Genomic DNA, 57,520 nt, shown 5'->3' on the forward strand with positions numbered 1-57,520 from the left:
CGAGCGGCGCGGTCGCGGCCGATCAGGTCGTGACGTTTCACGACGCGAAACCCGGACTCGGTGAGCGCGACGCCACGGTACGCGTGGCGGACATCGGCATCCCGGCGGCTGCCGAGCGGTTCGTCGGCCCTGGGGATCTCCGGACGAAAGCCCGTGATCCCCACGCCGAAAAAGGCGATTCGGGACGAGTGCTCGTGATCGGCGGCGGTCCCTACACTGGCGCACCCGCGCTCGCGGCCGAGGCGTCACTGCGTGCGGGCGCGGACCTCGCGTTCGTCTCGGTCCCACAGCAGGTCTTCGAGCCGATCGCGGGCTACGCCGAGGATCTCATCGTCCAGCCCTACGACGCCGAGCAGCTCTCACCCGACCAGGCCGAGGGCCTCGTCGAGACCGCGACCGACCACGACGACGTGGTGGTGCTCGGCCCGGGGCTCGGCACCGCCGACACGACGCTCGAAGCCGTCGAGCAGTTCCTCCAGAAGTTCGACGGTCGGGCAGTGGTCGACGCCGACGCGCTCTCAGTGGTGCCCGGGATCGACACCGACGCCACGCTGGTCTGCACTCCCAATCGCCACGAACTTGCCGAAATGGGCGGACCGGACGTCGACGACCTCCGGAGCGCGACCGACGAAATCGAGTCGTTCGCCGCGGATCTCGGTCACGTCGTGCTGGCGAAGGCAAAGGACGACGTGATCACCGACGGCGAGACCACCCGGATCTGTCGCGCCGGCACGCCGGGCATGACCGTCGGCGGGACCGGCGACGTGCTCGCGGGGATCACGGCGGCCTTCCTCGCCACCCACGACCCGTTCGATGCGGCCTGCATGGCCCCCTACGCCAACGGCCGGGCGGCCGAACGCCTCGGGCGCGGCGACGGGCTGCTCGCCTCCGAACTGCTCGACGCGGTGCCGAACGCGATCCGGGGCGACGATGACGAGTGACGACGGCGATGCGACCGGCGACGACCTGACCCACACCACCGACGAGGGCGACGTGCAGATGGTCGACGTCGGCGACAAGCCCGACACCGCGCGCCAGGCGAGAGCGTGCGGGACGATCCGGTTGCGCGAGTCGACCGTCGCGGCGGTCCGTGCGGACGAGATCGGGAAGGGCGACGTGCTCGCCACCGCACGGATCGGCGCGATACAGGCGGTGAAACACACGTGGGAGACGATCCCGCTGTGTCACCAGATCCCGATCACGAACGTCGAGACCGACTTCGACCTCGGCGACGAGATCGTGACCCTCGAAGTCGCGGTCGAGACCACGGGGAAGACGGGGTGTGAGATGGAGGCGTTGCAGGGCGTGACCACCGGACTGAACACGATCTGGGACATGACGAAAGCCGCCGAGAAGGACGAGGACGGGCAGTATCCCGAGACCACGATCGAGAACGTGCACGTGGTGACGAAACGGAAGCAGGAACTGTGACCCTCCGAACTCCACTCTGTGACGTTCTCGGGATCGAGTACCCGATCGTCCAGGCCCCGATCGGGAGCGCGACCTGCCCCGCACTCGCCGCCGCGGTCGCGAACGCCGGCGGGCTCGGCACCCTCGCGGTCACGTGGCGCGACGGGGCCGACGCTCGATCCGCGATCCGGGAGACGCGGGAGTTGACCGACGCGCCGATCGGGGTCAACGTCGTCCTCGACGAACGCGCGAAATCGGTCGCCACCGAAACCCACATCGACGCCTGCCTCGCCGAAGACATCGACGTGGTTTCGTTCTCGTTCGGCGAGGCGGCACCGCACGTCGACCGGGTCCACGACGCGGGTGCCGTCGTGATCGAGACCGTCGGCAGCGCAGCCGAGGCTCGGGAAGCCGCCGAGGCGGGCGTCGATGTCGTCGTGGCGCAGGGCTGGGAGGCCGGCGGCCACATCCAGAGCGAGGTGGCCACGATGGCGCTGGTCCCGCGCGTGGCCGACGCAGTATCGGTCCCGGTGATCGCCGCGGGCGGCATCGCCGACGGTCGCGGTATTGCGGCGGCGCTCGCACTCGGTGCCGACGGCGTCTGGCTCGGCACGCGCTTTCTCGCCACTCGGGAGGCGAACGTCCACGACACGTACCGGGAACGGGTCGCCGAAATCGACGAGACCGATACCCAGTACACCGATCTATTCGACAAGGGGTGGCCAGGGATGGCCCACCGCGTCGTGCGGAACGGAACGATCGAGCGCTGGGAGGACGCCGATCGCCCCGCATCCGGGCGGCGGCCCGGCGAGACCGATGTCGTCGCCGAGGGAGAGGGTGGCGAGCAGATCGAGCGTTACGACGAGGCGCTCGCCACGCCCGACGTGACCGGCGATATCGAGGCGATGGCGCTGTTCACCGGGCAGAGTGCCGGCCTGACGGATATGACTCGGCCAGCGGGAGACATCGTCGCAGAGCTCGCTACCGAAGCGTCGACGAGGATTGAAAAACTTGCCGAACGTCTCGATACGTGACGTTACTTGGCTCGACACGATCCCCTACTGAGCGGAACGATATGTTCAGGCCAGTGGCCGGATCTCGCTTTGGCCGTCGAGCACGAGTTGGACGTCGCCGTCGTACTCGTCGGTGAGCGCGCCGACGAGCCGGTAGCTCTCGTTGGCCCGCAGTTGGGGGAGCGCGTTGCCCGTCCAGACGACGAACTTCACGAGCGTAACGTCGTCCTCACGGGTGCTGTCGGCCGGCGCGAGGAGACCGACCTGCTGGATCGATTCCGCGGAGGAATCCCACAGCGTTGCGACCCGCACATCGACGGTAACGCCGCGATCGGCCGGTAGGTCCGGGACGGACTCGACGGCCGTGAGTTCGAGTTCGCGGCCGTGATCGTCGGCGATCGTCCGCGAGTCGCCAGATCTTCCCGAGAGAAGACCGAACAGAACGGGCACCACGAGAACGACTCGCAGGAGCCGAACCGCCAGCGACCGCGTGTTCCGCTGTTCCCATTTCCGGGCTCGGCTCGCGAGGTCGTCGTTGTCGGAGTGTTTCTCGGCGTGACAGGACGGACACAGCGTCTGGAGGTTCGAGAGTTCGTGGCCGCCGCCACCGGACTTCGGAACGACGTGATCGACGTCGAAATAGACGTCGTCGACGCGTGTGTTCGCGACGCCACAGCCCCGGCAGGTGTAGCCATCGCGAGCCAGCACCTCCTTTCGGCGACCGTCCCAGTCCGGCGGATACTCCTCGGACGTGTAATCATCGTATGTGGGATCGTAGCCCGTGTTTCGAGACATGGCGAGTCAAACGTACCCGCCGACAGTGGCGTATTCGGGCATAATAAATCGAACGGGCTGGCGACGGACCAACGTAGCTCGGGTGGGTCAGTTCGCGGCTTGCGAACGCTGGTTGCATATTCATATGCCGAACGCCCGAGCAGCGAATGCAATGGTCGGCACGATCGAACTCGATACGGCGACGGAACTGATCGAAGCAGCCGAAGCGAAAGCCGACGAGATCGGGGTGCCGTCGGTGATCGCCGTCACAAACGCCGAAGGGAATCTCATCGCCCAGCACCGGATGGACGGTGCGTGGCTGCCGAGCGTGAACATCTCCAGAAACAAGGCGTACACCGCTGCCGGACTGGAGATGCCGACGCACGAACTCGCCGAGGCGAGCGAACCCGGCGAATCGCTCTACGGACTTCAGACCACGGACGAGGGGCGGATCGTGATCTTCGGCGGCGGGTTCCCGCTCGAACGCGACGGCGAGATCGTCGGGGCGATCGGCTCCAGCGGCGGGGAAGTCGACGAGGACATGACGGTCGCACGCGCCGGCATCGATCGATTCGAGGAGCTCATCGAGTAGTCCCGTCTTCGAATCCCAGCCGCCCGAATATCAGTCGAGACGACACGACGGCTGCAAGATTATAGTTTCTCCGTGCCATCGGGACACACGATGGTACACGAACCGGACGCCGAAACGCTGCCGGTCACCGTCGTGAGTGGACCCCTCGGTGCGGGCAAAACGACGCTTCTCAACCGCGTGCTCGACGATCCCGGCAGTCGCGACGTCGCCGTGATCGTCAACGACATGGGCGAGATCAACGTCGACGCCGAGCGCCTCGCCCGCTCGGCCAAAGATGTCGACGACCCAGGGATCGTCGACCTCTCGAACGGCTGTATCTGCTGTCGGCTCCAGGATGACCTCGTGACCGAGGCCACCCGCCTCGCCGAAACCCGATCGTTCGACGCCCTCGTGGTCGAATCGTCGGGTATCAGCGAACCGATCCCGGTCGCGCGAACGTTTCTGGAGGGAGCCGACGACGGGGAGATCGACCCGACCGATCACTACCACCTCGATACGATGGTGTCAGTCCTCGATTCCTACGGGTTCTGGAAGGAGTTCGACGCGGGGGCGTCGCTGCCCGACGAGGCCGAACCCGACGCCGATCGCCCGCTCGCGGACGTGCTGATCCAGGCGATCGAGTTCTGTGACGTCCTGCTGTGCAACAAGTCCGATATGGTGCCCGACGAACAGTTACAGGAGATCGAGGCGACAATCCGGACGCTCCAATCTCGCGCCGAGATCGTCCGCACCACGTACGCCGACATCGACCCCTCCAAGGTGCTCGACACCGGACGGTTCGACTTCGCGGCAGCCACGCGCTCGGCCGGCTGGAAGCGCGCACTCGCCGATGAGAACGGTGACGACGACCACGACGGTGATGGCCACAGCGACCATGACCACACCGCCGCCGATGATCGGTCGGCGGCCGCTGAACACGGGGTCACCTCCTTCGTGTACACCCGCGAGCGGCCGTTCCACCCCGAACGACTCGACGCCTGGCTCGACACGTGGACCGGGAACGTGATCCGGGCGAAAGGGGTGTTCCAACTCGCCGGCCGCGAGGCCGTGATGGGGCTCGACCAGGCCGGACCAGCAGTCCAGGCCGGGCCGATCGGCGAGTGGGACGCCGAGGACGACCGACGGACTCGGCTCGTGTTCATCGGCAGCGATCTCGACGAGCAGTCGCTCACCGCTACACTCGACGACTGTCTGGTGAGCGAAAGCGAACTCGACAGTCAGGACGCGTTCGACGATCCGTTTCCGTCGTGAGACGACCGACTACGGCGCGATCTGGTCGCGGAGTTCGTCCCACGACTCGTGGAACCCGTAGTTCGCGTCGCTGGTGGCGTTCCGGCTGGTGGCCTGGTACACGTCGTCGTATTCGAGCAGCGCCGTCCAGCCATCGGCCATGAACGTGCAGTACTGACACATCGTTACTCACCACGGCTACTGCCGGAAGAACAATACGTGTTTTGTCGCTCCGGCCGCGATCGCCCCCAGTCAGTTGTCGCTCTGTACTCTCGACTGCTATCGCGGGTCGTCGCGGACGACACGGAAAATCGTAGCCGTCGCGATGACGATCGCTACGGTTCGAGCAGGACCTTGGTGACGCCCTCCTCACGGTCGTCGAAGCGCTGGTACATCTCGGGAGCCTCATCGAGTCCCACGCGGTGGGAGACGACGAAGCTCGGATCGGCACGCCCCTCGATGATCATATCGCGGAGCTGTCTGTTGTACTCCTTGACGTTGCACTGACCGGTGCCGAGTCGCTGACCCTTCTCGAAGAGCAGTCCGAAGTCGATCCCAAGCCGACCCTCGGCGGCCATCTCGTCGGGCGCGCCGGGGTCGTCGGGCACGTACAGACCGGGAATGCCGAGTTCGCCCGTCGGCTTCACCGTCCGGATGAGGTTGTTGAGAACGATCGCCGGGTTCTCCCGGGCGGGATCGTAGTCGTCGTCGGCCTGCTTGTCCGGATCGATCGCCTGGTAGCCGACGGCGTCGACGCCACGATCGACGCCCCCACCGTGGTCGCTTTTGATCTGTTCGACCGGATCGCTCTCCTCGAAGTTGATCGGCGTCGCGTCACAGTACTCCTCGGCGAGATCGAGCCGGCTCGGCACGCGATCGACAGTGTAGATCTTGGAGGCCCCCTTGAGCTTGGCGCTGTAGGCGGCCATCAGCCCGACGGGACCCGCTCCGTACACGGCGATCGACTCGCCCGGCTGGAGGTTCGCGAGCTCGGTGCCGTGCCAGCCGGTCGGGAAGATGTCCGCGAGCAGCGAGAACGAGTCCTCGTGTTCGTCTCCCTCGGGGAGCTGGAGCGCGTTGAAGTCCGCATACGGGATGCGGAGCTTTTCGGCCTGTCCGCCCTTGTACGGTCCCATCGCGACGTAGCCGTACGCACCGCCGGCGAACCCCGGATTCACGTTCGTACAGAACCCGGTGTAGCCGTTCTCACAGTTCTCACAGAACCCGCAGGCGACGTTGAACGGCGCGACGACGCGGTCGCCCTCTTCGAGATCACTGACTCCCTCGCCGACCTCGGTCACGATTCCCATGTTCTCGTGGCCGAAAACGATTCCCGGTTCCGCGGCGGTCCGGCCCTCGTACATGTGGAGATCCGATCCACAGATACACGTCGTCGTGATGTCGATCAGCACGTCGTTCGGGTGTTCGATCGCCGGTTCGTCGACTTCTTCGATCGCTACGTCGTGCTCGCCCTGAAACACGACGGCTTCCATTGACATCTGGTAGCTCCTCCCACCAGATAGACGGTTAGGTGATCCTTAATTCTTTACCCTGTTTGATAGCGAGTGGCGCAGAGAAAACCGCCTCCGAGGGCCGGAGGTCCGAACGAAACGAGCGGGGACTCAGTCGTCGACCACGAGACACGCCTCGTCACAGAAATGTCTCGTTCGGACTTCGTCGTCCTCGATTCGGGTCACTACGCGGTGGTCGGGCGTGTCGACGATCGAATCGCCGCAGGTCGCACACGTCGGTGCGGTTTCGGCGGTGGTTTCGCCGACGTCTGATGTCGGGTCGATCATGATGTCCTTGGATCGGCCGCCGGGATAAATATCGTCTCTCCGGCGATTACCGATCGCGCGAGACCCACTCGTTCGGCTCGGTGCGCGCGCCGGGCGAGAGCACCACGCCAGGCGAAAGTGTGGTCTCGATCCCGGTCTTCGCGCCGTCGCCGACCACCACGCCATACTTCCGACGGCCCGTCGAGACGCGCTCGCCCTTCACGGTCTGTGTTACCGATTCGTCGTCGTGGCGGAGGTTCGCGACGGTGGTGCCCGCACCGAAGTTGACGTCGCGGCCGAGCAGGCTGTCGCCAACGTAGGACAGGTGGGGAACGTTGGTCTCGCGCATGATCACGCTGTTTTTGATCTCGACGGCGTGGCCGACCTCGCTGTCCTCACAGAGCAGGGTCGCGCCCCGAACGTAGGCGTTCGGGCCGACGTGCGCGCCAGACCGAATCAGAGCCGGACCCTCGATCACGACGCCTGGCTCGATCGCCGCGCCCTCCTCGACCACGACCGGGCCACGGAGGTCGGCATCGTCGCTGACGTCGCCTCGGATCGCCCCATCGAGCTCGGCGAGCTTCCACTCGTTGGCCGCCAAGAGCTCCCACGGCCGGCCGACGCCCATCCAGCGACCGAGTTCGGTGTACGAGACCTCGTACTCGGCGAACACCCGATCGAGGACGTCGGTGAGTTCGTACTCGCCGCGCTCGCTCTGTTCGACGTCGAGCCACTCGCGGGCCTCGCTCGGGAGCACACAGGCTCCGGCGCTCACGAGGTTCGTGTCGGGGTCGTCGGGTTTCTCGGTGACGCCAGTCACCCGGTCGCCGTCGGTGTCGAGCACCCCATAGTTCGAGGGGTTCTCGGCGCGATAGGCGGTGATACCGGGGCCGGCGGCGAACAGCGCCTCGATGCTCGCCTGGTCGTAGAGGTCGTCGCCGTAGAGCACCGCGAATCGTCCGTCGAGATGTTCGCGCGCCGTCCGGACGGCGTGGGCGGTGCCCAACTGTTCGTCCTGAGTGGCGTACTTGACCGGCACGCCGCGGTACTCCTCGCCGAAGTGCTCGCGGACGACGTCGGCCTCGTAGCCGACGACGAGGATCAGTTCGTCGGTGCCGGCTTCGATCGCAGCGTCGGCGGTGTGGGCACACAATGGGCGATCCGCGACGGGAAGCATGGGTTTCGGGAGCCCGGCGGTCAGCGGGCGCATCCGGGTGCCTTCACCGGCGGCGAGAAGGACGGTCTGCATACCAGGGCCGACTCGCCGGCGTGAAATAGGCCTACCGTTCCGGGTCGAGACTGGTATGACGAGTCGACAGCGGTAGTAGTACCGCTGCTGAGTCGTTCTTGCTGAGGCGAATTTGCTGCCCGGCCTTGCCGTTCGTGCCACACCATATCAAACAAACAGACAAAATTTTAATGCAAAGCGGTCTGTGGAGTCATCTCATGTCATCACTCGCAAACTTATCACTCGTTCCGCTCCAGAACGGTGGCGGCGGTTCAGTGCTGGGAATCGTGTTTTCGCTCGTTGCCATAGCGTTCGCAGTCCTCACGATCGCTGGCATGTGGAGGACGTTCCAGAAGGCCAGTCGGCCGGGATGGGCAGCGATCGTTCCGGTATACAACTTCTATGTCATGGTCAAGATCGGTGGGAATGCGTGGTGGTGGCTCATTGTATTTCTCATCCCAGTTGTGAACATAGTTGCAGCAATCAAGATCCCGATCGATGTCGCAAAAGCCTTCGGTCAGGGTATCGGATTCGGCCTCGGGCTGGGGTTCCTCTCGTTCATATTTTTCCCGTTGCTCGGGTTCGGCGACTACGAGTATCAGGGCGTTCCCGAGTGACGGCGTGGAGCACCGCGGTGGGTACGCGTCCGGACCTTGGTGAGAAACCGAAGGCGACGATCGTAGCGTCCCGACTCCAATACTGAATGGATGATCGCGAGGCCCGTGACTTCTGGTCGGTAGATCCGCAGACATCGGCTCGTACCGAGTCCCGTCAGAGAGGTCACCACTGCGTGAGCGCGCCGGAGCCGTGCGAGTACGAGAGCACGCCGAGGAAGGTCGCGACACCGGCGAACGCCACCGTCCCGCCGACGAAGAACACCGACGCCATCCCGACCTGCGCCATCAGCACTCCGCCGAGCAGCGGAGCGAGGATCGAGCCGGGCCGCCAGACGAGTTCGCGGATGCCAAAGCTGCTCGCTACGCCACCGTCGTCGGTCCCCTCGTCGGCGAACAGCGCCATGCTCGCGGGCTCGCGGATGCTGTCCGCGACCCCGAGCAGCCCGTTACAGATCACGAGCGGGATGAATGCTGGCGGGGTCGCCCCGAGCACCGGCAGCGACGCGGGCAGCGAGAGCCAGGCGGCGATCGTCGGCGTGAACGGCACCGCGAGCGCGACCAGGCCGTAGCACCCGCCGCCGACGAAGACGAACAGCGCGCGACCGAACCGATCGGAGAGCCGGCCGGTGAACGGCTGACAGAGCATGTTGGTGAACTTCTCGGCCGCGACCACGGTGCCGACGGCGATCGAGACCATCCCGAGACCGCCGCTCGCGGCCGTGACGCCGGCGTAGATCGGCACCCACGTCCGGACGAGCGTGACCGCGACCGCGTACTGGGCGCGAAANTTGCCAGCCCGCTCAAGATGTGTATAAGAGACAGGGACGAGCGTGACCGCGACCGCGTACTGGGCGCGAAAGCTCGACAGCGTCAACAGTCGACGGTTGAGCGCGAGATCGGTGAACGGGAATCCCTCAATGCGGGTCTCGTCGGGCGAGACGAACGCCACTACCCCCACGCCCGCGACGACGAGCAGCCCGGTGACGACGGCGTACACCGCGCCGAACCCGGCGGCGGAGTAGAGCGCGCCCGCGCCGAGGCTGCCCGCGATCCCGGCGGCGAAGCGCGCGGCGTTCGCCTTCCCGATGTGGTTCGCGCGAGTCTTCTTGGTCGCGAGCTCGCCGACGAGGGCGAGCCCCATCAGGCTCGTCGCGGTGACCGTGATCCCCTGGGCCGCCCGCGCGAGGACGAACCCGGCGCTCGACGCCACGAGCGTGAAGCCGAGATACACCGCGATCCCAATGGCGAGCCCGACGAGGAGCACGTACCGTTTGTCGTACCGATCGCCGGCCCACGCGAGCGGGACGACCGCGAGGGTCTGGGCGAGGGTGAACGCCGTGGTGAAGAGTCCGACGACGAGCCCCGACGGATCGTAGAGGGTGATGTACTCGGGCAACAGCGTGATGAGCGTGACGAACCCGAACCCACCGGCGAAACGGGTGAGATAGAGCGGGTAGAACTGGAGGGCGTGGCGATCCACGCCGAACCGAACCCCGAGCCGGCAAAGCCCGTTTCGGTTCGGCCCCCGTTCACCGACAGCGTTTTTCGCTCGCCACTCCCGTCTCGGGTGTGGCGGAGCTACGCGGGCCGATCGTCGATGTCGGCGAAACACGGAGCGTGAGCACCCAGTACGGCGAGCGCGATCTCGCGGAACTCACGCTCCGACCCGAGCGGGGCCAGGCAGAGCCCGTGACGCTCACCCTCTGGGGGAAGTGGAGCGAGATCGCCGAGTATGCACAGACAGGAATGGAGGTGCTCGCGCTCGGCGTCGAGCACGAGGAGTTCCGGGGCGAGATCCAGTACGCGACCGCGGGCGATTCGCGGGTCGTGATCGAACCCGACTACCTCGTGAACGTTACTGATGTACGCTCGTGGGTCCAGTGCCCCCGGATGCACTACCTCAACACGCTCTCGGGCGTTCCCCTGAACTACCCCGTCGTGAAGGGGACGATCGTCCACGAGGTGTTCTCGGATCTCCTGCGGGGCGGCGAGGTCGAGGCCGCGATCGACGACCGCGTGGCGGAAGTCGGGCTCGATCTCGGGCTGCTCGACCGCGATGCCGACGAAGTGAGGGAAGACGTCAGCGATCACGCCCGAGCGATCGACGGGTGGCTCAGCCAGGGCACGCTCGACGGCGGGGACGAGTGGCGCTCCGAGCAGACCCTGATCTCCGAGCGCTACGGGCTGAAGGGCCGGGCCGACGCCGTCCGCCGGGGCGCACCGGTCGAACTCAAAACGGGCAAGAATACGAACAGCGAGCCGCGATTCCAGGACAAGGTCCAGGTCGCGTGCTACGCATTGTTGCTCGACGAGCGGGGTGAACCACCCGATACCGGGACGCTGCTCTACACCAAAAACGCCGCGCTCGATCGAAACGAGGAGAGCGGCGACCTCTCGCCAACGAAGGACTTCTCGCTGAACGACGGACTGCTCGATTACGTTCTCCGCGAGCGCAACCACCTCGCCGCGATGGCGGTTGCGGGCGAGATTCCGACAGGGTATGAGGCAAACGCGACCTGTAACTACTGTTTCGAGCAGGACACCTGCATGGTCATTTCGGGCCGACTCGATCAGGAGTCGAAAGCTGGGCAAATCGGAGAAGCAATTCCTGAGGGAGAGCGGGCGTACTTCGATCGGTTCTATCGCGCGATCGAAGCCGAGCGCGGCGCAGTCCACAACGAGTACGCGAAGCTCTGGACCCAGACCGCGACGGAGCGCGCCGACGCCGACCGCGCGCTGATCGACCTCGAACCCGCAGGAGAGATCGAGGTCGACGGGCGGTGGGAACTTCGTGCGAGGTGTGACGATCCGGTTTCGAAGATCCGCGAGGGCGACGTGGTGCTCGCGAGCGACGGCCACCCAGTACGAGGAAACGCCGAGATGGCGCGCGTCGTTTCGATGGGCGAGGAGATCGTCGTCACGGCCGACGAGCCGGTCGAACTCCGTCGACTCGACGTCTATCCCTCCGAGATCGGGGCCGATCGAATGTTGACCGCACTCCACGACGCGCTGCTCGCGGGCGACGAATCGCAGAAGGACGTCCTCTTCGACCGGCGCGATCCCGCGTTTCAGGACATCGAGGAGACGTTCATCGACAACAACCCGGCCCAGGACCGGGCGGTGCGCCGCGCGGTCGGGGCCGAGGACTGCGCGCTGATCCACGGGCCGCCAGGCACCGGGAAGACATATACCATCGCGCGCACGGTCCGCGCACTGGTTGAGCGTGGCGAACGGGTTCTACTGTCGGCCTTCACGAACCGCGCGGTCGACAACGCGCTCGACGCGCTCCGCGATCAGGGGTTCGAGGAGTTCGTTCGGGTGGGTACCGAACACGGCGTGCGCGAGGACATCCAGGAGCACAGGTTAGAATCCCGCGGCGACCCCGACGAGCGCGCGGCCGAACTCCGGAATGCCCCGGTGGTGGCGGCGACAACCGCGAGCTGTGGCTCACGAATCATGCGCGAGGGATCGTTCGACGTCGCGGTGATCGACGAAGCCTCCCAGCTCACCGAGCCCGCGACGCTCGCGGCAGTCACACTCGCCGACCGGTTCGTCTTGGTGGGCGACCACCAGCAGCTCCCGCCAGTGGTCCAGTCCGCCGACGCCACCGGGACTGTTGAAACCACGACCGCGACCGACGGCTCGGGAGCGACCGCAGCCAAGACGATGGATGGGGCAGGCGGAGCAACCTCGGGCATCGCCGACCTCTCGCGCTCGCTGTTCGAGCGGCTGATCGAGACGCATCCCGAGGCGGCGGTGTTGCTCGACACCCAGTATCGGATGGCCCAGCGCATCCAGGCGTTTTCCTCCGACGAGTTCTATGACGGCCGACTCAGACCAGCCTCGCCCGCCGTCGCCGGCCAGCACGTCTCTGACCTTCCGGGTGTCACGAGCGACGCGCTCCCCGACCACCTCCAAGAGCGCGTCACGTTCGTCGATCCGGATGGGACAGTGCGCGGCAACACCAACCCGGCGGAGGTCGAGGCGGTCGCCGAGATCGTCGAAGCGTACGCGTCAGCAGGCGTCGCGCGCACGGATATCGGCGTGATCGCGCCGTTTCGCGCCCAGGCCGCCGCAATCCGGCGGGAAGTACCGGACGTGACCGTCGACACCGTCGATCGGTTTCAGGGTTCGGCGAAGGAGATCATCATCGTCTCGTTCGTCGCCACGGGCGACCTCGATTCACCGATCTTCGAGGATTTCCGGCGAGTGAACGTCGCGCTCACGCGAGCGAAGAAGGGGCTCGTGCTCGTCGGCGACCGGGCGGCGCTCGCCACCGACGAACGCTACGCCCGAATGGTCGAGTGGGCCGAGTAGTCCGCGGTGCGGGCGGTACTGTTTTGACGCCAGCGTGTGAAGTGAACACATGGCAGACACTGGCCCGACGAACGTCGACGATCGTGCGAGTGACGAGTCCGACGACGCGTTCACGCTCGTGGACGAGTCGCCGACCGACGCTGCCGGCGATCTCGTCGGGATTTTCAAGGACGGCGTGATCGGCGCGATCGCCGGCGCGGCCGGCACCGTGATGTTGTCGGCGGTGCTATTTGTGGCGCTCAACCTCGGCTGGTTCGACAGCAGTTCGTTCGGCGGGCTCGCGGCGCTCATCGGGTTGGGGTCGGACAACCTCGTCGGCTACGTCATCTTCTTCGGCGGCGGGATGACGACGTGGCCCCTCCTCTTCGTCTCGGTCCAAGAGTATCTCCCCGGCCCGACGCTCGCGCTTCGAGGGGTTTCGTTCGCGACGATCACGTGGACGGGGTTCGTCGGAGCCTTTTACACCGGCCAGTCCGGTCTCGCGCTCGCGGGCTACGTCGTCTGTAGCCTCGTCGCCCACTGGGCGTACGGGTTCACCCTCGGCTCGGTCTTTGATTACTTCCTCGAACGCGTCGACACGCGGATCGGCGGCCGGCCGCGGGTCGCGTGACGCGACCTGCGGTTCGTCCGTCGAGTTCGTCCACTCGACTCACGCTTCGCCGACTGGTTCGAAGCCGGCGGGAGCGACGACGGCCGACCACCGAAACCTCCATGTCGGGGCTGGCAATACTCCGGACGTGACGGCGAAGAAAGGGGTTCCGATGGTGTTTCTCGCCGCAGTCGGGTTCGGCACGATCGGGATCTTCGGCAAGCTCGCGACGGCCGCCGGTCTCAACAACGCGACGCTTCTCACGGTTCGGTTCGCGGTCGCGACGGCGCTTCTCGTGGGCTATCTTGCGGTTCGCGATCACGCTCCTCGTCCGAACCGGCGGCAACTCGCGACGATGACCGGGCTCGGGATCGCGTATGCGGTGCTGACCGGCGCGTACTTTTGGGGGCTCGTGTACGTCCCGGCGGGACTCGCGACCATCACGCTCTACACCTACCCAGTGTACGTCTATGCCGTCTCCACAGTAGTGCTCGACGAATCGCTGACTCCGCTGAAGGGCGTCGCACTCGTCCTCGCGCTATCCGGAGTCGTGCTCATCGTGAGCCTCGACACCGCCGGCATCGATCCGGCCGGTCTCGCGCTCGTGTCGATCGCGGCGATCGGGTACGCCGCCTACACCACGGGAAGTCGTCTCGCCGTCGACGACATGAACGCCGATCAGCTCGCGACGGGCGCGATCGCCACTACTGGCGTCTGTATGCTTGCCTACGGCGTCGCCGCGGGCCGGCTGTTCGTCCCCAGAACCGTCGAGCAGTGGGCGATCATCACTGGGCTCGCGATCGTCGGGACGGTGGCACCGATCTTGCTGTTCGTCAACGGGCTTTGATACGTGGAGGAGAGTCGTGCGAGCGTCGTCACCACCGCCGAACCGGTCGTGACCGTCGTCCTCGGCGTTTTGGTGCTCGGGGAACGGCTCTCCCCCGGAATCCTCGCCGGCGGCACGCTGGTCCTGGCGGGCGTCCTGCTCATCCAGCGCGAAACCCCGAATGGACGGCCGGCAGCGCCATCCGGTGAGGACTGAGTTCGACGGCTGGACCCGCTACAGCCAACGGAGACGCCTCGGCGCAGGACCCGATAGTCGTTTTTCGTCGTCGTCCGCTTCGGCTGCTCAGTCGTCGGCCAGGACGTCCTCGCCGTCGCCGATCTCGTCGAGCACGCGCTGGTGGAACTCCTGGAGCACAGCGCTCTCGTCCTCCGCGAGGACGACATCGCTCGCCAGCAGCGTCGCCAGCCCGAACGCCATCGGCGTCGGCGAGTCAACCCGCTCGACCGTGATCTCGATCTCGTCCGCCTGGACGGCCGCGAGTACGTCCTCGATGGCTTCGACCGCGAGTTTGTCCTCCAGGAGTTCACGATAGGTCTCTTCGAGTACCGCAAAGTCGTCGAGATCCTCGACGAACCCGAGCAGCATTTCGCTGGAGACCTGCTGCTGGCTCGCGGATTTCTCGTAGCCCTTGTACCGTTTCAGAACGGTGAGCGCGCGCGTCGCGTTAATTCTGAAATACCGCTTCAGCAGATCGGTCCCGTCGAGGCTCGCCCGGAGGTCGTGGCGAACGTCGCCCGGTTCAATATCCCGAAGCAGCCCCACGAAATCGACCTTCCGGTTGAGCGGAAGCCCGAGACTGAACCCGTTGTCCGCGACCGCCACCGTGACGTTCGCGTTCGTCGCCTCCGCACACCGATGGGCGAGCACGCGCGAGAGGCCGTCGTTGAACCGTCGTCCGTAGTTCGAATGAACGTGATATCGGCGGACCCGCTCGTTGTGATCGAGTTCGGTCTCGATCGCGAGCCGGGATCGAGTGCTCACGCTTTCGGGGCCGGCGTAGCGCACCTGCTCGTCGAAGGTGCGTGCGATCGCCCGGACGGCGTTCTCGTCGAGCGGGAACTCCCGAAGCCACGATCGGACGCCACGCACGCCCCGACTGTCGAGCCGATCGAGCAGCTCGCCCCGGAAGTCGAGGATCTCGCGACCGAGATCATAGGAGAGGGGGAGACGCTCGGCGAACCACGACGGCACCGTGGGGCGCGCGCCGGTCGGATCGACGTACACCTTCGATCCGCGTCGGTAGCGGTACTCGTATCGGCTCCCACCGAGCACGAACACGTCACCCGTATCGAGGGTGTCGAGGTAGTTCTCGTCGAGCTGTCCCACCCACTCGTCGCCGCCGCGAACCACGACGTCACACGAGAAGCTGTCGGGGATCGTCCCGATGTTGGTCATGTAGATCACCCGCGCGAGCCGGCCGCGTTTGCCGATCAGGGGCTCGCCCACCGGGAAGTCGTAGTGGTGCTCGCCGTCGGGCGGATCGTTTTCGTCCCGCCAGATCTTCGCGTAGACGTTGCGGTCCTCCATCCCCGCGTAACCGGCGGTGAGATATCGCATGAGGATCTCCCACTCCTCGTCGGTGTAGTTCCGGTAGGGGTACGCACACACGAGGATTTCCCGGATCTCACTCTCGGGGTGTGGCCCGGTGATCGCCATCCCGTACACCTGTTGTGCGGCGACATCGTGGGCGCGCTCCGGTACAAAGACCCGGTCGACGAAGTTCTGCTCGGCCTTCCGGAGCATCACCGCACACTCGACGAGTTCGTCGCGGTCGAGTGCGAACACCCGCCCTTTGACCTCACGGCCGAGCCGGTGGCCCGCACGGCCGACGCGCTGGAGGAGGGCGGCGACCGATTTGGGCGAGCCGACCTGAACGACGAGATCGACGTGGGGCATGTCGATGCCGAGTTCGAGGCTGGTGGAGGTCGTAACCACCGAGAGCTCGCCGGCTTTGAGTCCTGCCTCAACCGCCTGACGACGGTCGGCCGACAGGCTGCCGTGGTGACAGCCCGAGTCCGACTCGTCGAAGCCGTAGTTCTCTCGGAGAGTGTGGAGGACGCGCTCGGCCCCCGATCGAGTGTTGGTGAACACGAGCGTGTTGGTGTGCTCGTCGATCAGCCCGTCGAGCGCGTCGTAAAAGCGGCCCTGAACCTCGCCGCGAGGCGTGTCGATGAGGTCGTCGGTCGGACACCGGAGTTCGAGGTCGAACTCGCGGGCGAACCGTGCGTCGACGATCTCGTATGCGCGGCTCTCGCCGCTCGCTCGCCGCCCGACGAGGAACTCCGCGATAGTGTCGAGCGGTTCGACGGTCGCTGAACAGCCGATCCGCGTCGGCGAAGTCTCGGTGAGGGCTTCGAGCCGCTCCAACGAGACCGCGAGGTGCGTTCCACGTTTTCCCCCTGCGATACTGTGGATCTCGTCGACGATCACGTACTCGACAGTCGAGAGCTTCTCCCGGAACTTCGGCGCGTTGAGCAGGATGGCAAGCGTCTCCGGAGTGGTGTTCAGTATGTGTGGCGTCTCGTCGAGCATCCGCTGGCGGTCGGCACTGCTGGTGTCGCCGTGACGGATCGCGTGGCGCACCTCCACATCCTCGCCGCGGGCTTCGAGCCGCTCGGTGATTTCCGAAAGCGGGACATCGAGATTGCGGTGGATGTCGTTGGCGAGCGACTTCAGGGGTGAGACGTACAGACAGTAGACCGAGTTGTCGAGGCCAGCGTCGCGGTCGCTGTCACCGCCCCCTTCGTCCGCCCTCTCGCCGGCTCGCTCCTGACGAAACAGGTCGTCGAGGATCGCAGTGAAGCTCGCGAGCGTCTTTCCCGATCCCGTGGGAGCGCAGACGAGCGCGTTCCGGCCGGCCTGGATGTGGGGGATCGCCTCCTTCTGGGGTGGCGTGAAGAACCCGTCGTTCTCGGGGACGAACTCGCCGAACTGCTCGACCCACCACTTCCGTACAACGGGATCGAGCGAATCGAGCACGTCGCCGTCGGTGATCTCGACCGACTCAGGATCGAAATCGACGTCGGTCTCGGCCAACAGCTCGCGCCCGTCCATCGACTCTCCCTCGAACCCGCGACGGGAAGTGGGTTCGGCCACCGGAGCGAAAGTGAACGCCCTCCTGACGGTGGGCCGTCAGTCGCGGTCGCGCTCGACGATCGTCCCGCTCGTCCCGACAGCGACATCCGGACGATCGCGTTCGCCGGCACCGACGAGGACGCCCGAGAGATCGGCGTCGGTCGGTGTCTCGACCGACTCCCACCCGCCGTCGGCGTGCTCGAAGATTCCCCCAGCGTCGCCGGCTGCGAGCCCCATCTCGTTCGCGAGATCGATGGCTCGAAGCGCGGTTTCACCGGCGCGGAGCGTCGTCCAGACCGAGCCATCGTAGCGAAAGACCGTGCCGTCGCCACCCGCCACGACGAGTTCGGCGTCGGTGGCCGCGAGCGCGGCGAAGTCGGTGTTTGCGTCCTCGATCCCGATCGTCTCGTAGCTCGCGCCGCCGTCGGTCGTGGCGTAGACGCCCTGGCTGCTGTCACAGGCGTAGCCCGCGTCGTCGAACGCGAGGTCGGTGATGCTGGAGCCGCTGCCTGGTTTGCGGATTTCGTCCCAGTCGACAGCGCCGCCGTCGTACGCGCCTCGAAGGACTTCTCCGGAGCCGTTCGCGAGATGAACCCGCTCCTCGCCTGCCGAACCGACGACCGCGACGGCGGTCCACGTGCTCGTTTGGTCTTTCGGGGCCGAGTGATCGGTGAGGCGACCCTCCTCGATATCATAGCGCCCGAGCGCGCCACCGTCGCCCGCGAACCAGATCGTTTGGTCGTCGTCGGTGGCGTCGACGCCGCGGAGTGACTCTCCGTCGGCGCTCGGGCCATGTTCAAGTGCGAATTCCCAGCCGTCGGTCTCGCGAGCGAGCACGACACCGTTCTCGCCGACCGCGAACGCGCCATCGTGGGTCGCGACCACGCCGGTGAGAGGTTCGTCAGTCGGCGTTTCGACCGTACTCCAACCGTCCTCGTCTCTGGACGCATCGTCCGTGCCGATGTCGTCGGCGAGACTCTCCCCACTGGAGGATACCTCGTGATGGTTCGGTTCGGTGGCGTCGGCCCCGGTTTGCCTGTCGGTGCCGCGGTTCGCACCGTTTTCAGCCTCTGGCGGTGCGGTGTCGGTGTCGTCGACTTGGTGTCGATCGTCGGTCCCGCCTTCAGCATCGGCGTCCACGGACGACGATCGATCCTCGTCTCCCGGATCGACTTCACGTGTGGCTCCGTCGCCACGATTCCCGCCACTCTGATCCCCGTCGCCGACGACCGTCGGGACGCGCTCACCTTCGCCGGTGAGATACAGAAACGCCGGCGGAAGGACGTAGACCGCGATCGCCAGCAGGATGAACCCCCGATTACCCGTGTAGGTCGCGAGCAATCCGAAGGCGGTGAGCGCCGCCGCGCTCGCCGCGTGGACCCCGGAGCGAGCGTACTCCCGGTAGTACGCGAAAAAGCCACGGGATTTGGCCGACGAGCTACTCATTGCTGGGTGGTGGGCCGGTGACGCTCATGAGGGTTCGGCTTGAAAGCGACATCTCGAGGTCGGCGAACAACGCTTTTCACCGCCCCTCCCCCGGTTTCGCCATGCGCGTGACCTTCCTCGGAACCGGCGCGGCGATGCCGACCGGCCGGCGGGCCCAGACCGGACTTCTCGTCGAATCAGGCGACGACCGCGTGCTCGTCGACTGTGGTAGCGGCGTCCTCAACGCGCTCGCGCGGACCGACGCGGGCTACGAGGGCGTCTCCACAGTCCTCCTGACTCACCACCATCTCGATCACGTCGCCGACCTGCTGCCCCTGATGAAAGCCAGGTGGCTCGCGGGCGAGGAGCACCTCGAAGTCGTCGGCCCGCAGGGAACCAAGGAACTCCTCGACGGGCTGCTTTCGGTCCACGAGTACATGGACGGCCGGATCGACCTCCGGGTACGCGAGGTCGGCCCCGAGTCGTTCGAGCTTGCGGGGTTTTCGGTCGACGCGACCGAGACGCGCCACTCGATGTACTGTCTCGCCTATCGGTTCACGCACGAAAACGGGGCCGAAGGCGAGAGCGAGGCGGACGACGACAGCGAACCGCCAGCGTTCACCTTCGGAGCCGACAGCGAGGCGTTCGAAGGGCTCGCGAACTTCGCTGACGGCTCCGCGGTGCTCGCCCACGACTGCTCGTTCCCCGACGAGGTCGACGTCTCGAACCACCCGACGCCGAGTCAGTTGGGCACGACGCTGGCCGATTCGGGAACCGAACTTGGTCGGGTCTACCTCACGCATCTCTATCCCCACACCGAAGGCCGCCACGAGGAGATGCTCGAATCCATCGGCGAGCGCTACGACGGCGACGTTCGGTTCGCGCGCGACGGGCTGACCGTCGAGATCGAGTGATTCGGCGAGTTCACTCTAACCGATACCGCAACAGCGCCGCGATCCCGCCGAGCGCGCCCAACTGATCGCCAGGCGCGAACTCGCTCGAAAACACCGTGACGGCACCGCCCTGCTGTTCAACCGATTCGATGACGTCGTTCACGTCGATCGTCCACTCGCCCTCGCCGGCACGCTCCTCGCGGAGCCGGTCGTCGAGCACCAGCAACTCCTCGATCGCGCCGTAGTCGGCGGCCTCAGCGACGGCCTCGATTCCGTAGGTCGCCGCAGCGTCTTGGGCGATCCGTGAGGTGAGTTCGTCGATCTTCTCGGCTTCCTCGGCAATTCTGGTTTCGGCCTGAACCTCCTCGACCGCGCCGCGCTTCAGGACCTCGTGAACGCCGCGGTCGCCGATCGCGCTGGTGTCGACGGTCGCGCCGAGCATGGTCGCGACCTCGGGACTGTTCTCCTCGATGTACTTTCGGGCGTCTTCTTTCGTGAAGCCAGGCCCTGCGAGCAGGATGGCGTCGACGTCGATGTGTGAGAGCGCGCTCGCGAGCTCCCCGAACAGTTCGGAGCGCTCGCGGGCGTACTCGCCTTTTCCGGTGGGGCCGGTGATCGAGGCGTACTCCTCGGCCCCGTACTGCGCAACGGTGTGGATCGAGGCCGCGCCCTCTTCGACGGTGGCGATCGCGACGTCGGCGTTCTCGGTGGCCTCGACGGCCTCCTCGATCCGTTCGCGCTGGTCGGGCTGCCAGATCTTCTCGATCTCGATCTCCTCGCGTTCCTCGACGTTCAGGGTGTGGTGATGACCCACTTGATCTTCTCGGGAGGCCGACTCGATGGTGCCCGACACCCGGAGTCGGTTGGCGAACTTGTGGAACTCGCTCTCATCGACGGTGATGGTCACGGACATGGGCTCGCGCTCACCGCCGGTGTCGCGCATCCGGTCGTCGTCGCGCTGGATACGTCTGGTAGTATCGCCGGCAACGAGGTCGCCTGGTTCGAGCACGTAGGAGAGATGCCAGAGGTCGTCGAGGCTCTCGGGCACGAGCGTCCAGCGCTCGCGCCCGCCCTCGATGCGGGTGCGGCCGTCGATGCGCATGCGGAGACTGGGCGCTCGGTGGGTAAGTGCGCTGTCGTTCGTCGGGGTGGCGTCCGATTGGGTGTGAAAAAGTCTTGGGCAGAGCTGAGTGCTCAGACGGCGGGCTGTTCGTCGGCAGTCTCGCGAGTCTCGACCGTCCGGAGGTCGGCCCACGTCCGGCCGATGACGTAGTACGCCGCTACCGAGGCGTAGAAGCTCACGAACAGTCCCGGCACCGCGCCGAGAATCGGGATCACGGCGTTGAACGCCCCGGCGATGATCCCGCCGCCGACGATCACGCCGAGTGCGAGGAGCCAGCCGGTCGCGTACGCCCCGCTGAACAGGATCGGGCGGAGCGTGCCGAAGTCGAACGCGGCGGCGAGCGTCCCGCGTTCGGCGAAGTTCGCGGTCGCGGCGGGGATGACGTACCACGCCGCGAGCCCGAGGACGAACGTTATCGCGAGGCCGACGAGGAGGCCGAGGACGCCCGCGCCGACTGCGGCCGATCCGCCGTCGACGGAGCCACCGGTGGCGATGGCGACCGCCGAGCCGCCGACCAGCACCGCACCGACGACGAACGGGACGAACCCGTAGACGATCGCGATGACGGTGGCTTTCAGCCCCTCGATCCCCATCCGTCCCCAGTCGTCGAAGACCGGTGCGGTCTCATCGCCCGCAGCAGTCCGACGGAGGACGCGGACGAGATACCCGTTCACGAAGAAAACGGGAATCAGGAGGAAGCCGAACACGGACAGCAGTCCCCCGATGAGGACGGTGACGAGTGCGTCGTCGCTGTTTCTGAGGTAGTTGAGTGCGTCGCTGATCATGGTGTTTCCGAGATCGCTACTCGCCGCTGGCGGTGCAATCTCTGCCAGACCATACGACCGACGAGGAGATATAGTTATCGGTCGTTTCAGGCCCTGAATCGCCAGTTCTTCCCGTCGCATTCAGTTGTGGATGACGGATCGGATGGCAAAGACGAAACAAGAGTTCCACCGACGCGAACTGATCCGGACCGGACGGAACGAGCCGCTCGCTCTCGGACGATACCGACACGGAAACAGCGGGTGAAACCGACGCGGTGGCGGCGCTCCGCGAGCGCTACGCCCGTGGTGAGATCGGCGATGCGGAGTTCGAACGCCGGCTCGAACGGCTGCTCGAAAGCGAAGACGAGGCTGGAAACCACTGGCGTGAGCCGGCCGAGGCGGAACGATCGCGCTGAATCCGTAGCGACGACGCGGCCCTCCTCAGTCAGTCTTCGACCGTTCGGCTGCCGCCGGGCGGGAGGAACTCCGCGATCAGGTCGGGGCTCGCCACCTTCCGGACGAACGACGTGTCGGCGAACCGTTCACGAAACTCGCGGTAGAGGCGCTTCGCCGCGTCGTTCTGGGCGTACTGGCCCGGTTCGACAGTGATCGACGTTTCGGCGCGCGGCTCGATCGCCGCCGGCGGCCCGCCGATCACGCGGGTCTCGGGCTCGCAGACGATTCCGATCGCGACGCCCACGGGGGTATCCTCGAAGTACGTGCGATCGCCCCGCACCGCGAACCCGCCCTTTTCGAGGTATTCGCCGCTCTCGGGCGTTTTCGAGACCTGGTCCGGGCTCGCCATGTACGCGTCGCCGGCGAACCGTCCGTTTTTCCAGACCGACGAGTACGAGACGGCGAACTGGGCGGTCTCCTCCAGGGTCGACTCGGAGAACTCGATCTCTTGGGTGGGCTCGCTCGGCCCCGTTGCCTTCAACACCGTGACCGGGCCGCCGCGGGCCTGGGTGTGGAAGAACCGATCGCCGCGTTCGAGGTACTTCTTCACGAGGTCCTCGTTCTGGTCGGCGCTGCGCCCGCCGAGCACGAGGAAGTCGTCGCTCGTGCGGAACCATCGGAATCGCTCGTACCACTGCTCGTTCTGCCTGACGGAGATCGACCGCCGGGTGAGCCAGTCGACATCCTCTTGATCCTCCTTGGCGTCGGCCGCTTCCGTCCCGCTTTCGTCGCCGGACTCCCACTCGTCGCGGCGGTGCTGGAGGGTTTCGAGTTCCGCACGGGTCTCGGCGACCGCCTCCTCCGCACCCTCCTTTTTGCCCACGACGCGCTACAAACGCCTGCCTGGCGTCGAGAGAAGTGTTCGCCNTGGTCGGGATCGTCGATCGCCGCCCGGAGTGCGTCAGTGTCGATCTCCGTCCCCTCGCTCGGCGTGACGCCCGAAACGGCCTCGGCGGCCGCGATTCCGCGATCGGCTCCCTCGACGAAGCGGTCCTCGATGTCCTCCCAGCCGGTGCCCTCTTCACGTGCGTTCCGCACCGTCGAGAGGATCTCGTCGACGAGGTCGTAGTTCGCGTACAGCGACTCGGCCTTCGCGCGCTCGGCGTCGGCCTGGTCCTCGAAGTCCTCGATCGCGTTCTCCTGTTGTTGGATGATCCGTTCTTGCCGTTCGATATCGTCCTCGAAATCGGGGCGCTCCCGACCGCCGCTCTCCTCGTCTTCCGTGGTGTCGAGCGCCACGAAGTACGTGTCGAGCGCCGCGGTGAACGAGTCGAATCCTTCACTGTCGAGGTCGGCGCGCTCCTCTAGGGGGAACGGCGTCACGTCCACGGGCTCGTCGTCCTCGTGGTAGATCCGTGGTTCGAACGCGCCGCTCGACAGTTGGTCGGTGAGACGTTCGGTCGCCTCGTAGAGTGCGTCGAACTCCTCCTCGCCCGCGTCCTCGATCGCGAGCTCTTTCTCGACGCCCGCGCGGGTGCAGAGTTCTTCAGCGTACAGCCCGCCGAAATTCAACTGTGTGGCGAGCGTCCGCACGAGGTCGGTGTTCGACTCGGCCATCCGTGCGGCGAACCCGTCGCCATCGACCGCGAGCGGGTTGAAGCGCGAGGAGGGGAACTCGTAGGTCGCGCCGGGTGCGACGGTTCTCGACTGGAGCCGGACGGTGTTGAGGCAGTCGACCACCTCGTCGTTCGCGTCGAGCACGGCGATATTGCCCTCACCGAACAGCTCGGCCACGATCGTCGTGTTCTGGTCCTCGCGCTCGAACTCGAACGTGAGAACCCGGTCGAAGCCGAACTGCGAGACGCCAGCGAAATCCGCACCGGAGAGTCGGTTCCGGAGCATCTTCGCGAACCCCGGTGGACGGCCAGGCGCGTCGGGGACGTTGTCGGGATCGACGACGTGGGCGCGCTTGGTCTCGCCGACCTCGATCAGGAGTTCGACCCGGCCGCGGTCGAAATCACGGAGTTTGAGCCGGAGAAGGTCGTCGCCGTAGAGATAGGCCTTGTCGAGCTTCGCGCCCGCGTACGTCCCGAGTTCGGTGACGAGGGCGGCGAGGTCGACGCTGGTGAGCTCGCGCTTCGGGTCCATACCCGGCCTCCGGACGGCCCGGAAAAATGGGTGTCGCTACGCGCGGGACGTCGATGTCGGCGTCGGCGTCGATTCGCCGAACCTCACTCGCCGTCGCTTCGGAACGCCCGGAGCGAGACGAGCGCCACCACCAGCTGGACGGCGGTCGTCCGGAGATCGGCGTTGAACAGGTCCCGGAACCACTCCTTCGTCCACGGCAGAACTCCGAGCGCGACCTCGGCGAAGAGGGCGACGGCCACGATACCCGAGTACGACCGTCCGCGCCGGGACGCCCCCGCAGCGATGCCCCCGACGCTGACCGCGATGTGCTCGGCCGCATGCAGTCGGTTCATTCCCACGAGACCGAAGACGCGCTCGCGCGAGAGTCCTCGGACGCCGACAGCCGTGAGAAAGAGGCCGAGCCTGGTTGCGAACCGGTCCTGTCGAGTCGGCGTCTCTTCGCTCATCGGTCGGACCATGTGCGCCAGTAGCATAACCCCATCGGCGATCGATTCGAACGGTCACACCGCCGATCGGAACGTCGTTTTTGCCTCTCAATTTTGGTTGCGGTGGCGCGCGGGAGCGCGCTGCTCCGTCAGCGCGCGACTCGTGCGAGGGATGAGCGGAGCGAATCGGTTGGGGAGGACGTGGCCTGCGGTTCTCATTTGTGACGGGAGCCGGCGTCGTGTACCGGTAGCCAGTGGTCACGACAGCAGTCGCTTGCCGATTCTATCACCGGTATCGAGCCCGTTCCGGAGCGCGAGGTGGACCCGTCCCTCGCCCGCCACCCAGTCGCCTGCGAAGAACACGCCGTGCTCTGCGGCGCGGTCGAGCGGTTCGGCCGCGACCGCGTCGCCTGGCTGTGCGTAGCGCCAGCCCTGATAGTCGGTCCAGTCCGGATCGGCGAGCCGATCGTCGTCGAGCAGATCGGCAGTGAGATCGGCAGCGTCTGGGATGACCTCCGTGGGCGGATCGTCGATCCGGTCGGCCGACCAGTCCGCCCCCAGTTGGACGATCAGGAGGCTCTCGCCGTCGGGGACGTGGCCCGGTTTGCACTCCTCGCGAGAGCACCATCCGATTGCGTGGTCCTTGTCGGTGTTCACCAGCGCGTAGTACGGCCGATCGAGTTCGAAGGGGTAGTGCAGAACGGCGGTGATCGTCGGCCGGAAGGATACGTCCCGGACGGCGGTTTCGAGGTCTCCACGAAGGTCGTCGTCCCACTCGGTGGCCGCAAGCAGGTCGGCGGTCTGCGGTGCCGGCGGGGTGAGGAGCAGCGCGTCGTATCGCCCGAGATCGGTGCCGTCGGTGTCCGCGATCGTCCATCCACCGTCGACGCGCTCAACAGCGCCGACGCGAGTCGATTTCTCGATCGTGGCCTCGGTCCGATCGAACAGCCGTTTCGCGAGCTGGGTGATCCCCGCGCGGTAGGTCCACTTGTGGTCGTCGGTGTCACGGCCCTCACTCACCGTGCCGTCGGCGTCGAACGTCCAGATCGGCCCCTCGGCCTCCGCCAGGCCGTCGGTATCGAGCGTTTCGGTGACGAGTTCGGTCACTCGGGCGTCCTGGTCCTTGAAGTAGTTCGCACCGTGATCGTACCGACAGCCGTTCTTGCGGCGGGTCGCGGCGCGGCCGCAGACCCCGCGACTCTTCTCGAAAACGGTGACGTCTATCGCGGCGTTCCGCAGTGCGTACGCCGCCCCTGCGCCCGCCGCGCCCGCGCCGACGATGGCGATCGAATCGCCCCGCCCGTTCCCGTGGTCGGTCATCGAAGTATCGATACGCACGGATCGCTTAACTCGCCGTCGGTCGATGGCTCTGGTCCCGCGCTCAGCGATCACGACGAGTCGTCCAGAATCAGTGTCCGAATCGTGAAACCGACTCCGCACCACGGGGTTGCGGTCCGTTGCGTGGCATCACCCGTATGACCTTGCCCCACTACCGTACTTTCCCCCCATCATAATAAATGAACTGGCCGATCTCGGGTATGTATACTGCTCACACAGGCGTTTTTCGTGACGGGTGCCCCGCCGTCGGTCGATCTGATCGGTCCGTCGTCGATCCGCTCGATGGAGATGTCGGTCGGAACTTCTCACAACCGCTTCGAACGTACGGGCCGTCCAGGTGGTAGCCACGATCGTGGTAGTATTCACACCGACCTTTTCCTGCGCTCAGTCGCTCCGCTCCTTCACTGACAAAAGGTCGATCAAAAGCCATCGTCACCCCCTACGGGGGTTCCTCGGCCCGCTCGCTCACTCCGTTCGCTCGGGGCAGGGCTACTGGTGCACCACCACGTGACCGCACAGCACCGTAGAAGCCCTCAGTCGCTTCGTTCGCTCACGGGTCGTCCCTCCCCGTTCGTGCGTTCGGCGGTGCTCACTTCGTTCGCACCGCCCGTCGCTCGCCCTTCATCCGCTGTCAGAGAAATCTCCGACAAGCCTCGTGCTCGTTTCACTCACACGAGACGCCAGGAGAGCAAAGCTCTCCTGAGCCTCGACTCGCTCTGTTCGTCGAGACGCCAGGAACCGCACCGCAACGCCTCCACGCCGGCGGTCACGCGCGACCTACCGCCACGTTTCACAACCGCTTCGAGACGTACGGGCCGTCCTGATGGTAGCCGCGATCCTGATAGTATTCCCGCGCACCGATACCGCTGATGACGCCGAGTTTGTCGAAACCAGCGTCGGTGGCCATCGACTCGGCATGGTGGAGAAGCTTTTCGCCGTAGCCTCGGTGTTGCCAGTCCGCGCTCTCGTCTCGCGGGCTTTGCCCGCTCGACCCGTCCGAGGCGCTTCGCGCCTCGCGCTCCCCGACCTGTACCATCGATCCGTAAACGTGGAGTTCGCGCACGATCGCCGCGTTCTGTAGCTCGCGTCGCACAGGGTCGTTCGGGAATCGAAGCCGACAGAAGCCCACCAGCAGATCGCGATCCGGGTCCTCGTAGCTGATGAAGTGTTCCGTGCCGCCACCCGACTCGTACGTGAGAACGTCGCGCTCGACGTTCGCGGGCGGTTCGTCGTTCATCCCGACCTCACGACACCGGATGCAGTCACACGTCCAGCCGTGCTCGTCCATCCGCTTCCGGGCGAGCTGTCGGAGGTTCGACTTCCAGACGCCCGCATCGATGAAGTCCGCCGGGATGTCGCGCTGGACCCGCTGGAGCCGAACGTACTTCGGAATCATCGACTTGATCTCGGCGACCAGCTCGGCGGCCTCCTCGTTGCCGAGCGGCTCGAAGTCGTCGCGTTGCCACATGTCGTAGGTCGCCGTGCCGCGAACGATCAGCATCGGGTAGATCTTGAGGTAGTCCGGCCGCCATTCGGACTCCTCGAACAGCCGTCTGAAATCCTCGATGCACATCTCCCGATCCATCCCGGGCTGGCCAGGCATCATGTGGAAGCCGACTTTGAACCCCGCGTCGCGGAGTCGGCGGTTCGCATCGACGGAGGCCTGCGTGCCGTGGCCCCGGTGCATCGCGCGGTTGATCTCGTCGTAGGTGGTCTGGACACCGACCTCGACTTTCGTCCCGCCGAGATCGAGCATCCGGTCGATCTGCTCGGGGTCACACCAGTCGGGTTTGGTCTCGAAGGTCGTGCCGATGTTCCGGACCCGGCCGCGCTCGTTTTCGGCGATCACGTCCTCCAGATATTCGAACTCGCGCTCCTCGGGGTCCTGCGCGAAGCTCTCGGTCTCGGAGGGATGGGGCTCGGCGTCGGGATCGAAATCGTTCATCGCCGCGAGCGCGCGCTTGACGAACCACTCCTGATAGTCGTGGCTCCGGGCGGTCATGGTTCCACCCATCAGAATCAGCTCCACTTTGTCGACCGGATGGCCGATCTCGCGGAGCTGATTGAGCCGGAGTGTGACCTGGCCGTAGGGATCGTACTCGTTCTGGACGCCGCGCGCCGCGGCGGGCTCGTGGCCGGTGTAGCTCTGCGAGCTCGAAAACTCCGAGTCGGGGCCGCCGGGACAGTAGAGACACTTGCCGTGGGGACAGCCCTGCGGCGAGGTCATGATCGCTACGGGCGAAACCCCCGAGGCAGTTCGAACAGGTTTGCGCCGGAGCACCTCCTCCAGCTCCTCGCGCTGCCCATCCGGTGCGCGATCAAGGAGCTCGGAGTTCTTGGGAACTTTCGGCGAGGAGAACTCGCCACACGCCTCGCGCTTTGCGGCCTCGACGCCGTCGCGTTCGAGGTCGCCGTCGAGGATCTGCTCGATCAGCGCCTCGCAGGTCCGCTCGAACGCCTCGCTTTCGGTTGGATCGGTCGTCTCGGTGCTCATCGGGTCGTTGTAGAGAATCGCCGCGTCGCGCGAATAAGCCTGTTGTTCGGGTGGGCTACCGCTCGGCCGTCGCTCGTTCGAGGACCCGCTCGATGAACGCAGCTTTCGCCGCGGTGTAACTGTCCCGATCGTCGGAATGTGCGTCGGCCAGCGTCCGCTTCAGTTCCTCGTACTCCGCCGCGACTTCGGGGTGGGATCGGAGGAAGTTCCGGAACGCGATCTGCTCGGTGTATCGATCGCTTTCGCGTTCGACGACCGAGAGGTAGTGTGTGCGGTCGGTTCGGGGTCCCTTCGCGAGGAACAGTCGGCCAGACACGTCGTCGTTCGGTCGGTGTTCGTAGCCGTGGGTTTCGAGCACCGGAACGAGGTCAGCCGCCCCGTCGAGATCCTCGACGACCGCCAGCATGTCGATGATCGGCTTCGCCGCCAGCCCCTCGATCGCGGTGCTGCCGACGTGTTCGAACTCGATTAGCTGCTCGTCGACGAGCGGTTCGAGGCGTTCGACTTCCGCCGTGTACTCTCGTTTCCAGCCGGGATCGTGCGGGACGAGTGCGACCGTTCCACGTTCCAGCCCGGTCATCGCCAACTCAGTCGGCGATCCAGTCGGCGAAGCTGCTGTCGCCGATGATGGTCTCGGTCTGGCGGTCGATGTACGCACGCTGCATCCCGTGGATCGCCGCTGCGAGATCGTCACCGTCGTCGAGCCGGCGGCGGACTTCGTGGCGTTTCCAGTCCGCCGGCGTCGTCCCGTGGCGGGCGCGCTGGCGGAGCGGCCAGAGGTACTTCGCGGCCTCGTCCTCGGAGAGGCCGCGCGAGGTGAGGCCGTCCTTCGCGTGATCGAAGATGTCGGTGTAGATCTCGTCGTAGGCAGTGGTCTCGCGGCCGTCGTTCGTCACCCACGTCAGGTCGGCGTCGAGGCCGTCGTGCATCGCAGCGTAGAAGTTCTCGTGGGCGGCCTGCCAGTCGAGGCCCGCGACCGGGTGTTCGCGGCGCGTCAGGCTTTCCATCAGCCCCGCGAAGGCGGCCTGGAACGCGATGGTGTCTCGCACGGTCGGCTGGCCCGCGATCGGGCGGAACTCGATCCGGGCGTTCGCCGAGGACTTGCTCGATCCCTCGAACACCGGCCGCACCCACCGCCAGTAGGTGCCGTGTTTCTGCCGGAAGGTGGCGAACGCGTCGTCGAAGCGGTTCGACTCCTCGATCGGCATCGGGACGATTGTGTCGTCGGCCGCGATCCGATCCACCGCCTGTTCGGTGGAGTCGAGGTCGTGCGGGAACCGGACCTTCCCGGTGCCGCTGTTGGGGTTCAAGATCGCCTCGAAGACGTGGATCCGGTGGCTCATCCAGCCGTCCTCGACGATCCGTTCGGCCGGCACGTCGTCGTAGAGTTCCGGCGGGAAAAACGGGGAGTTGACGCCGAGCGCGAGGAGCGGGCCCGCGATCCGGAGTGCATACCGGAAGTAGTCGGGGAGGTCGGCGGCGTGTGAGACCTGGTAGTGGGGTTGGATCGACGTGATCAGGCTCTCGGGCATCACGGTTTTGGCCGAGAGCGAGACGTGGGGCGCGTCGAGGTTCATCCCGACCGCGTCCGCGCCCGCGGTGTTCGCCATCGCGTGATACCGGACGGAATCGCTCATGTTCGAGGCGATCCGGACGCCACGGTCCTCGACGCTTCGCGAGAGATACTCGCCCGCGGGCTCGCCCTCGGGCGGAATCGTCCACATCCCGTCGCTGACGAGCCGGAGCCCCGACGATCGCACGCAGTCGAGGGCAGTCCGGAGTCGGGCGCTCACCTCCGCCTCCTGGGCCGCCAACCCATGTGAGTTGAGCGGCTGTGGACTGGTGCGCATCTCGGCGTTGTGAAGCCCGAGTTCCTTCTCGAACCCGATGAACTCCAGCAGACGACGGGGAACGCGCGCGAGTTCGCTCGTCTCGCGGTTGACGCCGTAGAACTCGTATTCGAGCCCCACGATCGCCTGGGGGTTGTCGAACGTTCCCGCGTCGAGTTCGCGCTTGATGACCTCGGCTTCGTCCTCGGCGCGGCTGCGGAAGTCGTTCGCATCGACCGCGAGCACGTCCTCGACCTGTGCCGCGAGATCCGATCCTGACATGCCTCGCCGTGTGCGAGCGAGCGTCTTTAACCCCGCGGCTGGCGTCCATCGTCGGTGTCGCCCGTTTCGACAGCTCGACAAACATGGCCGGCGCGCGCTCGCGTTCGGTGTGAGCAACAGCGAACACCGAACGCACACATCGTGCGAGGGATGACTGAGCGACAGGTGGCGCGAACGAAGCGAGGGTCGCCGAGCGAAGGAGTCGGTTGGGGAGGGTGTGGACGGTGTAGTCGTGACTCGGCCATCGTGCGGCGGGCGAAGCCGTAAAGCCGGCCGCGCAGTCAGAGCACGCCCATCGCATCGAGTCGCTCGGGCAGATAGGTGTCGGTCACGAAGTCGAGCCCGCGTGCGGCGAGGGACTGCTGTTCGGCCTTNCACGCCCATCGCATCGAGTCGCTCGGGCAGATAGGTGTCGGTCACGAAGTCGAGCCCGCGTGCGGCGAGGGACTGCTGTTCGGCCTTCTCGTTGATGTCGAGCTGGAGTGCGATCTGCTCGTGCCAGTAGTCGATCAGAGCCACTGTTCCAGCCACTCGATGTGGTCGTACATTGCGTCCGGCGAGAAGTGTGCGTCGATACGTCTGATAGCCCGCACGAACTCGCCCGGAGAATGACTCTGATCGGTGTATCGGATGATTCCGGCGTGTGCTACGTCCTCTGCCAACTCGACGAAGTCATCGTCGTTTGTGAGCATGACCTGTTCCGTTTCCCGACACACGACGAGGTGCTCCTCGTCGAGTATACCGCGCTCGTAGCCCTCGTCCACCGCCGAGACAGCGTAGCCTTCGGCCCTGAGTGCGGTGACGAACGCGCTGTCGACATGCTCGTCGGCTCGAAACGAAAGCGGGTCCATCCGCTACTGCTCTACCGTTTCGGGAGCCTTCGACTCACGTTTCAACGTCTCGTTGAGTTCGCGCCGGCGTTCGCGGACGGCGTTCATCTCTTCGATGTTCTCGTAGTAGTACGCGAGTGCTGAGTACACCTCCGGAAGCGTGATGTCGAGTTGGTCGACGACGTGCTCCGGCGCTTGGCCGTGGTCCAAAACCCGTTCGGCGACATCGATGACCGCTATTCGATGCCCGTCGAGGCGTGCCTTCCCACCGAGCCCTCCCTCCGTCTTCACGATAGTGGCCATACGTAGTGATTGTCGTCCCCGAATCATAAGCTTCCGGTCGCCGTAGCGCCACGTCGAAAGCGAGCGCTACTTACAGCACGCCCATCGCATCGAGTCGCTCGGGCAGATAGGTGTCGGTCACGAAGTCGAGCCCGCGTGCGGCGAGGGACTGCTGTTCGGCCTTNCACGCCCATCGCATCGAGTCGCTCGGGCAGATAGGTGTCGGTCACGAAGTCGAGCCCGCGTGCGGCGAGGGACTGCTGTTCGGCCTTCTTGTTGATGTCGAGCTGGAGTTCGATCTGCTCGCGCCAGTAATCGGTCTGGAACCGTGGGTCGGTGAGCTCGCTTTCGAGGGCGTTCACGTCCGAATCCGCAAGCGGATCGGTGGGCAAGTCGTACTCCACGATGTCCTCGGGCTGGATCCCGATGAACTGCGCCTCCGGCGTGGCGAGATAGTTCGAGAGGTGGGCGGATTTGATCGAGCCGTAGGCCACCGACCCATAAATGCGGTAGCTCCATGGATCGCCGTCAGTGAACACCACGACGGGAAGATCGAGTTCGTCGTGGAGACGTTTGGTCAGCCGACGGGTCGCGCGTGCAGGTTGGCCGCCGAGGTGGACGACAATGGTGTTGAAATCCTCGTCGAACCCGTTCTCGACGAGTCGATCGCGCATCCCGCCGGTCTCCACACAGAGGACGAACTCGGCGTCGTGGTCGAGGAACTCGATAGTGTCGGGGTTGTTCGGGATCTGGTAGCCACCCTGACCGACGTCGTCCTGACAGTGGATCTCGCGGTCGCCGCGGTTGGTCTGCTCGCGGATCCGTAGCGGCCCCATCACCTTCGCACCCGACTCTTCCGGGCGCATATGGAAGTCCTCGCGGGTCACCTCCGAGACGATCTCCAAATCCTCGATCAGCTGGTTCGACTCGTCTTGATCGTTGAACTGGGCCTCCTCGTTGTCCCAGCTTTCCGAGAGGTAGTAGAGCTCTCGCAGGGTCGACGAGCGGTCTTCGTCGAGCTGATCGGCGAGGAAGTCGATGGTGTAGATCGCCTTCAGCAGCTTGCGCGCGCCGCGAACCGAGTTCGCGCTGCGAGTGCTTTGGCGGTCGCCGTACACCCAGACATCGCCCTCCTCGTCGTACTCGATGTTGGATTTCGTTCGCGTCGGGATCTCCATTTCGGGGATCTCGCCCGCGGCGAACTGGTCGTAGAAGTCGGCGGCGAGGTCGATCAGCCGTTCGCGCGCCGACTCGTCGATCTCGGGTGGGGTTTCGGTGCTCATGGAAGTGGTGGTATCGGTGTGTTCAGGCGTTGTTCGTGAATTTCTCGCGCTCGACGCCGGTAACGTCGAGGTCGAAACTCGCGTCGCCGTCGATCTCGTATTCGAGGACGCTCTCGTCATCGCTTTTGACCTCCGGCGACCACTTGATGAACCACTCGCCGTCCATCTCGACCACGCGTGCGCCGTCCGAAACTGCCGACGGTTCCGCCGAGACGATCTCGGTCACGTCAGGCGACTCGTTGGTTCCCGAATGGTTCTCGACGACGAGCTTCACGGTTCCGTTCTCGACGTGGCGCTCGACGAGGACGTTGTTCATGATCCGCGCGAGCGAGTCGTCGATCTGCAACTGCTCACGCTCGGTCACGTCAGCAAGTTTTTCGGCCATTTCGGGCAGGACCGTCGAGAGCACGTCCTGTTTCTCTCGGCGTTGCTGCATCGACTGGCGCTTGTTGAGGTAGCTCTTCAGCTCGCGGGCGGCCTCCCGGACTGCGAGCTCGATCTCGTCTTCGATCTCCGGGACGTTCGCGATCGCGTCCTTCGATTCGCTCGTGAACGGGACGTTCGTGGAGGCGACGTGGATCATGATGACGGCGGGGCCGTTGGGGAGGCCCGAGCCGCCCGGCTGGTCCAGTCCATAATTTCGCCAGCCGATCCCTTTCAGGACGTCGGTGGTCGCACACGCCCCGCGCTGATAGACTAGCGGGACACGGTTCGCAAAGCGCAGCAGTTCGACGCCGCCCTCCGCGGCGAGTTCGCCGCCGTAGGCGATCCCCGCCTCGACGATGAACGGATCGCCGCCATGGACGCCGGCGTCTCGCGTTGCCGACGCGTAGAAATCGGCGTCGAACTCCTTTTCGAGCCCCGACCGCACGAGATCCGCCGTAATGGGTGAGAGACAGCCCGTCGGCGGCGCGATGATGTCGGTCTCGCGCATCGCGTCGAGCAGCGCGCTCGCGACGTCGCGGTCGTCGGCGACCGCTCGTACGTTCGGTGGGTCGTCCGGAACGGTGCTGCAGACCTCCCAGATCGAGTCGACCACGTTCTCGCGGGCGGTCTCGCCGAAGGAGACGTCGTCGCGCTCGGCAGTCATATCCGCGGCCCGATCGACGTATCCGCTGAGGGTATCGTGGGTCAGGCGGTCGCGGCTCCAGCCTTCGTCTTCCGTATCGAACTTCGCCGCCAGGCGCTCGGCGAACGACTCGATGACAGCATCGTCTTTCCGCGTGCTCGTCGCGCCGTCGACCAGCGCGTAGAGGTCGGCGTTCAGGTTGGTTCGGACCGCGTTCCAGGCTGCGCCGACGGCCTTCTCCTGCACTGTGGCCCCGAAGACGGTCCCCGTGTCGGCTTCGGCGGTGCCGGCCGCGTTCGCAACGATTTCCACGATGTCGTGGTGGGCGAGCCGTTCGCACTCGGCCACCCGATCGGCGACCGCCACCGCGAACGCAGCGGTCGCCTCGCGGCCTTTGTTCGACACCGCGTCCGTGACGGCGGCTTCGATGTCGCTGTCGTCGTGGGATTTCGGGGTTTGCCACGCCATCTCGCGGCCGTAGTGATGGTCGTTGAACCGCTCGATCACGCTCGTCGCGGTCTTCGCCCCGACACGGGTGAACTCTCCCTGGAGGAACCCGGAGACGCTGTACGAGTCGGTCGAATCGAGCATCTTGAGCAGCGTGCCGAGCTCCACGCCGTGGGGGTGCGGGCGGATTTCTTCAGTTTCGGCGGGGAGCTGGTCGGTCGCGCGTTCGGCCTTGAACTCGCCGTTCGGCTCACGGAGCTCGATCCGGGCATGGGGATTCACGACCGCGGTGTGTTTCACGTAATCCCGGAGTTGGGAGCGCGCGCGCATGTTCGCCTCCATTTCGAGTTCGATTCGGGTGCCGTGCGGCCGATCCCACGTCGTCGTCTCGTCGACCGAGACCTCGGGCTCGTTGGTGTCGGTGTCGATGATGAGTTCGAAGTACTTGGCGTCCTGGCTGCCCTGCGTCCGACTCGTGATCTTCGCTGGCTTGCCGCTGGTGAGCTGGGAGTAGAGCACCGCCGCCGAGATGCCGATCCCCTGTTGGCCCCGGGCCTGCTCGCGCTTGTGGAACCGGGAACCATAGAGGAGTTTGCCGAACACCTTCGGGAGTTCGTCGGCGGTGATCCCGGGACCGTTGTCCTCGACCACCAGCCGGTAGTAGTCGCCGACCTCCTCGATCTCGATGTAGATGTCGGGGAGATGGCCGGCCTCCTCGGCGGCGTCGAGAGCGTTGTCGACGGCTTCCTTCACCGCAGTAACGAGTCCTCGGGCTCCGCTGTCGAACCCGAGCATGTGCTTGTTCTTCTCGAAGAACTCGGCGATAGAGATCGCACGCTGGCCCTCCGCGAGCTCGGCGGCGACCCCCTCCTCGTCGAGCGTCGACTGGAGCGAGGGCATTGCCCGCTCTGCGGGCCGGGAGGTGTAAAACCCCGCGATAGCTCCCCGAAAGTGAAACTGAAGCGGTTTCGATCCGATGAGATGACGGAAATACTACCAGCGAAACGGAGCACGAAATCGTTCGTGACGACACCGACGACGCCTCTCTGTTCGCTTATACGTTTGCGGAACGAACAGCGATCCGAGAGGACACCACACCACGCCAACGACTACGGAAAACCGACCGACTGCGGCGACATGCGCGCTCGCGCGCGTGCGAGGGTTTTATTGTTCCCGGTAGCCTATCGACGGTAGATTCAATGTCTCACGACGAGTACGGAGCCGGACAGATTCAGGTACTCGAAGGGCTCCAGGCCGTCAGGAAACGCCCGGCGATGTACATCGGCTCGACCGACGCTCGCGGTCTCCATCATCTGGTCTACGAGGTGGTCGACAACGCCATCGACGAGGCGCTCGCTGGCCACTGCGACTCGATCGAGGTCACGATCCACGACGACGAGGACCCCTCGGTCAGCGTCACCGACGACGGTCGTGGTATCCCGGTCGACGAGCACGAGGACGGCAAATCCGCCCTCGAAGTCATCATGACCGTGCTCCACGCCGGCGGGAAGTTCGACAAGGAGTCCTATCAGGTCTCCGGGGGCCTCCACGGCGTCGGGGTCTCGGTGGTGAACGCGCTCTCGAAGTGGGTCGAGGTGACGGTGAAACGCGACGGTGCGGTCTGGAAGCAGCGTTTCGATCACGGCGCACCTGAGGGCGAGATCGAGCGCGTCCGTGACCTCGAACCCGACGAAGAGACCGGCACCGAACTCCAGTTCTGGCCGGACGACGCCATCTTCTCCACCACGTCGTTCGACGCCTCGACGCTCGCCAATCGCCTGCGCGAGCTCGCCTTCCTCAACTCCGGGGTCGAGATCGAGCTCCACGACGAGCGCGACGGCTCGCGCGAACGGTTCCGATACGACGGCGGGATCCGGGAGTTCGTGGTCTATCTCAACGAGTCGAAAAGCGCGCTCCACGAGGACGTCATCTACTTCGAGGACGCCGCCACGGTCGACGACGGCGAGGTCGCCGTCGAGGTCGCGATGCAGACCACCGACGAACTCCAGGGGTCGATCCACGCCTTCGCCAACAACATCAACACCCGTGAAGGAGGTACTCACCTCACCGGGTTCAAGACCGCGCTCACGCGGGTCGTCAACGACTACGCCGGCGAGAACGGTCTCCTCAGACCACTCGACGGCGAGAATTTGAAGGGGAGCGACATCCGCGAGGGGCTTACTGCCGTCATCTCGGTCAAACATCCCGATCCGCAGTTCGAGGGCCAGACCAAGACCAAGCTCGGTAACGGCGAAGTACGCGGGATCGTCGAGAGCGCGGTCCACGAACATCTCGACACCTACTTCGAGGAACACCCCGACACCGCGAAGGCCGCCATCGGCAAGGCTGTCGAGGCCGCGAAGGCCCGCCGGGCGGCGAAAAAGGCGGAGGAGCTCACCAGGCGAAAGTCGGCGCTCGAATCCACCGCCCTCCCTGGAAAGCTCGCCGACTGTCAGACCCGCGAGCCCGAGGAGGCCGAACTGTTCATCGTCGAGGGCGACTCGGCGGGCGGCAGCGCAAAACAGGGTCGTGATCGGGAGTTCCAGGCGATTCTCCCACTCTTTGGCAAGGTACTCAACGTCGAGAAGCACAGGTTAGACCGGATTCTCGAAAACGACAAGATCCGGAACCTCATCACCGCGATCGGTGCGGGCGTCGGTGAGGAGTTCGACATCGAGGACGTGCGTTATCAGAAGATCGTCATCATGACCGACGCCGACGTCGACGGCGCACACATCAGGACACTCTACCTCACCCTGCTCTATCGCTACCTCACGCCGTTGATCGAGGCCGGCTACGTCTACGCCGCCCAACCCCCGCTCTACCGGGTGCGGAACGGCGGCGAGACGTACGACGCGATGACCGAGGCCGAGCGCGACCGGATCGTCGAGGAGATCTGTGGCGGGAGCCCGGATCAGGTCCAGCGGTTCAAGGGCCTCGGCGAGATGAACCCCGATCAGCTCTGGGAGACCACGATGAACCCCGAAAACCGCATCCTGAAGCAGATCACGCTGGAGGACGCCGCCGCCGCCGACAAGATGTTCTCGGTGCTGATGGGCGATTCCGTCGAACCACGCCGGGAGTTCATCAAGAGCCACGCGACCGACGCCGACTGGGTGGATATCTAACGATGCACCCCCACCTTTTGCTGCACTCAGTCGCTCGCTGGCGCTCGCTCCTTCGCTGGCAAAATGTGGATCAAAAGCCAGCGTCACCCCACTCGCTACGCTCGGGGGTTCCTCGGCCCGCTCGCTCCCTGCGGTCGCTCGCGGTGGGATCACTAGCGACTACTGCAACCGCTCCGCTCCGCACAGCACCGCCGAAGCCCTCGGCGCGCGCTCCCTACGGTCGCTACTCAGTCGCTTCGCTCGTTCACGCGCCTCGCCCTTCATCCACCAGGACAGCCCCGCAACCGCACCGCCGCAGCGGCTGGTCGCCGCGAACAGTCGTTTCGAAACTCCCCCTGAAAACTGAATCATGAGCTCAGACATTCCCCAACCCGATCCGGACGCAGCCGCAGACATCGAGGCCGTCCGGATCGAGGACGAGATGGAACAGTCGTACATCGACTACGCGATGAGCGTCATCGCCGGCCGCGCGCTGCCCGACGTCCGCGACGGCCTCAAACCCGTCCACCGGCGCATCCTCTACGCGATGCACGAGGAGGGCGTCACCAGCGGCTCCGGCCACCGAAAGTCCTCCTCCGTCGTGGGCGACACGATGGGCGATTATCACCCTCACGGCGACAGCGCGATCTACGACGCGCTCGCCCGGATGGCCCAGGACTTCTCGATGCGCGCGCCGCTCGTCGACGGCCAGGGTAACTTCGGGAGCGTCGACGGCGACCCGCCCGCCGCGATGCGGTACACCGAGGCCCGGATGAGCCCGATTTCGGAGGAACTGCTCGCGGATCTCGGCAAGGACACCGTCGACTTCCAGGCGAACTACGACGACCGCCTCGAAGAACCGGCGGTCCTCCCCTCGGCGTACCCGAACCTCCTCGTGAACGGCTCGTCGGGCATCGCCGTCGGGATGAGCACGAACGTCCCGCCACACAATTTGGGAGAAGTGATCGACGCCACGATCCACCTCATCGAGAACCCGAACTGTGGAGTCGAGGACCTAATGGAGTACGTCAAGGGCCCGGACTTCCCGACGGGTGCGGAGATCGTCGGACGCGAGCCGATCCACTCGGCGTACACCACCGGTCGCGGGCGAGTCCGGATGCGCGCGAGCTACGAGATCGAGGAGATGGGGGACCGCGAGCGGATCGTCATCACCGAACTTCCCTACCAGCAGAACAAGGCCAAACTCGTCGAGCACATCGCCGATCTCGTCAACGACGGCACGCTCGAAGGAGTCTCGGATCTCCGGGACGAGTCCGACCGGGACGGCATCCGGATCGCGGTCGATCTCAAGCGGGGCGCGCTAACGGATGTGGTCGAGAACCAGCTGCTCGAACACTGCCTCGAAAAGACCTTTGGGGTGATTAACCTCGCGCTGGTCGACGGCGAGCCACAGGTGCTCGATCTGAAGGAACTCCTCTCGCACTACCTCGAACACCGCCGTGAGGTCGTCCGGCGGCGCTCCGAACACGACCTCAACGAGGCTGAGGAGCGCGCGCATATTCTGAAGGGACGACTGACCGCACTCGAACACGCCGAGGACGTCGTCGAGCGCATCCGGGACGCCGAAGACCGCGACGCGGCGAAGGCGGCGCTCCGCGAGGCCTACGACTTCTCCGAACGCCAGGCGGACCACGTCGTCCGGATGCAGCTCGGCAGCCTGACCGCGCTCGAAGCCGAGGAGATCGAGGACGAACACGCGGCTGTGGAGGCCGAGATCGAGCGCCTCGAAACCATTCTCGGTAGCGACGCCGAGCTCGACCGGGTCATCACGGAGGAACTCCGCGAGGTCAGAGCAGAGTACGCCGACGGCCGCCGAACGCGGATCGTGGAGGATTATGGGACTGTCACGCGCGAGGACCTCATCCCCGACGAGGAGGTCATCGTGGTGATGACCGAGAACGACTACATCAAGCGGATGCCCGCAAGCGAATTCGACGCCCAAGGCCGGGGCGGGAAGGGGATCATCGGGACGAAACTCAAAGACGGCGATCGCGTCTCGGCGGTGTTCCGGGCGAACACCCACGACTACCTGCTCGCGTTCACCAATCAGGGGTACGTCTATCGCCTGAAGGTCTACGAGGTGCCCGAGATGGGCCGGACCGCCCGCGGGAAATCGGCCATCAACCTCGTCGACTTGGAGGACGGCGAGGATATCACCGCAGTAGTGGCGACAGATGACCTCGGTGAAGAGGAGTGCCTCACGATGGTCACGCGCGAGGGGTACGTGAAGCGCACCTGCGCGACGGACTTCGAGAACATCCACTCCAACGGGCTGATCGCCACCCGGCTGGAGGAGGATGACGAACTCATCGACGTCGAAGTCACCGACGACGATGGCGATCTCCTGATCGCCACCCAACGGGGAATGGCGATCCGATTCCCGAAGGAAGAGGCCAGAGAGATGGGCCGGAGCGCGCGTGGCGTCAACGGGATCAAACTCACCGAAGGCGACGCAGTCGCCGGCCTGGTCGCCGCGGGCGACGACGCCGACCTGCTGACCGTCACCGAGAACGGGTACGGTAAACGTACACCGATGGGCGAGTACCGCACCCAGTCGCGCTACGGCAAGGGGCTGAAGGACATCAAGACCAACGATCGCAACGGTCGGGTCTGCACGGTCGAAGCCGCCACCGCCGACGACGACCTCGTCGTGATGAGCGAGGGTGGCCAGATCATGCGGACCAGGGTCGGCGACATCTCGACCGTGGGTCGGAACACGATGGGCGTGACGGTAATGGACCTCGAAGCCGGCGATCACGTGGCCTGCGTGGACGTTCTCCCGAACAGCGACTGACCGCTTGACGATTTCTCGATCCGTGAAGCGGCGATTTTCCGTGTTTCGGCAAGTGGTGTGAGCGACTGCTGACTCGAAGGATTTGTGGGACGGTTGCGGTACCTGGCGGATGAAGGGCGAGGCGCGCGAGCGAAGCGAGCAGCGAACGGAGTGAGCGCGCGCCGAGGGCTTCGACGGAGCTGTGCGGAGCGGGGCGGTTGCGGTAGTCGCTAGTGATCGAACCGCGAGCGAACGGAGTGAGCGAGCGGGCCGAGGAACCCCCGAGCGTAGCGAGTGGGGTGACGCTGGCTTTTGATCCACATTTTGCCAGCGAGTGAGCGACCGAAGGGAGCGAACGAGCGTGGTTCGAGACGCCTTCGGCGTCTCGTCATCACGGAAGGCGCTCCGCGCCTTCCGAACGACAGCAAAAGGTGGGGTCCGGAAGCGATTTGTGACTCGGGTTCGGAGCGTCGACCGAATGGAACTGTTCGGGTCGAGTGGTATCCGTGGAGTGGCGAACGAGACGGTGACGCCGAGGTTTTGCCTCCGGGTGGGGATGGCGGTCGGCACGGTCGTGGGCGGCGAACGGGTCGCGGTGGGCCGTGATACGCGCGCGACCGGTGGGATGTTCGCGAACGCGGTCGTCAGCGGACTCCAGAGCGTCGGCTGTGACGTCGACCGGCTGGGTGAGCTCCCGACGCCGGGCGTCCAGCTGTACGCTGAACGCGAGAGCGTGCCGGCGGTGATGATCACCGCCTCGCACAACCCACCCGAGTACAACGGGATCAAGCTGATCGGCGCGGACGGGATCGAACTCCCGGTCGCGGAGTTAGAGCGGATCGAAACGGCGCTCGACGAGGACGGATGCGCCCGCGCACGGTGGGACGAAACCGGCGACGCGCGGTCGGTCGAGGGTGTCCGCGAGGCGTACGTCGAGGAGGTCGTGGACGCGGTCGACCGCGATCGGATCGCTGACGCGGACCTGACGGTGGCGCTCGATCCGGGCCACGGCGCTGGCGCGCTGACAAGCCCGGAGATTTTCCGCGAGCTCGGCTGTTCGGTCGTCACGGTGAACGCTCAGGCGGACAGCCACTTTCCCGGGCGAGACCCCGAGCCAGTGCCCGAGAACCTCACCGATCTCGGCGGATTGGTGCGCGCCGCCGACGCCGACGTGGGGATCGCCCACGACGGCGACGCCGACCGGGCGATCTTCTTCGACGAACGCGGCGAGTACATCGAGGGCGACGCCACGTTCGCGGTGCTCGCCGCCGGCGTACTCGACGGCGACGCGACGACCGTCTCGGCGGTCACGGCCTCACAGCGCCTCGTCGACATCGCCGAGCAGGCGGGTGCAACGCTCGAACGCACCCCGGTCGGGAGCACACGGATCATCTCGCGGGTGCGCGAACTCGAAAGCGAGGGCGCGTCAGTGCCAGTCGCGGGGGAAGGCAACGGCGGCGTGCTCTTCCCGAACTACCGACTCGCACGCGACGGCGCGTACACCGCCGCCCGATTCCTCGAACTCATCGCCGAACGACCGGCGAGCGAGGTCGTCGCCGACGTCGGCGACTACCACAACGTCCGGACCACGGTCGACTACGGGTCGGACGCCGGACGCGAGGCGTTGCTCGCCGCGGTTGCGCGCCACGCCGAAGCGAGTTCGGGCGATCTCGATACGACCGACGGCTACCGACTCGACTTCGGTGACGCGTGGGTGCTCGCCCGCGAGAGCGGCACCGAGCCCGTCGTGCGGATCTACGCCGAGGCGCGTGAGGCCGATCGCGCTCGCGATCTCGCCGACGATCTCGAAACGACGCTCGAAGCCGCGCTAGCCGACGCATAGCGTTCGGTTCCCTTCTCGGAGTTTCGTGCGACCTGCGATCAGAGCGGTTGATGCTCGTCGAGCGCCGCGACGAGCCGATCGCGCTCGGTTCGAACCCGATCGCGTTCGCGCTCTATCGCGCCGCTCGACAGTTTCTCGCGCTCGTCGGCCGTGAGGTCGGCGCGTGCCCGCGCAGCGTTGCGGAGGCGCTCGTACCGATCCTCGCTGGCGAGCGCGCGCACCTCACGGAGCGACGCGACTGCTTCCTCGGACGCGAACCGGCCGACGACGGAGACGAGCTCGCGGGCCTGCCATCGGAGTTCGTCGGCGGACGGCGGCGGCCAGCCGATTTCGAGCGGATCGCTGTCGAGGCGTTCGAGGTAGCTTCGGTGGACGGCGACGTGGCGCTTGAGCTCCTGTGGATCGTCGACGTAGTGAGAGAGCTTCGAGCGGGAGTAATCGGCGTACTCGATCAGCGTCGGGACGGGTTCAGCTCCAACAGAGGTGGCTTCGACGTACTCACGGAGTTCCGTGGGCGGCGAGGGGAACGCCACGAGGGGATACCGTTCGGTCGTGGCGATCAGGTCGAGGAACTCGCGTGCGCTCGCCTCGCGCTCGAACGTCGCGAACGCATCGGCGACGCGCTCGTCGTACGCGGCGATCGGGTCGCGGAGGTCGGCCACGGGCGCGTCGAGATCGGCGTCGCCGAGTTTACGGATGCGTTCCAGTTCGTCGAGACGGTCGTCGAGCTCGGCAAGCCGGTCGTCGACCGCCCGGCGGGCGTCGCGGTACGCCGTGGCCCGTGTGTCGCGCTCGACGAGGAGGCCGGCGAGATCGCCAGCGGGCGCGAGCGTCTCGCGAGCGGCAGCGAAATCGCTCTCGGAGAGTCGGCGTTTGTCGAAGCGCTCGGCGGTCGTCTCGAACGCGTCGCGGTGTGGGAGATCGTCGGTGAGGTCGTCGACGAACGACTCGTAGGCCTCCTCGAACTCGATGAACGCCTCGAAGTCGCCCGTTCCGGTGGCGCGTCCGTCGTACCGATCAAGCAGCGTCGTCGCCCGGTCGTGGGCCGCCGCGACCGCCCGAACGTCGCTCTCGCCGTGATCGGCGATGCGGTCGACGACCTCCTCGTAGGCCGTGTGGGCGGCTTCGAGATCGGCGACCACGTCGTCGGACTCGGCGACACTCTCACTCATAGACGGCGTCGGGATCGAAGACGCGGTCGCCGACGTTCTCGCCGTCGAGCGTGCGGTAGAAACAGCTCCGGTGGCCGGTGTGACAGGCTCCACCCTCCTGTTCGACGAGGTAGAGCAGCGCGTCGCCGTCGCAGTCGACCCGCACTTCCGTGACGTTCTGGACGTGACCGCTGGTCGCGCCTTTCTGCCAGAGCTCCTCGCGGCTGCGCGAGTAGTAGTGGGCCAGCCCGGTCTCGCGGGTGCGTTCGACCGCTTCGGGGGAGGCGTAGGCCAGCATCAGGATCTCGCGGCTGTCGCTGTCCTGGGCAACGACCGGCACCAACCCGCTCGCACCGAAATCGAGTTCGGGGGCGGCGGCCGAATCCGTCCGGCTCATAGAGGAGATGGCCGCCTCGCGTGCATAGGCTTTTTGTGTCGAACGCCGAGAGCGACAGCGATTGCGTCGATCGGTCGCCAGCCGCAAGCGACAGTTCTTTCGTTCAGCATGCATATTGTTCACAATCATGGAACGACTGTGCGATGATCGGTTGGTCGCGCCGTTCGACGACGATCGCCACCGAGGTGAGCGGTAGTGGTGTTCGTCCCCGTCTTGCAGACCTCCGCACCACTGCTCGTGGTGGTCGTGGCGGTGATCGCGAGTCTCGGGATGGCGTGGGCGCTCGGCGCATCGTCGAACTCGCCGCCCTTTGCCCCGGCGGTGGGGGCGAACGCGCTCCCGACGATGCGTGCGGCCTTCTTCATCGGCGTGTTCGCCGCGCTCGGTGCGATCGCTCAGGGAGGAAGTATCTCCGAGACGGTGGGTCAGGACCTCATCAACGGTGTCTCGATCACGCCGCTTGCGGCCGCCGCCGGCCTCCTCACCGCGGCGGCGTTCATCGCGGTCGGCGTCCGTACAGGATACCCGATCCCGGCGGCGTTCGCCACGACCGGCGCGATCGTCGGGGCAGGGCTGGGCCTCGGGGGTGACCCCGCCTTTGGAACGTACCAACGTCTCGGAACTTTCTGGATCGCGGTCCCGTTCGTCTCCGCGTCGATCGCCTATGGGACCGCGACGCTGCTGCGACGTGAGGACGTTCCCGACGAGATCGGCGTCCCAGCGCTCGCGGGCATCGTCGGCGTCATTCTCGCCAACGTTCGACTGGCGATCTTTCCCGGTCCGGACGGCCAGGGGACGCTTGCGGGGTTCGTCTCGCGGCGGGTGGGTGGCGGCATCGATCTCGTCGGGTCGTACGATCTCGTCGGAGTTGTCGCGAGTCTCGCCTTCGGTGCGCTCGTCTTTCTCGCGCTCCGCCGCGAGATGCGCTCATCGGTCGATGCCGGCATCAGGAAGTTCCTGATCGGACTCGGCGCGATCGTGGCGTTTTCGAGCGGCGGGAGCCAGGTCGGGCTCGCCACCGGCCCGCTCGAACCCCTGTTCGACTCGCTTGGCACGCCAAGTATCCTCCTGCTTGGCCTCGGTGCGACCGGGATCCTTCTCGGGGCGTGGATGGGATCACCACGGCTGTTGCAGGCAGTCTCGCGAGAGTACTCCCAGCTCGGCGTTCGGCGATCGATCGCCGCACTGATCCCTGGATTCATCATTGCCCAGGCAGCGATCGCGCTCGGCATCCCGATCTCGTTCAACAACATCATCATCTCGAGCGTGATCGGCAGCGGCCTGGTCGTGGGATCGGCCGGCGTGTCCGGCCGGAAGATCGGGGTGACGGTCGCCGCGTGGCTGGTGACGCTCGTCGGTTCGACCGCCGTCGGTTTCGGGTTCTATCGGGTGCTCGCGATAGTGACTGGTGCGTAGTTCGAACGGCGTCGCCGAAAAAGTGAGACGGAGTTCGATCGTCAGTCGTCGCTCGGCTCACCCCCGTCGGCGGCAACCGTACCGGTCTCGCGAGCCGCTCGGATGTTCGTCAGGCCCATGTACGCGAGCGACAGCGCGAGCCAGACGAGGACCAGCGCGATGACTATCTGCACCACCGTCGACCCCTGCGCGAGCAGGGTCGGCCCCGCTTCACCCCATTGACCGAGGATGAACTTCTGATAGAGGTTCTGATAGAGCGCGAGATAGAGCAGCGCCGTAGTGGTGACGACGAACATCGCGGCCATCGGCAGGCCGGTCGAGAGCAACTGTTTCGAATCCGACCAGTTCGCGAGCCAGACCGTCGCCACCAGCAGCGCGAGTGCAGCGAGGGTCTGGTTCGCGCCCCCGAACAGCGGCCAGAGGTCGGCCCACCGGCCACTGGAGACGAGGATGTAGGCCGGGATCACCTGGAGTGCCGAGGTCACGTAGCGGTTCGTGGCGACCTTCTGCGTGCTCGTCTCGGGCGTCCCGACGATCTCTTCGAGCATGTATCGACCGAGCCGCACCGCGGTATCGGTGCTCGTCAGAAGGAAACTCACGAGCACGAGACCCATGAACGCCGCCGCGGCGGTCTGGGGGATGGCGACTCCGAGCGCGCCCGAGGTGGCGTTGAGGATCTCGCCGCCCCCGGTCGCGAAGTTCGGCAGCGCGAGCGCGATTCCGCCGCTCGCCGGTGCGGTCGCGTACACCGAGACGCAGATCAGCGCGACCGTCGCCAGAAGCCCCTCGCCGAGCATCCCACCATAACCGATGGTACGGGCGTCGGACTCCTTATCGAGCTGTTTCGCCGTCGTCCCCGAGGAGACGAGCGAGTGAAAGCCGCTGATGGTCCCACAGGCGATCGTCACGAACAGTAAGGGGAACAGGGGCAATCGCGTATCGACGAGCGCGCCGCCCCAGAAGCCCGCGTAGGCGGGGAGCTCGATTTCGAGAGTGTTCCCGACGCCTAGCACCGTCCCGAGGATCACCGCGAGCAGCACGCCCCCGACGCCGGCGTAGAGCAGGCTGGAGGTGAGGAAGTCCCGGGGCTGGAGCAGGATCCAGACCGGGAGCACGCTCGCGATGAATCCATAGATCATCACGACAGGGATCCACATGGCGATGTTGGCGCTGTCGAGCACCGGGGGGAGCGGGGTCGACGAGAGCAGCACGATCGTTCCTGCGGGATAGTCGCCAGGAACGAGCGCGAACGGGAACTGGAGACCGACCCAGATCCCCGCGAAGACCGCGGCGACGAACGCCACGGTTCCCGGCAGGAACGGCAGGTCGAGCTGGTAGAGGTACACCCCGAACGTCAGCGCGAGCGCGATGTAGATGAGACTCGCCGTGGCGGCCTGGGGGTAGGCGTTGAAAACCACCGAAACCACGAGCGCGAACACCGCGACCACGAGGATGATCGTGAGGAAGGCGAACCAGAGGATCATGTCCTTGCCGCGCTCGCCGACGTATTGGCCGATGATGTAGCCGATCGATTTGCCCTCGTGGCGCATACTGGACGAGAGCGCCATGAAGTCGTGAACCGAGCCGAAGAGGGGATTGCCGATCGCGACCCAGAGGAACGCGGGCACCCAGCCCCAGACGACCCCCGCGGTGATGGGGCCGACGATTGGTGCACCGCCCGCGATCGAGGAGTAGTGATGACCGAGAAGTACGGGCTTCGACGAAGGGACGTACTCTTGGCCATCGTTGTACTTGTGAGCCGGTGTCTCGTTCTCATCGTCGATCTCGACGAACTGCGCGAGGTAGCGCGAGTAGCCGAGGTACGCGACGGTGAAGGTGGTCAGTACGAACGCGACGAGCCAGATAGCTTGTACCATGGTGAACTCTCCCAGTATATAGCGAAAAGACTGTATTAAACGTTGTTCCTTGATCCGACGGTAGTGTTCAGATACGCAGATTCCATGCGACGGCGAACGATCGCAACCACTCGTCGGCAGTTGCTGGATCGGCGTGACTGAAACAGTTCGAGAACGAGGCGGTGCGTCGTTTTCCCTCACAAAGACACGTTCGACGGCGTTACGATTTCCATGCTGTTCGTCGCGGAAATCGAGGCCGTGGCGGCGGCCGGCTTCGTGTAGCGGTGTTGCGCCGTCGATGAGAAACGTGGCGTCGTCGACGTGGTGCTTCTGACGGAGTTCGGCGAAGAAGCCATGAGCGAGAGCGGTGTTTCTGGTCGTTTCAAGCTTCGTGTGCAGCAGTTCGTTCGACTCGGGATCAACCGCAGCGTACAGCCAGTAGCGCTCGTCGTCGAGTCGGATCACGGTCTCGTCGACCGCGACGTGATCCGGCGTCTTGCCGGACTCTGGCTGTAACTCCGCCTTGTGAACCCAGTTATGGATCGTGGATCGAGCGCGACTAACGCCGAACACATCGAGAATCGAGACAGTATTCGAAAGCGAAAGGCCGGCGAGATGCAACTGAATACTCAGCTTCATCAACAGCCGCGGCGTTGCTTCTCGCTCCACAACATCCAACTGTATTTCGTCCAAACAACCGTCGAGGCCGGTGGATTTCCGCATGGATCACTGAAATCACACCGCGCCGCACTGTTCAGCCGTATCTGAACACTACCTCTCCCAGCAGGACAAAGCTTATTACAGATACTGTCAATGTGTGACATGCGTCAGACGTTATGACCACCATATCGAATACCCTCCGACGGTTCAGGTGTGCGTTGGGACTCGGTTACACGGCCGAGGAGAGCAATACAGCGTGGGTGGAAAAGCGGTGACGGCGGTGGCAGGTCGCCACTTGATTTGAGGATCGTCACTCGCTTTTGCTCGTCTTGGTGTGCCTACCTCGTTTTTCCATTCGTCGAAAACCGACCAGCCGTAGGAGGAGTGGGGTCGGAGGGATTTGAACCACGGTCATTTCGCTCGCTGCGCTCACTTCACTCCCTGGTTCAAATCCACCGACGTACAGATTTCGCTCCTCGCGTCCGCTCGTCGCAGAAATTATGGGGTCGGAGGGATTTGAACCCCCGATCGACTGATATCTCCGGTGCGCGCCTCGGTCCTCCAGAGGGTCGTCACGGCGGGCGGTGATCAGCCACCCGCTCTGTATATCAGTCTGGAGTCTCGTCACCGGGCGCGGTGCCTCTGGAGTCAGTCGCCATACCTGGCTTGGCCACGACCCCGCGAGCGAATCCAGTGGCGTCGTGGGTAAACCGATTTCGGTCTCGCGTCGATATCGGTCGTCGCAGCCGGGCCCGACCGGGCAAAACCGAGCGGACACGCCGCGGTCGGTCCGGTCGTCCTCGGACCCACCCCTCGAACGACGCCGAGCCGTTTATCCACTCATCCGTCGAGCGCTTCGTATGGAGTACGACATCGCCATGGAACCACCGACGCCGCGCGAGTTCGTCCGACTCCGATCGGCGGCAGGAATGCGCGAACGATCACTCGATGCCGCGGCAGCGGGGATCGGCAACGAGTGCACAGCGGTGACGATCCGTGCGGACGGCGACCTCGTGGGGATGGGGCGCATCGTCGGCGACGGCGCGACGGTCTTTCAGATCGTCGATATCGCCGTCACGCCGGACCACCAGGGCCGCGGTCTCGGAAGCCGCATTATGAATGAACTCGTGTCGTGGCTCGAAGCGAACGCACCACCGTCGGCGTTCATCAATCTGATCGCGAGCGAGCCGGGGTTCTACGAAGGGTTCGACTTCGCGACCTGTGCGCCCGAGCTCGTCGGGATGGACCTCACTTTGCCGACCGAATCCGAGTCATCGCACGCACAGTAGTGTCGCAAAAACGGTCGTTGACGGCTCACTCGCGTCAGTCCTCGTCCGTGTCAGTCCTCGTCCGCGTCGGTTTCTTTCCACCCGCAGTCCTGGCATTTCCGGCCGGTGACGAACTCGGTGATTTGAGGCATGTAGCCGACTTCGAGGACGTTGCCCCCACAGTCGGGACACTCGCGGTCGGCGTCGGTGATGGGTTCGGCGTCCATCACGTCGTCGTCCTCGATGAGTTCGGCGAGCGCTTTCGGCGTGACCATCCGCCCTTCGACGACGCGGTTGTCGGCCATACCAAGACGCGGGGGGCGACGGCCCTAAACCTTTACAGCCAGGGCGCGCGGTCGGAACCCACGTCGGTGTCGGTACTCGCGTCCGTCGCGGTGTCGGGGTCGGTGGCATCGGTGGCTGCGTCGCCACCGTCGGACGAGCGAAGCGAGTCCGACGAGACTCGCCTCGTTTCGCTCGACTCGCCACCGTCGGCCATCGTGCCGCTTGCTCGATCGGATCCGAGGGCTTCGTTCCTGTCCGCTCCGTTCAGACTCGCCGTCTCAGCGTCGTCGCTCTTGTCGGGATCGAACGCGAGCAGCGCCGTGACCACGAGCACCGAGAGCGCGAGCGGTGCGTCGTCCGGAACGAGTCCAAGCACCGAGAGCGCGAGCACGCCGAGCGCAACCGCGCTACCGAACCGGAACCGATCGACGTCGACCGCGGTCCGGAGCCACGGCCCGCAGACCGCGACCCCGAGCGCGAACGCCACGCCAACGCTGGCGGCGAGCGTTCCCTTGAGTACCAACGTCGGGTCAGGAACCAAGACGAGCCGTGCGCCGGCGGGATCGAGACTGGCGAGCGCCCCGAGCCCGATGATGACCGCCGGACGTGGGAGATACTCGCCGACGCGCGCGCTCGCGGTCTTGGCGGCGACTGCGAGGATGACCACCGCCGCGAACCGCTCGAAGATCGCGAGGTCGAGCAGGCTCGCGATCGTGGGTGCGAGCGCGGACTCGATCGCGGCGAGGGCGATCACGACGACGCCGACTCCGAGCGTCGTCCGGACCTGTGCGCGCCACGTGCCGTCCATCTCGGCGAGGATCACGGCGACGGTCGCGCTGCCACCGAACACGAGGAGACCGACTTCCAGGATGCCCAGCGGGCCGTCGAGCGCCCCGGCGAGCACCAGCGCGGGGAAGATCCCGTCGACGAGCGGGAGCGCCATCACGGTCGCCAGCAGGCGGGCTGCGCCGCCGACGCGACGCTCGAGCCCGAGTGCGACCGGGTGTTGGGAGTGGCTCACGGGGCAGGCTGGCCGTCTCCCATGGCTGAGGGGTTGGACGGATGGTGTGAGTCGGAACTGCTGGCAGCCATCCACGGCTGCCACGCTTTGCCGACCGGAATCGTCGCCAGAGCGATAAATTTGCGCGCGAGTGTAAAGAGTGTGCCGTCCGCGAGGTCGAGAGTCGACTGATTGGCGCTACGCGCGGTGAGTGGACTGGCGACGTCCATACCGGAACGTGCCGAGAGACGGGAATAAACGTTCCGTGAGCCGTGGCCACACGACTCTGGTGGTCGAGTCACGCGTCACATTCCGTCGTGAACGGACCGAATGGGACTCCCGGTCTCGCAACGTTTTTCATGCCGGGACGGTGACCGTTTACATGGTAAGCGACAGAGCAGAACCTTTCTCCGAGAAACTCCGCGTTCCGGAAGCGCTGACGTTCGACGACGTGTTGCTCCGGCCGAAGGAGAGTCGCGTCGAGCCCGACGACGCCGACACGGCCACGCGCGTCTCGACGTCGGTCGAACTCACAGTCCCAGTCCTCTCGGCCGCGATGGACACCGTCACCGAGAGCGGGCTCGCGATCGCGATGGCGCGTCGGGGCGGGCTCGGCGTGCTCCACCGCAACATGGACATCGATGAAGTCGTCGACGAAGTCGAGCGCGTCAAGCGCGCCGACGAACTCATCATCCGCGAGGTCGTGACCGCGAGCCCCGATCAGACTGTCAGAGCGGTCGACGAGATGATGGACGAGGAAGGCGTGAGCGGTGCGCCGGTCGTCGACGACGACGGCGAGGTGCTGGGGATCATCTCCGGGACCGACATCCGGCCGTACCTCGAGGTCGGCGACCGTGACGAGGTTCGCGAGGCGATGACCGACGAGGTCATCACCGCACCCCAGGACGTCGACGCGCGCGACGCGCTCGAACTCATGTACGAACACAAGATCGAGCGCGTTCCGGTCGTCGACACCGAGGATCGTCTGACTGGCCTCGTGACGATGCAGGGGATCCTCCAGCGCCGCGAGTACGACACCGCCGCGCGCGACGCCGATGGTCGTCTGCGAGTCGGGGTCGCCGTCGGTCCTTTCGAGCAGGACCGCGCCGCCGCGGTCGACGAGGTCAACGCCGACGTGCTGTTCATCGACTGCGCGCACGCGCACAATCGCAACGTGATCGACAGCGCGCGCGAACTCGCCGCCGGCGTCGAGGCCGACGTCGTAGTCGGAAATGTGGGTACTCGCGAGGCCGCCCAGGAGCTCGTCGAGTTCGCCGACGGGATCAAGGTCGGCATCGGTCCCGGTTCGATCTGCACCACCCGGGTCGTCACGGGATCGGGGATGCCCCAGATCACCGCGGTCGCGCAGGTCGCCGACGTCGCCAGCCAGCACGATATACCGGTCATCGCCGACGGCGGTATCCGCTACTCGGGCGACGCGATCAAGGCGATCGCGGCGGGTGCGGACGCCGTCATGCTCGGGTCATATTTCGCCGGGACCGACGAAGCGCCCGGTCGCGTGGTCACGATGAACGGCAAGCGCTACAAGCAGTACCGCGGGATGGGCTCGGTCGGCGCGATGCAGTCCGGCGGCGGCGATCGATACCTGAAAGACGCCGACGAGGACGAGGACTTCGTCCCCGAGGGCGTCGAGGCCGCGACGCCGTACAAGGGCAGCGTCGAGAGCGAGCTCTTCCAGCTCGTCGGCGGGATGAAAAGCGGGATGGGCTACGTCGGCGCGGGAACCATCCCCGAGTTCAAGCGCCGCGCGGAGTTCGTCCGGGTTTCGTCGGCTGGTCAGACCGAGGGCCACGCCCACGACGTGGTGATTACCGACGAAGCGCCGAACTACAGTCCCGATAGCTAACGTCCCAGCCGAAACTGTCGTAATATCACAGTTTACAAATCGGTATTTGCATACGGATCAGGAGAAACTAGTTGTGATAACGTCTGTCTGAATATTGTCGATCCTATCAGCTAACGTCTCTAGGTTCTCTACTGCGTTGTAGACGTCTTCAGAGAGCACGAACGTCTCATATATAGCGTTCTCAATCCCCATATGACTATCATATTCATCCACAGAAAATTCGACTCCATCAGCATGACTGAATATCTGCTCATAGCAGGCGACTGTGAACTGGTCTACTGCTTCGTCAAGATCATCGAGTAAGGAAGGGTCAAATTGGTTCAAGAGATCAACATTCCAATCCTCTATCTCGTTCATCTCATCCCTGACAAATGTGATATTTCTGATTCCCCAGTCAATGTTTTCTTTTGTTGACCATCGTAGAGCGTCGTCTCTATCCTGTATTCGAATTTTGGCTTGAATGAGATGTGGCGGATCGGTTTGATGATATGCATCAACTACTTCAGACGTTGTTGTCAGGGTGATATTGCCTTCTTCACTCTCTCGAAGATGGTTTACTTCTGGTACTGCTACAGTAGGATCGTTGCCAGTCGTGTGATGGTACGCAAGGAGATCTCTTGCAAAATCATGCAAGAACAAATCCATATCTTCGTTAGAGCGAGGATTGGTGGTTCTTTCGCAGAGCAACCTAATTCGACTATGCAAATCTCGAAGCCTCTCTGAAAGGTCTTCTAATTCGTCCTTTCGATTAAGGCGACGTTCCATTCTCTTTCGCTGCTGTTCTTCGTTCTTCGCGTTTTGTCGTTGCCGCAGAAATGCCGCTGTAGTAATAACGAGTCCCAATGTAGTGGCACCGAGACCAACGATAGTAATAACCTCCAGAGCGTGTCATAGAAAGCGTCACATGCGAGGTTGCAGGGCGTGGGAATTGTGTCCAACAACACCCAAACCCTGCAAAACGTAACTTCTGTCGACGGCTTCTTGAATGTCGCGGCGACTGAGACGGTATCGCTGTTTGAGCATCTTAAGCTCGGATTTCTACTGGAATACGACGTGTTCGCCCCCTGCAAGCGGGGGCGAACACGAGTTCATGAGCCACCAGAACTCTTCCGAGGCTTTCTCCACTGCTACTACGAGGACGTCTACGGCACTCGTCCTGTCGCACGGGAACTCCAGAAGACACTGGTCTGGCTCAGCTGTGGCTTCGATCGACCGCCGTCGAGAGACGCGGTCGATCGCTTCCTCACCGATCTCGAACACGTTGTTAACGATGTCTTCGAGCACCTCGTCGAGCAGGCCGCCGTTCGGGGCCTGCTCGACTCTACGTACCGAATCGACTCGACTCACGTTGAAGCGATTCCGTGGAACGTCGACGCCACGTGGAACTACGACTCAACCGCTGAAGAACACTACTACGGCTTCGGTTGTACGATCGTCTCATCGGGCGCGAAGGTACCCATCGCAGCGGAGTTCACACCAGCAAAGCAAGCGCCAGAGGAGACGGCGATGCGCGTCACGCGTGACGCGCTCGCCGTCGAAGTACCGGTCTGGATGATCGGCGACAGTGCGTACGACACGCTGGAGTGGCACGACCACCTGCTGGATGCAGGGGTCGTGCCAATCGCGCCGTATAACCCGCGAAACATGGACGATCCGCTCGATATCGAGTACAGGGTCGAAAATCGTATCGAGAACCACAGCGAGGACGTTCAGCTCAAACGCTCGGTCTTAGACGAGACGTACAACCGCCGAACACAGGTCGAACGGACCAACGATGCAGTCAAGAACTGCGGCCTCGGGCCCGTCCGCGCCCGAGGCCGCGTCCACGCACGGGCGCAGGTGTTCCTNGTCGAACGGACCAACGATGCAGTCAAGAACTGCGGCCTCGGGCCCGTCCGCGCCCGAGGCCGCGTCCACGCACGGGCGCAGGTGTTCCTTGCGCTGTGCCTCCGAGTGGTCGTCGCGATCACCAACGACGAACGAGGAGACAACCCTGGCCGCGAGATGCTCTCAGCATGAGACGGATTCTATGACACGCTCACCTCCATGCTAGCTAGAAGACCAATATCTATCACTCCACATTAGCTTTTATGTTCGTTCAAAGTGATAGTTAATCTCCACCTACATTTTGAGTGAGGGTCTATCACTCCGGCCGGTTCGCTCGTCGCGTCCGTTTTCGGTGACTTCGCTCCGCTCGTCACGGCGTTTCACTCGTTTCGCTCGTGAAACCGTCGCAGAAGCGGGCCGGGAGGGATTTGAACCACGGTCGTTCCGCTCACTTCGTTCGCTTCACTCCCTGATTCAAACCCTCCGGCCGGTTCGCTCGCCGATTCGCGTCGCTCATCGGCTCGCTGCACGGGCCGGGAGGGATTTGAACCCCCGACTGTCTGATTAAGAGTCAGATGCTCTCCCTAACTGAGCTACCGGCCCTGACGATTCGGCGTTACCCCGGCCCAGTCAAATACGTTTCCTTTGAAGTCGTGCCCGTCCGCACGCGGCGGGCGATCGGGGGCGGAACGAACTACAGGAATAAAGTAGCCCCACGACTGACCGGAGGTAATGAGCACGGGCATCACGATGGCTTCGATGTCCACGTATGCGATCCTCGGCTGTGGCAGCGTCGGTTACGCCGTCGCCGAGGAACTCGCCGACGAGGGCAAAGACGTTCTCATCATCGACGCCGACGACGGCCGGGTTGAGGCGCTACGTGACCAGGACCTGAACGCGAAGACCGCGGACATCGCGGACGAGGAGGTTCCCGAGGCGGTCGAAGACCGCGACGTGGTGTTGATCCTCTCGACCGACATCGAGGCGAACCAGGCCGCGGTCGAACGCATCCGCGACCGCGGCGACGACCAGTTCGTCGTCGCACGGGCCTCCGATCCAGTGACCGCCGACGAACTCCGGGAGGCGGGCGCGGACGCCGTCATCAACCCCTCGCAGGTGATCGCCGACGCCGCGCTCCGGGCGCTCGAAACCGGCGAACTCGAACACAAGGCGGGCCAGCTCGCGGACGTCATCGACGCCACCGAGTCGAAGCTCGCGATCCTCGCCCACGACAACCCGGGCCCGGACTCGATCGCCAGCGCGGTCGCACTCCGCGCGATCGCCGAAGCTCGCGGGATCGAGGCGGACATCCTCTACGACGGAGAGATCGGCCACCAGGAGGATCGGGCGTTCGTCAATCTGATCGGGGTCGAACTCCTCGCGCGCGACGAAGTCGACTTCGAGGGGTACGACACGCTCGCGCTGGTCGATCACGCCCGCTCGATGGAGCGCGAGATCGAACGGCCGGTCGACGTCCTGATCGATCACAACGAGCCCGACGGCGACTACGAGGCGGCGTTTACGGATGTGCGCTCGAACGTCTCCTCGACCTCGACGATCCTTACAAAGTACGTTCAAGAGTTCGATCTCGGGCTCGACGACACCGTCGCGACCGCGCTGCTGTACGGCATCCGCGCCGAGACCTTGGACTTCAAGCGCGATACGACGCCTGCCGATCTGACCGCGGCCTCGTATCTCTACCCCTTCGCCGATCACGACACCTTAGAACAGGTCGAGTCGCCGTCGATGAGCCCCGAGACGCTCGACGTGCTCGCCGAGGCCATCCGGAATCGGGAGGTCAGGGGCTCACATCTCGTCTCGAACGCGGGGTTCATCCACGACCGCGACGCGCTCAGCCAGGCCGCCCAGCATCTCCTGAATCTGGAGGGTGTCACCACGACCGCGGTGTTCGCCATCGACGACGAGCGCATCACCCTTTCGGCGCGCTCGAAGGACATTCGACTCAACATCCGGAACATTCTGGAAGACGCCTTCGAGGACATCGGCGAGGCCGTGGGCCATTCGACCGACGCAACCGTCACGATCCCGCTCGGCATCTTCACCGGAATCGAGACCAGCGACGACAACCGCGAGACGCTGCTCAAGCTCACCGAGGAAGCAGTCCGGAGAAAGCTGTTCACCGCGATGGGCGTCGACGAGAACGGAAGTTAGGCCGTCGCTTCCGTCTCGCCCTCGCTTTCGCGTTCGCGGAGGCGCTCGATGACGTCGTTGACGAGGACGACATCGCCGACCGAGCGCACCCACCGGAACGGTACGATGACGCCGCCGGCGTTGCGCGCGCGCCCGCCGAGCACTTCGCGGTTCAGCCCGCCAACCGCGATTCCCGTGACGACCTCGTGATCGAGATCGATACGGACGTCTTCGACCTCACCGACGAACACACCGTTGTTCGAATACACCTCGCGGCCGACGAGCGAGCCGATCTCCGCTGGCGTCGCATCCATACCCGGCCATACGCCGACGGGGACTTAACTGTTGGCGGACTGGATGTGACAGCAGTCGTCCGATCGAAGTTCTGAGCGACAGAGCCCCATCGGTATCGAACGTTTCGATACGCTCGTACTGCCCGCTGGACCCCTGGGAGGCCGATTCGAACGAGGAGCGAACTCATGTGCCCCCAGTGTCGTCTTCCGGTTTCAGACGAACCCTCGTGGGGTTGAAACGTCGAGAGCTACGTCCCACATGCCCAGGCATCGTATAACCAGCAGTGCTATCGAAACGGACTNGGTTTCAGACGAACCCTCGTGGGGTTGAAACGTCGAGAGCTACGTCCCACATGCCCAGGCATCGTATAACCAGCAGTGCTATCGAAACGGACTGTATTCACCGTTGATGTCCCATTCGTGAACACAGTAGACGCGACCGACCGCATCGCCGTCGATCATCCACGTCGCCGCGCCCTCGTTCCAGGCTTCCTGTCGGCCACACTGTACACACTCGCGTTCGCGTGGTGGCACGAGATCAGCACTCATGCGCTCCCGTACGACACGATAGCTCTTAACCACTCGGTCGGACCATCCGCCGGCGCTGGTCGCGACTCCCATCGGGAGTGCGAAGATCCGCAGTGTCGTGTCCAACCGGATGTGGATTGGATACTCGACAACCGTTTTCGGTTTGCCTGTCGAGAGACGAACATCGTTGTCGGTGTTCTATGATGTATGTATATGTTTAGAGAGTTTGTAGGGTATTGGTATGTTATAGCATAACACTTTAATCGGTCGGTGTCGTCGAAGCTACATGGTCAGGACCGACCCGTATAGCCCGGAGGAATCGTACTACGAGTGCATGGACTGTCACAACCGGGTCGCCGCCGACGAAGGTGGTGGGCTGTGTCCGGAGTGTGGCGGTCCGCTCCAGAACCTCGCGGTCTCGCGCGAGTAATCAGAAGTCAGGGAGGTCGTCGGGTGCGTCGTAGTCGGCCTCCCAGTCGATGTACTCGCTTTTCAGCACGTCACAGACGGTCTGGCCGAGTTCGGTCAGGCCGGCGTTGATCGACGATACCCGCTGCCACGAGTCGAGTTCGGAGTGGA

51 protein-coding genes, 2 tRNA genes and 3 pseudogenes (1 of these 56 cut by a window edge) are annotated in these 57,520 nt (G+C 65.0%); 21 read left to right on the plus strand and 35 right to left on the minus strand.

The window, feature by feature from the left end; genetic code table 11:
- The 3 genes from C450_RS09755 to C450_RS09765 all read left to right on the plus strand — a co-directional run.
- A partial coding sequence (locus C450_RS09755; protein WP_005043125.1) for an NAD(P)H-hydrate dehydratase occupies window positions 1–941 on the plus strand: 941 nt, incomplete at its 5' end.
- Window positions 931–1,431, plus strand: a complete 501-nt coding sequence (moaC, locus tag C450_RS09760; RefSeq protein ID WP_005043126.1) for a cyclic pyranopterin monophosphate synthase MoaC — start codon at window positions 931–933, stop codon at window positions 1,429–1,431. The genes C450_RS09755 and moaC, both read left to right, overlap by 11 nt.
- Complete coding sequence (locus tag C450_RS09765) at window positions 1,428–2,444, plus strand: NAD(P)H-dependent flavin oxidoreductase (protein WP_005043127.1); 1,017 nt, start codon at window positions 1,428–1,430, stop codon at window positions 2,442–2,444. Before moaC ends, C450_RS09765 begins: the two co-directional genes overlap by 4 nt.
- Before the next feature lie 45 nt (window positions 2,445–2,489).
- On the opposite strand, the gene C450_RS09770 is transcribed toward C450_RS09765, so the two are convergent.
- A complete protein-coding gene (locus tag C450_RS09770) occupies window positions 2,490–3,218 on the minus strand; it encodes an HNH endonuclease (protein WP_005043129.1) in 729 nt (242 codons plus the stop codon).
- Window positions 3,219–3,369: 151 nt separating this feature from the next.
- Here C450_RS09770 and C450_RS09775 point away from each other — a divergent pair, with 151 nt between their 5' ends.
- Together C450_RS09775 and C450_RS09780 are read left to right on the plus strand one after the other, a co-directional pair.
- Window positions 3,370–3,789 carry a GlcG/HbpS family heme-binding protein gene (locus C450_RS09775; RefSeq protein ID WP_005043131.1) on the plus strand — a complete coding sequence of 140 codons (420 nt, stop codon included), beginning with the start codon at window positions 3,370–3,372 and terminating at the stop codon, window positions 3,787–3,789.
- Between the two features lie 90 nt (window positions 3,790–3,879).
- Entirely contained in the window at window positions 3,880–5,040 is a 1,161-nt protein-coding gene (locus C450_RS09780) for a CobW family GTP-binding protein (RefSeq protein WP_005043132.1), read from the plus strand.
- Window positions 5,041–5,049: 9 nt separating this feature from the next.
- On the opposite strand, the gene C450_RS22390 is transcribed toward C450_RS09780, so the two are convergent.
- From C450_RS22390 to glmU, 4 genes are all read right to left on the minus strand, one after another.
- Window positions 5,050–5,202, minus strand: a complete 153-nt coding sequence (locus C450_RS22390) for a hypothetical protein (protein ID WP_169317816.1) — start codon at window positions 5,200–5,202, stop codon at window positions 5,050–5,052.
- Between the two features lie 152 nt (window positions 5,203–5,354).
- Window positions 5,355–6,512, minus strand: a complete 1,158-nt coding sequence (locus C450_RS09785) for a glutathione-independent formaldehyde dehydrogenase (RefSeq protein WP_005043135.1) — start codon at window positions 6,510–6,512, stop codon at window positions 5,355–5,357.
- Window positions 6,513–6,641: 129 nt separating this feature from the next.
- Entirely contained in the window at window positions 6,642–6,818 is a 177-nt protein-coding gene (locus tag C450_RS22395; protein WP_005043136.1) for a DUF7576 family protein, read from the minus strand.
- Between the two features lie 46 nt (window positions 6,819–6,864).
- Window positions 6,865–8,046, minus strand: a complete 1,182-nt coding sequence (gene glmU, locus C450_RS09790; RefSeq protein WP_005043137.1) for a bifunctional sugar-1-phosphate nucleotidylyltransferase/acetyltransferase — start codon at window positions 8,044–8,046, stop codon at window positions 6,865–6,867.
- A gap of 197 nt (window positions 8,047–8,243) precedes the next feature.
- Between glmU and C450_RS09795 the strand changes: the two genes are divergently transcribed.
- Entirely contained in the window at window positions 8,244–8,642 is a 399-nt protein-coding gene (locus C450_RS09795) for a DUF5684 domain-containing protein (protein WP_049910083.1), read from the plus strand.
- 163 nt (window positions 8,643–8,805) lie between these two features.
- Here C450_RS09795 and C450_RS09800 read toward each other — a convergent pair whose 3' ends face one another.
- Window positions 8,806–10,122 carry an MFS transporter gene (locus tag C450_RS09800; protein WP_005043139.1) on the minus strand — a complete coding sequence of 439 codons (1,317 nt, stop codon included), beginning with the start codon at window positions 10,120–10,122 and terminating at the stop codon, window positions 8,806–8,808.
- 89 nt (window positions 10,123–10,211) lie between these two features.
- Between C450_RS09800 and C450_RS09805 the strand changes: the two genes are divergently transcribed.
- The 4 genes from C450_RS09805 (at window position 10,212) to C450_RS09820 (ending at window position 14,590) form a co-directional block, all read left to right on the plus strand.
- Window positions 10,212–12,959: an AAA domain-containing protein gene (locus C450_RS09805; RefSeq protein WP_005043140.1), complete on the plus strand. Its 2,748-nt coding sequence runs from the start codon at window positions 10,212–10,214 to the stop codon at window positions 12,957–12,959.
- Window positions 12,960–13,008: 49 nt separating this feature from the next.
- Entirely contained in the window at window positions 13,009–13,569 is a 561-nt protein-coding gene (locus C450_RS09810; RefSeq protein WP_005043141.1) for a DUF6789 family protein, read from the plus strand.
- A 127-nt stretch (window positions 13,570–13,696) separates the two neighbouring features.
- Window positions 13,697–14,395 carry a DMT family transporter gene (locus C450_RS09815; RefSeq protein ID WP_049910055.1) on the plus strand — a complete coding sequence of 233 codons (699 nt, stop codon included), beginning with the start codon at window positions 13,697–13,699 and terminating at the stop codon, window positions 14,393–14,395.
- A gap of 3 nt (window positions 14,396–14,398) precedes the next feature.
- Complete coding sequence (locus C450_RS09820) at window positions 14,399–14,590, plus strand: EamA family transporter (RefSeq protein WP_049910057.1); 192 nt, start codon at window positions 14,399–14,401, stop codon at window positions 14,588–14,590.
- Window positions 14,591–14,677: 87 nt separating this feature from the next.
- Here C450_RS09820 and C450_RS09825 read toward each other — a convergent pair whose 3' ends face one another.
- Window positions 14,678–17,449 carry an ATP-dependent helicase gene (locus tag C450_RS09825; RefSeq protein WP_005043142.1) on the minus strand — a complete coding sequence of 924 codons (2,772 nt, stop codon included), beginning with the start codon at window positions 17,447–17,449 and terminating at the stop codon, window positions 14,678–14,680.
- A gap of 78 nt (window positions 17,450–17,527) precedes the next feature.
- Entirely contained in the window at window positions 17,528–18,916 is a 1,389-nt protein-coding gene (locus tag C450_RS09830; protein ID WP_005043143.1) for a WD40/YVTN/BNR-like repeat-containing protein, read from the minus strand.
- Window positions 18,917–19,017: 101 nt separating this feature from the next.
- Here C450_RS09830 and C450_RS09835 point away from each other — a divergent pair, with 101 nt between their 5' ends.
- Window positions 19,018–19,809 carry an MBL fold metallo-hydrolase gene (locus C450_RS09835; RefSeq protein WP_005043144.1) on the plus strand — a complete coding sequence of 264 codons (792 nt, stop codon included), beginning with the start codon at window positions 19,018–19,020 and terminating at the stop codon, window positions 19,807–19,809.
- Between the two features lie 10 nt (window positions 19,810–19,819).
- On the opposite strand, the gene C450_RS09840 is transcribed toward C450_RS09835, so the two are convergent.
- Both C450_RS09840 and C450_RS09845 read right to left on the minus strand, forming a co-directional pair.
- Entirely contained in the window at window positions 19,820–20,890 is a 1,071-nt protein-coding gene (locus C450_RS09840; protein WP_005043145.1) for an mRNA surveillance protein pelota, read from the minus strand.
- A gap of 92 nt (window positions 20,891–20,982) precedes the next feature.
- Window positions 20,983–21,696, minus strand: a complete 714-nt coding sequence (locus C450_RS09845) for a DUF4013 domain-containing protein (RefSeq protein ID WP_005043146.1) — start codon at window positions 21,694–21,696, stop codon at window positions 20,983–20,985.
- A 254-nt stretch (window positions 21,697–21,950) separates the two neighbouring features.
- Between C450_RS09845 and C450_RS20825 the strand changes: the two genes are divergently transcribed.
- Window positions 21,951–22,091 carry an SHOCT domain-containing protein gene (locus C450_RS20825; protein WP_005043147.1) on the plus strand — a complete coding sequence of 47 codons (141 nt, stop codon included), beginning with the start codon at window positions 21,951–21,953 and terminating at the stop codon, window positions 22,089–22,091.
- Window positions 22,092–22,120: 29 nt separating this feature from the next.
- Here the strand turns inward: C450_RS20825 and rqcH are convergent.
- The 12 genes and pseudogenes from rqcH to C450_RS09895 form a co-directional block, all read right to left on the minus strand.
- A pseudogene (gene rqcH, locus C450_RS09850) lies at window positions 22,121–24,219 on the minus strand (ribosome rescue protein RqcH).
- Window positions 24,220–24,302: 83 nt separating this feature from the next.
- Complete coding sequence (locus C450_RS09855) at window positions 24,303–24,665, minus strand: hypothetical protein (protein ID WP_241430332.1); 363 nt, start codon at window positions 24,663–24,665, stop codon at window positions 24,303–24,305.
- A gap of 237 nt (window positions 24,666–24,902) precedes the next feature.
- The gene (locus C450_RS09860; protein ID WP_005043149.1) at window positions 24,903–25,964 is read right to left on the minus strand and encodes an NAD(P)/FAD-dependent oxidoreductase; all 1,062 of its coding nucleotides are present in this window, start codon (window positions 25,962–25,964) and stop codon (window positions 24,903–24,905) included.
- 808 nt (window positions 25,965–26,772) lie between these two features.
- Window positions 26,773–28,476 (minus strand): tRNA uridine(34) 5-carboxymethylaminomethyl modification radical SAM/GNAT enzyme Elp3, encoded by a 1,704-nt coding sequence (locus C450_RS09865; protein WP_005043150.1) that lies wholly within the window; start codon window positions 28,474–28,476, stop codon window positions 26,773–26,775.
- Between the two features lie 55 nt (window positions 28,477–28,531).
- Window positions 28,532–29,056 (minus strand): GrpB family protein, encoded by a 525-nt coding sequence (locus tag C450_RS09870; protein WP_005043151.1) that lies wholly within the window; start codon window positions 29,054–29,056, stop codon window positions 28,532–28,534.
- 7 nt (window positions 29,057–29,063) lie between these two features.
- Window positions 29,064–30,587: a hypothetical protein gene (locus C450_RS09875; protein WP_005043152.1), complete on the minus strand. Its 1,524-nt coding sequence runs from the start codon at window positions 30,585–30,587 to the stop codon at window positions 29,064–29,066.
- Between the two features lie 281 nt (window positions 30,588–30,868).
- A complete protein-coding gene (locus C450_RS23355) occupies window positions 30,869–30,976 on the minus strand; it encodes a hypothetical protein (RefSeq protein WP_005043153.1) in 108 nt (35 codons plus the stop codon).
- Window positions 30,963–31,094, minus strand: a pseudogene (locus C450_RS22680) (DNA topoisomerase IV subunit A); the annotation flags it as partial. The pseudogene C450_RS22680 and the gene C450_RS23355, both read right to left, overlap by 14 nt.
- Before the next feature lie 2 nt (window positions 31,095–31,096).
- The gene (locus tag C450_RS09880) at window positions 31,097–31,438 is read right to left on the minus strand and encodes a DUF5615 family PIN-like protein (RefSeq protein ID WP_005043154.1); all 342 of its coding nucleotides are present in this window, start codon (window positions 31,436–31,438) and stop codon (window positions 31,097–31,099) included.
- A gap of 3 nt (window positions 31,439–31,441) precedes the next feature.
- Window positions 31,442–31,720 carry a DUF433 domain-containing protein gene (locus C450_RS09885; protein ID WP_005043155.1) on the minus strand — a complete coding sequence of 93 codons (279 nt, stop codon included), beginning with the start codon at window positions 31,718–31,720 and terminating at the stop codon, window positions 31,442–31,444.
- 23 nt (window positions 31,721–31,743) lie between these two features.
- On the minus strand, window positions 31,744–32,982 hold the full coding sequence (locus C450_RS09890; protein WP_005043156.1) for a DNA topoisomerase IV subunit A: 1,239 nt from the start codon (window positions 32,980–32,982) through the stop codon (window positions 31,744–31,746).
- A gap of 22 nt (window positions 32,983–33,004) precedes the next feature.
- On the minus strand, window positions 33,005–35,398 hold the full coding sequence (locus C450_RS09895; protein ID WP_005043157.1) for a DNA topoisomerase VI subunit B: 2,394 nt from the start codon (window positions 35,396–35,398) through the stop codon (window positions 33,005–33,007).
- A 299-nt stretch (window positions 35,399–35,697) separates the two neighbouring features.
- Here C450_RS09895 and gyrB point away from each other — a divergent pair, with 299 nt between their 5' ends.
- From gyrB to glmM, 3 genes are all read left to right on the plus strand, one after another.
- Window positions 35,698–37,626, plus strand: a complete 1,929-nt coding sequence (gene gyrB / locus C450_RS09900) for a DNA topoisomerase (ATP-hydrolyzing) subunit B (protein WP_005043159.1) — start codon at window positions 35,698–35,700, stop codon at window positions 37,624–37,626.
- 349 nt (window positions 37,627–37,975) lie between these two features.
- On the plus strand, window positions 37,976–40,420 hold the full coding sequence (gene gyrA / locus C450_RS09910) for a DNA gyrase subunit A (protein ID WP_005043162.1): 2,445 nt from the start codon (window positions 37,976–37,978) through the stop codon (window positions 40,418–40,420).
- Between the two features lie 457 nt (window positions 40,421–40,877).
- Window positions 40,878–42,242 carry a phosphoglucosamine mutase gene (gene glmM, locus C450_RS09915; protein ID WP_005043163.1) on the plus strand — a complete coding sequence of 455 codons (1,365 nt, stop codon included), beginning with the start codon at window positions 40,878–40,880 and terminating at the stop codon, window positions 42,240–42,242.
- A gap of 38 nt (window positions 42,243–42,280) precedes the next feature.
- Here the strand turns inward: glmM and C450_RS09920 are convergent, their stop codons facing one another.
- Window positions 42,281–43,414: a DUF7118 family protein gene (locus tag C450_RS09920; RefSeq protein WP_005043165.1), complete on the minus strand. Its 1,134-nt coding sequence runs from the start codon at window positions 43,412–43,414 to the stop codon at window positions 42,281–42,283.
- The gene (gene hisI / locus C450_RS09925) at window positions 43,407–43,790 is read right to left on the minus strand and encodes a phosphoribosyl-AMP cyclohydrolase (protein WP_005043166.1); all 384 of its coding nucleotides are present in this window, start codon (window positions 43,788–43,790) and stop codon (window positions 43,407–43,409) included. The genes C450_RS09920 and hisI overlap by 8 nt, the downstream gene beginning before the upstream one ends.
- 270 nt (window positions 43,791–44,060) lie before the next feature.
- Between hisI and C450_RS09930 the strand changes: the two genes are divergently transcribed.
- Entirely contained in the window at window positions 44,061–45,206 is a 1,146-nt protein-coding gene (locus C450_RS09930; RefSeq protein WP_049910084.1) for an inorganic phosphate transporter, read from the plus strand.
- 41 nt (window positions 45,207–45,247) lie between these two features.
- Here the strand turns inward: C450_RS09930 and C450_RS09935 are convergent, their stop codons facing one another.
- The 3 genes and pseudogenes from C450_RS09935 to C450_RS09940 all read right to left on the minus strand — a co-directional run bounded on the left by C450_RS09935 (window position 45,248) and on the right by C450_RS09940 (window position 48,402).
- A complete protein-coding gene (locus C450_RS09935) occupies window positions 45,248–47,083 on the minus strand; it encodes a carbon starvation CstA family protein (protein ID WP_049910085.1) in 1,836 nt (611 codons plus the stop codon).
- A 67-nt stretch (window positions 47,084–47,150) separates the two neighbouring features.
- Window positions 47,151–47,785, minus strand: a pseudogene (locus C450_RS20830) (IS6 family transposase).
- A 438-nt stretch (window positions 47,786–48,223) separates the two neighbouring features.
- Window positions 48,224–48,402: transfer RNA gene (locus C450_RS09940), tRNA-Trp, on the minus strand.
- Between the two features lie 180 nt (window positions 48,403–48,582).
- On the opposite strand from C450_RS09940, the gene C450_RS09945 reads away from it, so the two are divergent.
- A complete protein-coding gene (locus tag C450_RS09945; RefSeq protein ID WP_005043169.1) occupies window positions 48,583–49,011 on the plus strand; it encodes a GNAT family N-acetyltransferase in 429 nt (142 codons plus the stop codon).
- A 50-nt stretch (window positions 49,012–49,061) separates the two neighbouring features.
- Here the strand turns inward: C450_RS09945 and C450_RS09950 are convergent, their stop codons facing one another.
- From C450_RS09950 to C450_RS09960, 3 genes are read right to left on the minus strand one after another with little or no spacing between them, the layout of a single operon-like run.
- On the minus strand, window positions 49,062–49,295 hold the full coding sequence (locus tag C450_RS09950; RefSeq protein ID WP_005043170.1) for a DUF5795 family protein: 234 nt from the start codon (window positions 49,293–49,295) through the stop codon (window positions 49,062–49,064).
- Window positions 49,296–49,327: 32 nt separating this feature from the next.
- Window positions 49,328–50,296 (minus strand): DUF5794 domain-containing protein, encoded by a 969-nt coding sequence (locus C450_RS09955; protein WP_005043172.1) that lies wholly within the window; start codon window positions 50,294–50,296, stop codon window positions 49,328–49,330.
- The gene (locus tag C450_RS09960) at window positions 50,293–50,505 is read right to left on the minus strand and encodes a hypothetical protein (RefSeq protein ID WP_005043174.1); all 213 of its coding nucleotides are present in this window, start codon (window positions 50,503–50,505) and stop codon (window positions 50,293–50,295) included. Before C450_RS09960 ends, C450_RS09955 begins: the two co-directional genes overlap by 4 nt.
- Before the next feature lie 152 nt (window positions 50,506–50,657).
- Between C450_RS09960 and guaB the strand changes: the two genes are divergently transcribed.
- On the plus strand, window positions 50,658–52,142 hold the full coding sequence (guaB, locus tag C450_RS09965) for an IMP dehydrogenase (protein ID WP_005043176.1): 1,485 nt from the start codon (window positions 50,658–50,660) through the stop codon (window positions 52,140–52,142).
- Between the two features lie 57 nt (window positions 52,143–52,199).
- On the opposite strand, the gene C450_RS21605 is transcribed toward guaB, so the two are convergent.
- Entirely contained in the window at window positions 52,200–52,907 is a 708-nt protein-coding gene (locus C450_RS21605) for a hypothetical protein (protein ID WP_152424473.1), read from the minus strand.
- 165 nt (window positions 52,908–53,072) lie between these two features.
- Between C450_RS21605 and C450_RS09975 the strand changes: the two genes are divergently transcribed.
- Window positions 53,073–54,161 carry a transposase gene (locus C450_RS09975; protein WP_005043179.1) on the plus strand — a complete coding sequence of 363 codons (1,089 nt, stop codon included), beginning with the start codon at window positions 53,073–53,075 and terminating at the stop codon, window positions 54,159–54,161.
- Window positions 54,162–54,498: 337 nt separating this feature from the next.
- Here C450_RS09975 and C450_RS09980 read toward each other — a convergent pair.
- Window positions 54,499–54,572, minus strand: a tRNA-Lys gene (locus C450_RS09980).
- A gap of 129 nt (window positions 54,573–54,701) precedes the next feature.
- Between C450_RS09980 and C450_RS09985 the strand changes: the two genes are divergently transcribed.
- The gene (locus tag C450_RS09985; protein ID WP_005043180.1) at window positions 54,702–56,141 is read left to right on the plus strand and encodes a DHH family phosphoesterase; all 1,440 of its coding nucleotides are present in this window, start codon (window positions 54,702–54,704) and stop codon (window positions 56,139–56,141) included.
- On the opposite strand, the gene C450_RS09990 is transcribed toward C450_RS09985, so the two are convergent.
- Both C450_RS09990 and C450_RS22400 read right to left on the minus strand, forming a co-directional pair.
- On the minus strand, window positions 56,138–56,434 hold the full coding sequence (locus C450_RS09990; RefSeq protein ID WP_005043181.1) for a PRC-barrel domain-containing protein: 297 nt from the start codon (window positions 56,432–56,434) through the stop codon (window positions 56,138–56,140). The genes C450_RS09985 and C450_RS09990 overlap by 4 nt on opposite strands.
- Window positions 56,435–56,794: 360 nt before the next feature.
- Window positions 56,795–56,962: an HEWD family protein gene (locus C450_RS22400; protein WP_169317817.1), complete on the minus strand. Its 168-nt coding sequence runs from the start codon at window positions 56,960–56,962 to the stop codon at window positions 56,795–56,797.
- Between the two features lie 265 nt (window positions 56,963–57,227).
- Here C450_RS22400 and C450_RS21610 point away from each other — a divergent pair, with 265 nt between their 5' ends.
- Window positions 57,228–57,371: a rubrerythrin-like domain-containing protein gene (locus C450_RS21610; RefSeq protein WP_005043183.1), complete on the plus strand. Its 144-nt coding sequence runs from the start codon at window positions 57,228–57,230 to the stop codon at window positions 57,369–57,371.
- Here C450_RS21610 and C450_RS10000 read toward each other — a convergent pair whose 3' ends face one another.
- On the minus strand, window positions 57,372–57,520 hold the 3' portion of the coding sequence (locus tag C450_RS10000; RefSeq protein WP_005043184.1) for a hypothetical protein. It continues 307 nt past the right edge of the window; 149 of the gene's 456 nt are visible here — the last part of the coding sequence; its start codon lies off the right edge, out of view; it ends in the stop codon at window positions 57,372–57,374.

Source organism: Halococcus salifodinae DSM 8989 (assembly GCF_000336935.1).
In the GTDB taxonomy this organism is placed as follows: domain Archaea; phylum Halobacteriota; class Halobacteria; order Halobacteriales; family Halococcaceae; genus Halococcus; species Halococcus salifodinae.

Coding starts and splice junctions, on each gene's coding strand:
- moaC (WP_005043126.1), top strand. CDS start 931: ATGACGAGTGACGACGGCGATGCGACCGGCGACGACCTGACCCACACC.
- C450_RS09770 (WP_005043129.1), bottom strand. CDS start 3,218: ATGTCTCGAAACACGGGCTACGATCCCACATACGATGATTACACGTCC.
- C450_RS09775 (WP_005043131.1), top strand. CDS start 3,370: ATGGTCGGCACGATCGAACTCGATACGGCGACGGAACTGATCGAAGCA.
- C450_RS09780 (WP_005043132.1), top strand. CDS start 3,880: ATGGTACACGAACCGGACGCCGAAACGCTGCCGGTCACCGTCGTGAGT.
- C450_RS22390 (WP_169317816.1), bottom strand. CDS start 5,202: ATGTGTCAGTACTGCACGTTCATGGCCGATGGCTGGACGGCGCTGCTC.
- C450_RS09785 (WP_005043135.1), bottom strand. CDS start 6,512: ATGGAAGCCGTCGTGTTTCAGGGCGAGCACGACGTAGCGATCGAAGAA.
- C450_RS22395 (WP_005043136.1), bottom strand. CDS start 6,818: ATGATCGACCCGACATCAGACGTCGGCGAAACCACCGCCGAAACCGCA.
- glmU (WP_005043137.1), bottom strand. CDS start 8,046: ATGCAGACCGTCCTTCTCGCCGCCGGTGAAGGCACCCGGATGCGCCCG.
- C450_RS09795 (WP_049910083.1), top strand. CDS start 8,244: ATGTCATCACTCGCAAACTTATCACTCGTTCCGCTCCAGAACGGTGGC.
- C450_RS09810 (WP_005043141.1), top strand. CDS start 13,009: ATGGCAGACACTGGCCCGACGAACGTCGACGATCGTGCGAGTGACGAG.
- C450_RS09825 (WP_005043142.1), bottom strand. CDS start 17,449: ATGGACGGGCGCGAGCTGTTGGCCGAGACCGACGTCGATTTCGATCCT.
- C450_RS09830 (WP_005043143.1), bottom strand. CDS start 18,916: ATGAGTAGCTCGTCGGCCAAATCCCGTGGCTTTTTCGCGTACTACCGG.
- C450_RS09835 (WP_005043144.1), top strand. CDS start 19,018: ATGCGCGTGACCTTCCTCGGAACCGGCGCGGCGATGCCGACCGGCCGG.
- C450_RS09840 (WP_005043145.1), bottom strand. CDS start 20,890: ATGCGCATCGACGGCCGCACCCGCATCGAGGGCGGGCGCGAGCGCTGG.
- C450_RS09845 (WP_005043146.1), bottom strand. CDS start 21,696: ATGATCAGCGACGCACTCAACTACCTCAGAAACAGCGACGACGCACTC.
- C450_RS09855 (WP_241430332.1), bottom strand. CDS start 24,665: ATGAGCGAAGAGACGCCGACTCGACAGGACCGGTTCGCAACCAGGCTC.
- C450_RS09860 (WP_005043149.1), bottom strand. CDS start 25,964: ATGACCGACCACGGGAACGGGCGGGGCGATTCGATCGCCATCGTCGGC.
- C450_RS09865 (WP_005043150.1), bottom strand. CDS start 28,476: ATGAGCACCGAGACGACCGATCCAACCGAAAGCGAGGCGTTCGAGCGG.
- C450_RS09870 (WP_005043151.1), bottom strand. CDS start 29,056: ATGACCGGGCTGGAACGTGGAACGGTCGCACTCGTCCCGCACGATCCC.
- C450_RS09875 (WP_005043152.1), bottom strand. CDS start 30,587: ATGTCAGGATCGGATCTCGCGGCACAGGTCGAGGACGTGCTCGCGGTC.
- C450_RS09880 (WP_005043154.1), bottom strand. CDS start 31,438: ATGGACCCGCTTTCGTTTCGAGCCGACGAGCATGTCGACAGCGCGTTC.
- C450_RS09885 (WP_005043155.1), bottom strand. CDS start 31,720: ATGGCCACTATCGTGAAGACGGAGGGAGGGCTCGGTGGGAAGGCACGC.
- C450_RS09895 (WP_005043157.1), bottom strand. CDS start 35,398: ATGCCCTCGCTCCAGTCGACGCTCGACGAGGAGGGGGTCGCCGCCGAG.
- gyrB (WP_005043159.1), top strand. CDS start 35,698: ATGTCTCACGACGAGTACGGAGCCGGACAGATTCAGGTACTCGAAGGG.
- gyrA (WP_005043162.1), top strand. CDS start 37,976: ATGAGCTCAGACATTCCCCAACCCGATCCGGACGCAGCCGCAGACATC.
- glmM (WP_005043163.1), top strand. CDS start 40,878: ATGGAACTGTTCGGGTCGAGTGGTATCCGTGGAGTGGCGAACGAGACG.
- C450_RS09920 (WP_005043165.1), bottom strand. CDS start 43,414: ATGAGTGAGAGTGTCGCCGAGTCCGACGACGTGGTCGCCGATCTCGAA.
- hisI (WP_005043166.1), bottom strand. CDS start 43,790: ATGAGCCGGACGGATTCGGCCGCCGCCCCCGAACTCGATTTCGGTGCG.
- C450_RS09930 (WP_049910084.1), top strand. CDS start 44,061: ATGGCGTGGGCGCTCGGCGCATCGTCGAACTCGCCGCCCTTTGCCCCG.
- C450_RS09935 (WP_049910085.1), bottom strand. CDS start 47,083: ATGGTACAAGCTATCTGGCTCGTCGCGTTCGTACTGACCACCTTCACC.
- C450_RS09945 (WP_005043169.1), top strand. CDS start 48,583: ATGGAGTACGACATCGCCATGGAACCACCGACGCCGCGCGAGTTCGTC.
- C450_RS09950 (WP_005043170.1), bottom strand. CDS start 49,295: ATGGCCGACAACCGCGTCGTCGAAGGGCGGATGGTCACGCCGAAAGCG.
- C450_RS09960 (WP_005043174.1), bottom strand. CDS start 50,505: ATGGACGTCGCCAGTCCACTCACCGCGCGTAGCGCCAATCAGTCGACT.
- guaB (WP_005043176.1), top strand. CDS start 50,658: ATGGTAAGCGACAGAGCAGAACCTTTCTCCGAGAAACTCCGCGTTCCG.
- C450_RS21605 (WP_152424473.1), bottom strand. CDS start 52,907: ATGGAACGTCGCCTTAATCGAAAGGACGAATTAGAAGACCTTTCAGAG.
- C450_RS09985 (WP_005043180.1), top strand. CDS start 54,702: ATGAGCACGGGCATCACGATGGCTTCGATGTCCACGTATGCGATCCTC.
- C450_RS09990 (WP_005043181.1), bottom strand. CDS start 56,434: ATGGATGCGACGCCAGCGGAGATCGGCTCGCTCGTCGGCCGCGAGGTG.
- C450_RS22400 (WP_169317817.1), bottom strand. CDS start 56,962: ATGAGTGCTGATCTCGTGCCACCACGCGAACGCGAGTGTGTACAGTGT.
- C450_RS21610 (WP_005043183.1), top strand. CDS start 57,228: ATGGTCAGGACCGACCCGTATAGCCCGGAGGAATCGTACTACGAGTGC.